Source organism: Subsaxibacter sp. CAU 1640 (assembly GCF_023156585.1).
GTDB lineage: Bacteria > Bacteroidota > Bacteroidia > Flavobacteriales > Flavobacteriaceae > JBPOFM01.
The window spans coordinates 435,766-493,436 of the sequence record NZ_JALNMI010000004.1; the positions used below are offsets into that span (position 1 = coordinate 435,766).

Here is a 57,671-nt window from a genome sequence, read left to right on the forward strand (position 1 = left end):
CTTGGAAGATATTTATGTGCCTGTTGAAAAGGGAAGCCCCGTTCCATTGAGCGAGTTGGCAACCATTCGATACGAACAAGGTCCGCAAGTCATTAAAAGTGAAGATACTTTTTTAGTGGGCTATGTCTTATTTGACAAACTAGATGGTTTTGCCGAAGTGAATGTCGTGGAAAATGCACAGGCACTCATCCAAAATAAAATTGACGCGGGCGAATTGAATGTTCCCAAAGGCGTCAGCTATCAATTTACAGGTACTTATGAAAACCAATTACGTGCAGAAAAAACGCTGTCCATTATCGTTCCTTTGGCACTTGCGGTCATCTTTTTGATTTTATATTTCCAGTTCCGTTCGGTGTCCACAACCTTGATGGTATTTACGGGGATTACAGTCGCTTTTGCGGGTGGTTTTGTAATGATTTGGTTCTATGGTCAAGATTGGTTCTTGAACTTCAGCTTTTTTGGCGAAAATCTGCGCGACCTTTTCAATATCCGCACGGTCAATTTGAGCGTCGCGGTTTGGGTAGGTTTTATTGCTCTTTTTGGTATTGCAACGGATGATGGCGTGGTAATGGCGACCTATCTCACACAGACCTTCGACAAAAACGACCCGACCGATAAAGCGGAAATAAGACAATCCACGTTGGAAGCTGCTTCCAAAAGAATCCGTCCTTGTTTGATGACGACAGTTACCACCATTTTGGCATTGTTGCCTGTATTGACTTCCACAGGAAAAGGAAGTGATATTATGATACCGATGTCCATTCCCATCTTTGGCGGAATGTTGCTCGATACCACATCGTATTTCCTTGTGCCCGTGCTATATAGCTGGAGGAAGGAACGGATTGCGAAAAGAAAACTGAAAGCAGAATCACGAACTATAACCATAGAAAAATGATAAAAAAGAAAATATATATAAGATTGGCTTTGTTTTTCGGAATTAGTCTTTCGGCTTTCAATAGTTTTGGTCAGGACTTACAGACCTACATAGAAGAGGCCGTTGCCAACAGTCCCGAAATCCAAAAGTTTCAATTGCGTTATGATATTGCATCTGAAAAAGTAAATGAAGCCAATTGGATTCCGAACACCGAGTTTAGTGCTGGTTATTTTGTAAGCGAACCCGAAACCCGTGTCGGGGCGCAGCGTGCACGCTTTTCCATAAAACAAATGTTTCCTTGGTTTGGCACCATAAACGCAAGGGAAAATTATGCCACTTCAATGGCGGATGCAGATTTTGTGGAAGTCACGATAGCAAAACGAAAATTGGCCCTTTCTGTTTCACAGTTCTATTTCCAGCTTTATGAAATAAGGGCGAAACAGAAAGTTCTTGACCAAAATATTGCATTGTTGCAAACGTATGAAAAACTTGCGCTGACTTCTGTAGAAGTTGGAAAAGCTTCTGCCGTTGATGTACTGCGATTACAGATTCGACAAAATGAGCTGCAACAGGAAAAAGAAGTCTTGCAACAACAAAATAATGGCATACAGGCCGCTATGAACAGTTTGATGAATCGCGGTTACGACAAGGAAATTTCGGTTGTTGAAAGTTTAGAAATTCCGATGGAAGATATGCAGCTTTCTTTTAAAGCACTTTCCGTAAATCCGGAATTGCTCAAATTCGATAAGTTGTATGAATCGGTCGCAAAATCGGAACTGCTTAACCTGCGTGAAAGCCAACCAATGTTCGGTTTTGGTGTCGATTACTTACCCGTTGCGGCAAGACAAGATATGGATTTCATTGATAACGGAAAGGATATTTTGATGCCTATGGTTTCAATTACGATTCCAATTTTCAACAATCGCTATAAGTCCATTACCAAACAGAATGAGTTGCGCCAACAGGAAATCCAGTCGCAAAAAGACGAACGATTGAACGGATTGGAATCTGAATTGGCAAAAGCGATTTCACAGCGAAACCAAGCACGAATAAAGTTTGAGACACAATCAAAAAACCTTCAGCAAGCAAAGGATGCCGAGGAAATCCTGATAAAAAATTATGAAACGGGAACGATAGATTTTAATGATGTGCTGGACATTCAGGAATTGCAGTTGAAGTTTCAAATCAATCAAATTGAATCCATAAAAATGTATTTCGTACAGTCCACCATTATCAATTATTTAACCAATTAAAACTATGTGCTATTGCGATAAGCCGTTTGGGAAAATTAGATTAATTATAAAAAAAATACTGAAATGAAACCATTAAAACACATACTGCTTCTTTTATTAGTGGGATATCAATCTGTTTTTGGCCAAAACCTTTTTGAACAATCAAAAGAAGGAAATACCGAAAACCGTCCCGTTCGGGAATATACATTGACCATCAAGGAAGAAATGGTCAATAAAGCAGGAAAGGACGTAAAAGGAATGACCGTAAATGGCGCCATCCCTGGTCCCATTTTGGAGTTTACCGAAGGCGAATATGCAGTCATTTATGTAAAAAACGAAATGAAGGAAGAAACCTCTGTCCATTGGCACGGCATCATCATCCCGAATTTTTATGATGGTGTTCCCTATTTGACCACGCCGCCCATTCGTCCGGGCGAAACTTTTAAATATGAATTTCCAGTGGCACAGTCAGGAACATATTGGTACCATTCACATACAATGTTGCAGGAACAGAGCGGTGTTTTCGGCTCTATTGTTATCAAACCAAAAGAAAAAACCTTGGATTATGACAGAGATTTAGTATTGATGCTTTCCGATTGGACAAATGAAAAACCGATAAATGTGCTACGAAATCTAAAACGTGGCAATGAATGGTACGGAATGAAAAAAGGTACGTCCACACCCTTGAACCAAGTGATTGCGCGTTGTGCATTTGGCGCACAGCTTGATTTTTGGCGACAACGGATGGAAGGTGCCGATATAGCCGACATCTATTACCCCGCTTTTTTGGTAAACGGACAGCAAAATCCCGAATATCCAGATTTTAAAGCTGGCGAAAAAGTACGGTTACGGATTATCAACGGTTCGGCATCTACCCAATTTTGGATGACTTTTGGTGGCGGAATACCCACGCTGGTTTCTGCCGACGGTCTCAATGTGGAGCCAATACAGAAAAATAAAACCTTCATCGCCATTGCCGAAACCTATGATTTTATAGTAACCATTCCAGAAAACGGAAAGATCGAATTCCGTGCAATGGCACAGGACGGTTCGGGCACGGCAACAGCATTCATTGGAAATGGCAAGCTGCTTCCTGCAGAAGTAGTTCCGCGGCCAGACAAGATAAAAATGATGCAGCAAATGGCAAAGATGGATATGAAAATGGGCGCGCACGCTTTAAAATTCCAACCAAAAAAAGACGAACGTTATGAGATGAAAGAAGAATATGGGATGCAAATGGACCATTCCAATATGGATATGAAGAATGAAAAAATGGATATGAAAATGTCCAAGGACTCAATGATGAACGATACGATGGACCACAGTAAAATGGACCATTCAAAAATGAAGATGGATATGTCCAAAGATTCTATGATGGATAAAAAAATGGACCATTCCAAAATGAAAATGGACACTATGCAGATGGAAGGAATGGGTATGTTTTCAGAATATAATTACGATTACCTAAAATCACCCGAAAAAACAACCTATCCTAAAGATATTCCGGTAAAGGAAATCCTCTTGAACCTTACCGGAAATATGAACCGCTATATCTGGAGTATGAACGGCGTGCCCCTTTCGGAAACCGACCAGATTAAAATAAACCATAAAGAAGTTACCCGAATTACTCTTAACAACCTCACGATGATGCACCACCCAATGCACCTTCACGGCCACTTTTTTAGGGTCATCAACAAAAATGGAGAATATTCGCCCTTAAAACATACGGTCAACGTTCCGCCAATGGGCGAAGTGACCATTGAGTTCTACGGTAACGAGTACGGCGATTGGTTCTTCCATTGCCACATCCTGTACCATATGATGAGCGGGATGGCAAGGGTTATGAGCTATGACACGCCAAGGGACGACCGTTTGAACGGATATCCCATAAGCGGTTTGATTACCGAGGCTGATAAATATTACACTTGGGCGATGGTGGATGCGGCATCGCATATGACGGAATTTAACTTTGTAACCTCAAACATTCGCAACCAGTTCAATGTAATGGCCGAGTATGGTTGGAATCAAAATTTGGAAGCAGAAATAACCTACGAACGTTATCTGCACGATTATTTAAGGGTGTTTGGTGGTGTAAATATCGAGAATGAAATGGAAGACAGTTTGGATGAACTTTCTACTACAGCCATTGCTGGAGTCCGGTTTTTGGCACCCTATCTATTCAATCTCGATGTGCGTATTGACAACAAGTTGCGCCCACAGATTAGTTTGAGCCGTGAAATCCTCATTTTCCCAAGAACGGCCATTTTTGGCAGTTATGAATACCAAGCAGATTTTGGGTGGGTAAATGACCTTCCAGCTGAAGACAATTTTGCAAAGGAAGTTGTTTGGAATGCAGGTATCGAATATTTCCTATCAAGAAACTTTTCATTGATGGCGAGCTACGACAACCGTTTTGGTGCAGGTGGTGGTTTATCCGTGAGATTTTAATAATTCAATAAATAGTAAACAAAAACAAGTATTAATCTAAATCAGAAAAAAATGAAAAAAGTAAAAGTAACAACAGCAATTTTGGCAATGGCTTTCGTAAGCCTAACAGCAATGTCCTGCAAAGACGGTAAAAAAGAAAATTCGGAAGATGCGATGCATTCTGAAATGAATCACGATGAAATGAATCACGACGAAGGTATGAACCACGATGAAATGACCGTATCAAATGATTCTATGGATAGCAATGCACAAACAACGGATGCAAAGCAGGTTTTGGCGGATTATATGACTTTAAAGGAAGCATTGGTGGCCACCAATAAGGACGATGCCGCAAAAGCTGGCAAAAAGTTGGAAAACACCTTAAATGGCTTTGATGTGAACAGTTACACAGCCGAACAACAAACAGAATTGAAGGACATCATCGCAGATGCCAAGGAACACGCAGAACATATCGGCAAAAGTGAAATGGACCACCAACGCGAGCATTTCAAAACCTTGAGCAAGGATATGATGGATATGGTCGCCATTACGGGAACTGAAAATACCTTGTACCAACAATTTTGTCCAATGTATGATGGTGGAAGTGCTTGGTTAAGTATGGAAAAGGAAATAAAAAACCCATACTACGGCAGCAAAATGATGGCCTGCGGTAAAGTGCAGAAGGAAATTAATTAATCATAACCTTCAAGGCATTTTCCGCCCTTCCGGGGTTAGCTTGAAGGTTTAATTCAATGACTGAATGAAAATCCTAAAAACCATAGTGCTCATTTTATTGATAGCTTTTTTAGCAATCCAATTCTTACCAACTGAAAGAAACGAAAGTGATGTGATTCCAAAAACGGATTTTCTGTTGGTCAACAATCCACCGGAAAATATCAGTACACTGTTGAAGGAATCCTGCTATGATTGCCACAGTAACAATACCGAATATCCGTGGTACAATAAAATTCAGCCTGCTGCTTGGTATTTGGAAGACCATATAAAGGAAGGAAAGGCAGAGCTTAATTTTAATGAATGGGAAAACTATTCAGATAGAAGAAAAAACAGCAAATTAAAATCCATCATAAACCAGATTAAGGATGATGAAATGCCTTTATCGTCCTATACTTTGATTCATCGGGATGCGATTTTATCAGATGCTGAAAAGAAAACCTTGATTGATTATATGACTAAAATAAAAGATAGTTTAGAGTAAAGTCCTGATGTGGGAAGGGAATGGAATTTTTTTCATTGTTGATTAGTTAAAACCCTTCCCAAGTCAGGCACAAAAAAGAGTATAGTATGGACAATTTTCTAAAACAATGGGGCGAGGCAGCCTATACAACTACTGGATTTTTCTGGATGGCACTATGGGCTTTTGCGCTTGGCTACATCATCAGCAGTATGATTCAGGTTTTTGTGACCGAAAAAAAGATGCAGGAAACAATGGGCGAAAAGGAAGGCAAAGGCGTTTTGCTCGGTACATTTTTCGGCTTTATCAGCAGTTCGTGCAGTTTTGCGGCATTGGCATCAACAAAGTCACTTTTCAAAAAAGGGGCGAGTTTTGTGTCGTCAATAGCTTTTCTATTGGCATCAACCAATTTGGTTATCGAACTCGGAATTATTATTTCCATCTTTCTCGGTTGGCAATTTGTTGTTGGAGAATATGTGGGTGGAATTCTATTAATACTTATTTCTTGGTTATTGATTCGATTGATAAATCCAAAAAAACTCATAGAGAAAGCGCGAAAAAACCTAAAGGATAAGGACAATGATGATATGGACGGTTCCAAATCGTGGAAAAAGAAAATACAGTCGGAAAAAGGATGGGCAAAGGTTTCAAAACAATACGGGATGGAATGGAAAATGGTCTGGAAAGACGTTACCGTAGGCTTTACCATTGCGGGAATCGTAGCGGCTTTTGTACCGGATTCCTTCTTTCAAACCTTGTTTATCAATAGTGGGAACGGCAATACCGATTTTACATTTTTTCAAATCCTCGAACACATTATTGTTGGTCCGGTCGCTGCATTTTTGACCTTTATTGGTTCAATGGGAAATATTCCTTTGGCTGCTTTATTATTTGGTAAAGGTGTAAGTTTTGCAGGCGTTATGGCTTTTATTTTTAGTGATTTGGTAGTGTTTCCAATACTTCGTATCAATGCCAAATATTATGGTTGGAAAATGTCGCTTTTCATTTTGTTCTTGTTGTTCACAGCACTTATCGGCGCGTCCTTGCTTTTACATTATTCATTCGATTTATTGAGCATTCTGCCAGATCCATCACAAGTAAAAATTCAGGATAGCAAATACTTTAAGTTAGATTATACCTTCTTTTTAAACATCGCTTTTCTGGTATTATCTGGTTTTTTAATCTATCTAGGATTTTTCAAAAGGAAAGATGTAAAACAAATGAAGGAAATGGCACCCAAAAGCCAACTGCTGGAAAATATACTTAAATATGCCGCATTGGTAAGCTACGTTTGGCTAGCGGGCGGTTTGATTGTGAAATTTTTTATTAACTGATTATGACAAAAACACTTCACATAAAAAATATGGTCTGCGATAGGTGTAAATCAACTGTAATACGTGAGTTGAATACTTTGGGTTATGACATAAAATCGGTTGAATTAGGGCAAATAATTTTAGATGAGAAAAAATCAATCCAAAATTCCAAATTGGAAAAAGAACTAAAAAAACACGGTTTTGAAATTATACAAGAGGAAACAGAAGTTTTGATTGAAGAAATGAAAATTGTCCTTATCAAAAAAATTGAAAATCAGGACGATGCAAATATCTCTTCTTTTTTGACCAAAACGTTTAATAAATCCTATTCGGCTTTGAGTAAAGTGTTCAGCAAAACCGAAGGAATGACCATTGAGAAATATGAAATAAATCTAAAGATTGAAAAGGTAAAAGAACTGATACAATTGGGACAACTGAATTTTTCAGAAATAGCATATACACTCAATTATAATAATAGTGGCCATTTGGCAAAGCAGTTTAAAAATGTAACGGGAATGTCAATGACAGAATTTAAGAATTTACAAAAATGGAATAGGAAATCCCTTGACCAAATTGTATAAGGATTATCCCTAATTGTGCATATAAATGGAAATTGGGGCACTTAATTTTGGATAATAATTCAATATAATAAAAAATGAAACACACCTATCACATCCACGGAATGACCTGCAACGGTTGCCGAAGCCACGTAGAAAGTACACTTTCAAAAGTTGAAGGTGTAACATCTGCCTCGGTCAATTTGGAAAAAGCCGAAACAACCATAGAAACGCAAAACCATATTCCATTGGAAAAGTTTCAAGAAGCCTTAAAAAATGACGGTGGGCGTTACAGCATCCATAATATCGGAGAACATCATCATTCCGATGACAAAAAAGTAGAAAAACCAAAAGGCAAAGGAACTGGAACTTTTTACTGCCCAATGCACTGCGAAGACGATAAAACCTATGATAAACCTGGCGATTGCCCTGTCTGCGGAATGGACTTGGTGGAAGAGCAAAATCTGTCGGCAACAACGTCCGAACAATGGACCTGCCCAATGCATCCGGAAATCGTTAAGGACGAGCCGGGGGCCTGCCCAATCTGTGGGATGGATTTGGTACCGATGCAGCCTGATATTTCTTCAGAGGAAAAAACCTATCAAAAACTGCTCAAGAAATTTTGGATTGCAGTCGCTTTTACCTTGCCCATTTTCCTAATGGCAATGAGCGAAATGATTCCCAACAATCCATTATACCAAGTAATGGAACAGAAGTATTGGAACTGGATTCAGTTTGCCTTATCGATACCTGTGGTTTTTTATGCTACTTGGATGTTCTTTGAACGGGCTTACAGAAGTATAAAAACGTGGAACCTCAATATGTTTACCTTAATCGGTATTGGCGCGGGCGCAGCGTGGTTGTTCAGCGTTTTCGGGATGCTCTTTCCCGATTTCTTTCCGGCACAATTTAAAACAGATTCTGGCGCAGTACACGTATATTTTGAAGCTGCAACTGTTATTTTAACCTTGGTTTTATTGGGTCAGGTTCTCGAAGCCCGTGCACACAGCAAAACAAATTCGGCTGTCAAGGAATTATTGAAGCTCGCACCAAACAAAGCTATTCTGGTTAAGAATGGCAAGGAAGGAGAAGTTGCGATTGATTCAATTAAGTTGGGCGATATCCTTCGCGTAAAACCAGGTGATAAAATTCCTGTTGACGGCGTCATTTCCGAAGGAAATACAACAGTTGACGAATCTATGATTACAGGAGAACCCATTCCCGTAAGTAAAAGCGAAGGCGACAAAGTAAGCAGTGGAACTATCAACGGCAACCAATCATTTTTAATGAAAGCCGAAAAAGTTGGTTCCGATACCTTGCTTTCCCAAATCATCCAAATGGTCAATAACGCCAGTCGCAGTCGTGCGCCCATCCAAAAATTGGCAGATACGGTCTCGGGATATTTTGTGCCTATCGTTGTTCTTATTTCAATCATAACATTTATAGTTTGGGCAATTTTTGGACCCGAGCCTGTTTATGTTTATGCTTTTGTAAATGCAATAGCCGTACTCATCATTGCCTGTCCTTGTGCACTCGGTTTGGCTACACCAATGTCCGTAATGGTGGGCGTTGGGAAAGGTGCGCAAAACGGTGTACTGATTAAAAATGCGGAAGCCCTCGAAAAAATGGATAAGGTAGATACTTTGATTATCGATAAAACCGGAACCATAACCGAAGGTAAACCAACCGTTGAAAAGATTGGTGCTTTTGGGATGGAATTTTCTGAAAATGAAGTATTGCAACACATTGTTTCCCTTAACAATATGAGTGAACATCCACTCGCTGAAGCTACCGTGAAATATGGTAAAGAAAAGAAAACGGAGTTTTTAGAAACAAAAAACTTTAGTGCTGTTACCGGAAAAGGTGTTGAAGGAACGGTAAACGGAAAAATGGTTGCTTTGGGCAACGCAAAAATGATGGAATATGCCGAGGCTCAATTGACTTCTGAAATGGAAACCGAAGCACAAAGCTTTCAAAAGCAGGGAAAAACAGTTTCCTATTTGTCAATCGATTCAAAAGTTGTGGGATATGTCGTCATTGGCGATAAAATAAAAGGAACCAGTGCCAACGCAATTAAAGCACTTCAGGATAAGGGAATTGCAGTAATTATGCTCACTGGCGATAATCGCGACACTGCCCAAGCGGTCGCAAAGGAACTAAACCTTGCCGATTTTAAAGCAGGAATGTTGCCCGAAAACAAACTGCAAGAGGTAGAAAAATTACAGAACAGAGGAAAAATTGTTGCAATGGCTGGCGACGGCATCAACGATGCCCCAGCCTTGGCAAAAAGCGATGTGGGCATCGCAATGGGAACGGGAACCGATGTTGCCATAGAAAGTGCGATGATTACCTTGGTAAAAGGCGATTTGCACGGCATCGTCAAAGCAAGGGATTTGAGTGATAACGTGATGCGGAACATTAAGCAAAATTTATTTTGGGCACTGGGCTACAATATTCTGGGCATCCCAATCGCGGCAGGTGTTCTCTTTCCTGTGTTCGGGTTGTTATTGTCGCCTATGATAGCGGCATTGGCAATGAGCTTTAGCTCGGTTTCGGTCATTGCAAATTCCTTACGATTAAGAAATATTAAACTATGATTAAAACTCAAAAACTATGGAACATTCAAATCAACACCAAAGCAAAGGCAATTACACAAAATTCATTTTGATGCTCGGCGCATCTTTTATCGCAATGTACATCACAATGTACCTTAACACATATCAAATTGACCACGTTTATTTCAGCCTCACACGTTTCTATATGAGTTGTTTGGGCATTGCTTGTATGGCAGTAATAATGTGGTTTTTTATGCGGAAAATGTACCAAAACAAGAAAAAAAACATCGCAATTTTGTTGGGAAGTTTAGTGCTTTTTGTTAGCGCACTTGGGCTTGTAAGGGCTCAAAGTCCTATTATTGGAGATATCCTTTGGATGAAGGCAATGATTCCACACCATTCCATCGCAATTTTAACAAGTGAAAGAGCCGACATACAAGATCCAGAGGTCAGAAAATTGGCAGATGATATTATCGAGGCACAGCGTAAAGAAATAGGGGAAATGAAAGATATGATAAAGCGTTTGCAAGCAGCAAAATAATATTGAACACCAAACCTAATAGTCCCGAAACTTCGGGATAAAACCTGTTAGGTTTATACAGATAAATTGTCTGGTCGAGCGTAGTCGAGACCTACTTAATTATAACTATTATGAAAAAATACATCATTTACATCGCCATTTTGGCCGCTGGTTTAATATTGGGGTATGTCTTTTTCGGCAAGTCTGCTGAAGGAAACTCAAACACCAAGGATGTTTCCGATATGTCGGACAGTACCAACGAACAAAACCAAATGTGGACCTGCTCAATGCACCCACAGATTATGCAGCCCGAACCCGGCGACTGTCCCATCTGCGGGATGGACTTGATTCCTGCCGAAACCGGTGCAGATGGTCTCGCAATGAACGAAATAAAAATGACCGAAAACGCAATGGCATTGGCGAATATCCAAACCACCATTGTTGGTAATGTTTCAGGAACAGATGAAAATACAATGCAACTTTCAGGAAAGATAATGGCGAACGAAGAGGCCAATGCCGTACAAGCAAGTTATTTTGAAGGCCGTATTGAAAAACTGAACGTCAATTTTACAGGCGAGGAAGTGCGAAGAGGTCAATTATTGGCAACTATTTATGCACCAACAATTGTTGCCGCACAGCAGGAATTGTTGACAGCAGCAAGTATGAAGGAATCACAACCTGCATTGTATAAAGCCGTCCGCAACAAATTGAAACTATGGAAACTTTCTGAAAACCAAATCAATCAAATTGAAAGCTCTGGCAAAGTGCGGGAAAATTTTCCAATCTATGCCACGGTTTCGGGTACGGTTTCCCAAAAAATGGCAGAGGAAGGAGATTATGTCAAGCAAGGCCAGCCCATTGTAAAAGTAAGCGATTTGGGAACCGTTTGGGCGATGTTTGATGCCTACGAACGTCAAATTTCACAATTAAAGGAAGGACAGAAAATAACTGTTACTACCAACGCTTATCCCAACAAGGAATTTGAGGCAACTGTTTCGTTTATTGACCCAGTTTTAAATACGAAATCCAGAACAGTTTCGGTTCGGGCCACATTGAACAATAAAGAAGATATTTTAAAGCCAGGAATGTTTGTAACTGCAAAAGTGACAATGACAAAAGGTAGTGATAAAATGGAATCCCAAATCACAATTCCAGCATCTGCGGTTATGTGGACAGGCGAGCGCTCATTGGTGTACGTAAAAACAAATCCAAACGAGCCCGTTTTTGAAATGCGGGAAGTTACTTTAGGTACTAAAAATGGCGATGTTTATACCATTTCCGAAGGGCTTAAAAATGGGGATGAAGTAGTAACGAACGGCACATTTACAGTAGATGCCGCCGCACAATTACAGGGCAAAAAATCTATGATGAACACCAAAGGAGGCAAAACAATGACGGGTCACGAAGGACATTTGGGTATGGAAAATGCCAATGGCAATTCAACAACAGACCATTCCCAAATGACCAAGCGTCTTGACGTTTCTTCCAAATTCAAGGAACAGCTCAACACTGTTTTTGAAAACTATGTTTCAGTTGATAAAGCACTTGTAAATGATGATGCCGAAACAGCAAAAAAATCAGCAAACGGGTTGCAAAAAAGTATTGAAAAAGTGGATATGAAATTATTGAAGGATGATGCACATAAACACTGGATGACTCTGGAAAAAGAATTGAAGGCATCCACAAGTGCCATAGCCAACACTTCGGATATCAAAAAACAACGGGAACATTTCATTCATTTATCTGCACATTTAATCAATGCCGTAAAAACCTTTGGCATCAACCAAAAAGTATATGTAGATTATTGTCCAATGGCAAACAATAACGTGGGTGCCTATTGGTTGAGTAAGGATAAGGAAATACGTAATCCTTATTTTGGTGCTGATATGTTGGATTGTGGTAGCGTAACAGATGAAATTGAATAGAATTAGACACATATAGTTTTTGCACACCAGTTGCATTCAATATTTTGTATATTTGTCAAGCTATATGAAAATCATCGTTTCCATAACAATGTCATTCCTATTCCTTTTTCAGGGAATAGCGGCCAATATGGAGGTGTGCAAGCAAATAGAAGAAATATCACACTTCGTTGCCCATTATCAAGAACATAAAGAAGTTGATGACTATTCCTTCATAAAATATGTTTATGAGGATTACATCAACGACGATGGAACATCTGACGACCATCATCAGGATTCAGACCACGAAGATGTGCCTTTGCATACAAGCCATCAATGTTGCCAGCATTTTGTATTCTTCACACCATTTCAGCCAACATTAATTACTGATGTTTCCTTTGAGGCGCAAAATCAATTCAATTTCTACACATTTCATCTAAATTCCAGATATCTGGAATCCCTTTTTCAACCCCCACGAGTTTAATGAAAATATCTGCAACGGCAGGTATCTTATAAATTATTGTTGTCCATATCAATCGTGGTCAACTTACTACTATTTATAATTCATTAAACTTTTTCTATGATTAACAAAATCATTTCATTTTCCATTAATAACAAGTTTATTATTGGGCTCTTTATAGTGGCATTGGTAGGTACAGGCATTTGGTCTATGGCCACTATAAATCTGGGTTCTGTACCCGATATTACCAATAATCAAGTGCAAGTTATTACCGTTGCCCCAAATTTAGGGACTGAAGATATTGAGCAATTTGTTACCTACCCGGTAGAATTGGCTATGGCAAACCTTCCTGATGTTATCGAACTGCGTTCTGTATCTCGTTTTGGTCTTTCTGTGGTTACCATTGTCTTTAAGGACGAGGCGGGTACTTATCTTCCCCGGCAATTGGTGCAAGAGAAATTGACAGAAGTTGCTGGAGAAATCCCCGAAGGCTTCGGCACGCCATTTATGGCACCCATTACTACAGGTCTGGGAGAAATCTACCAATATACTTTAAAACTAAAAGAAGGCTACGAAGATAAATACGACGCCATGGAGCTTCGTACCATACAGGATTGGATTGTAAAACGCCAAATGGCATTAGTCCCCGGAGTGGTCGAGGTCAATGCTTTTGGAGGCTATGTGAAACAATATGAAGTTGCCATAAATCCTGATAAATTAAAAAGTTTTGGCATTACAATGAATCAGGTTTTTGAAGCCCTGAAAGTGAACAACGCTAATACGGGAGGTGCTTACATCGAGAAAAACCACCAAGCAAATTTCATTCGTGGCGAAGGTTTGGCACGTAGTCTTGAGGATTTGGAAAACACCGTTGTAACCACACAAAATGGAAGCCCTGTTTTAGTGCGCGATGTCGCTGAAAAAGTGGGCTATGGGAATCAAGTGCGCTATGGTGCGTTTACTCAAGACGGACACGAAACTGTTGGGGGACAAATACTGATGCTGAAAGGCGAAAGCCCTGGTAACGTGGTCGAAAATGTGGAGAAGCGCATTGCAGAAATACAAAAATCCCTGCCGGAAGGCGTTTACATAGATACGTTTTTAAGTAGAAGTGAACTTATCGGAAGGACCACAAGCACCGTTGAAAAAAACCTTATTGAAGGTTCATTGATTGTGATTTTCGTTTTGGTCTTGCTTTTGGGAAGTTTCCGTGGTGGATTAATTACAGCTTCGGTAATCCCTTTATCATTACTGTTTGCATTTATCTTGATGAAACAATTTGGGGTGTGGGCAAATTTAATGTCCTTGGGGGCAATCGATTTTGGTATCATCGTGGATGGCGCAGTTATTATTGTGGAGGGAATGGTATTTCACATCCATCAACGGATGAAGAAAACCACAACCGCCATTGGCCAGCCAGAAATGGATGAAATAGCCTATGAATCGGCAAGCACGATGATGAATTCGGCTTTTTTCGGTCAGCTTATTATCCTTATCGTATTTACACCGATTCTCTTTTTAACTGGTGTAGAAGGAAAAATGTTCCGTCCAATGGCATTTACTTTCGGATTTGCGGTTTTGGGAGCGATTATCCTGTGCCTTACGTATGTACCAATGATTTCGTCAATGTTCCTAAAACCTGCCAGAAATCAGAACAGTTGGTTCGCCAAATTTGAAAACAGGATTGACAGGTTCAGTGATAAAATAATGTCAGGGTTGAACAGGGCGTATGTGCCCTTGCTCAATTTCGCACTTCGCTTTAGGGCTGGTGTCATTATTGGTGCGGTTGGGCTGCTATTGATTGCAGGATTTATTTTCAGCAATATGGGTGGCGAATTCATACCTAAATTTGATGAGGGCGATATTGCGTTTCAGGCTTTGATAAAACCGGGGAGCAGTCTTACGGAATCTATTGAAGCCTCAAAAAAACTTCAAAATTTAATCAATGAATTTCCTGAAGTAAAAACAGTGGTTTCAAGGATTGGTGTGGCCGAAATACCGACAGACCCAATGCCAATGGACATTGCCGATAGCTATATTATTCTTGAAAAGGATAAGAGCAAATGGACTTCCGCAGATAGCAAAGAAGAACTTATAGAAAAAATACAGGAAAAAATTTCAGTTGTTCCCGGTGTGAATTTCGTGTTTACGCAACCTGTGGAACTTCGTTTTAACGAACTGCTTACGGGTGTTCGGGAGGACGTGGCCATTAAATTGTACGGAGAAGATTTGGGCGTATTGGCAGACAAGGTTCAGGAAATCGCAGCGGTTATCAGAAGCGTTCCCGGAGCGGCCGACCTCAATGTGGAAGCCACGAGTGGTTTGCCACAGATGACGGTAGAATACAATCGCGCAAAAATGGCACAGTACGGTGTAACCGTTGATAAGCTGAATGATTATGTAAGTGCCGCCTTTTCAGGAGAAGCGGCAGGGGTGATTTTTGAAGGCGAAAAACGCTTTGATGTGGTCATTCGTTTGGCGAAGGACTTCAGACAGGACATCAATAGCCTTAAAAATTTATATATCGATTTACCAAACGGAGCGCAAGTGCCCTTAAAGGAAGTAGCGGACATCAGCTATAAGCCCGGTCCAATGCAGATTTCAAGGGACAATACCTCGCGTCGTATTTCGGTAGGGGTCAATGTCCGTGGGCGCGATGTAAAATCGATGGTCGAGGAGATTCAGCAAAAACTGGAAACGGAAGTGAAACTGCCACCGGGTTATTTTGTAACCTACGGAGGTTCGTTTGAGAACCTGCAACGTGCATCAGACCGATTGATGATTGTAGTACCTATCGCTCTTTTCCTAATATTCATATTGCTCTACTTTGCGTTGAGCTCGTTTTCCCAATCACTAATGATTTATATGGCAGTTCCTTTGGCGGCCATTGGTGGCGTGTTTGCCCTTTGGATAAGGGGAATGCCTTTCAGTATTTCAGCGGGAGTCGGATTTATTGTGCTCTTTGGAGTAGCGGTATTGAACGGGTTGGTACTGATAAACAAATTCAATGAACTAAAAGAAAGTGGAATGACAGACTTAAAAAAACGAATATACGAAGCAACACACGAAAGGTTGCGACCAATTTTGCTAACCGCAACGGCGGCCATTATGGGCTTTATCCCAATGGCAATTTCTACCTCTGGTGGTGCTGAAGTACAGCGACCATTGGCAACGGTGGTTATTGGCGGATTGCTCACAGCAACATTTTTAACACTTGTAGTCCTTCCGGTATTGTACTATTGGTTGGAATCGAGAAAGGTACGAAACAATACTAATGGCGATGTAAGCTATATCAACAAATCCACGAACATTATAACCGTGTTGTTGATGGTGGGTGGTTTGATGGCTTCCGGAACTGCGGTGGCCCAAGACACCAATCAAGATGGCACAATTCCTAAAACCTTGACCGTAGATGAGGCCATCGCTTTGGCAAAACAGAATTATCCATCGCTTAAGGAAAGTGAAGCGTTTATTGAAAGGGAAAAGGCTATGAAAGGCACCAGTTTTGACCTTGGTAGCACCCAAGTTTTCACGGGAAAGGAAGAATATGGAAATAATCTTCCCGGGGTACAGACAACCATTGGTGTGCAACAGGGCAACATTGACTTGCTTTCGGGATTTTCAAAATCCAAGTTTTATAAAGAGCGTATTGTTTTGGGAGAGAAGTTTTACGTAGCGAGTGAGCAACAGTTGGTACGCAATGTGATGCAAGCCTATGACCAAATTAATTATTACAAGGCACAGTTGCGTTTTGCAGACCAATTGGACAGTATTTATGCCAATTTCAAGACCGCTGCCCAACTTCGTTATGACACGGGAGAAACTGGTAAGCTGGAATTTATTTCAGCCTCTTCCGAATTTCAACAGATTCAAGTGTTAAGGCAACAAGCCTATGACGATATTGAAATTGCCAAACGTGCCTTAAAACAATATTTGGGAACAGATGAACCCATCGAAACGGTGGACGGTTTTTATGAGCCATTGGATTTTATGGCAACTTTGGATTCAACTTCGGTGGCAAACAACCCAATATTGCAATATGCGTTGCAGAACGCCGAAGTAAGTAAAGCCAATGTGGGCGTTGAAAAATCGGAATTGCTGCCAAAATTCAGCTTTTCTTATGGACGGCAGGTTGTGGATGATGTTTCGGGATTCAATACCTATCAGGCAGGAATCAGTATTCCGTTGTGGTTTTTTCCGCAAAAATCACGGGTAAAGGCAGCCAAGGCAGATGCAATGATGGCAGAAAATCAATATTTGGAGCAAAAGGCAACCACCGAAAGTAGGGTGTCGCAATTGTTCAAATCCCTTGAAAAAACGCAGAAAATATTGCAGTATTATGAAGAAGGCGCATTGCTTTTGGCGGAAGAACAAATAACAACCGCAGAACTGGCATCCAAGGAAGGTGAAATAGATTATGTGAACTATATCACCATCCTTAACAGTGCCATCAGGATAAAGCAAACACATTTGGAATATATCAATCAATACAACCAACAGGCCATTGAGGTGCAGTACCAATTGGGCAATCTATAATCTTAAAATGAAACAGGAAATGAAATATATCAAAATAATCAGTTCAATAATGGCCATAGCCTTATTAATGGCTTGCAACAACAAAGCTGAAAGCAAATTGGACCACAACGAAACGCAAACGTCCGAGCATTCTGAAGGCGAGGAAGCTGGACACGAAAATGAAGAAGGCGTGGTAGCCATTACCCGGGCACAGGCAGAAACCATTGGTCTTGAAATGAAACCATTGGAACAAAAAAATTTGGGAAACACCATAAAAGTTACTGGCCAATTGGAATTATTTCCACAGGACAGGGCCAACATAAGTCCCTTTGTGGGTGGAAATGTCCGTTCCATCACTGTCATAGAAGGCGACAAAGTGAGCAAAGGTCAGGTATTGGCATATTTGGAACATCCAGATATCATTACAATGCAACAGGAATTTCAGGAAAAGAACGATGAACTGGTCTTTTTGGAACAGGATTTTGAACGAAAAAAAATACTACACGAAAAGGGCGTTTCATCAGGGAAGGAATTTCAACTGGCACAGTCCAAATTTCGTTCTACCACATCAAGTGTCAATGGATTGCGTTCCAAACTAAAACTTCTGGGCATCAATACCAGTAAAGTTTTGGAAGGGCAAATCTATTCGGCAGTACCCATTACCTCGCCCATCAGTGGCTTTGTGGATGAAGTAATGGTCAGCCTTGGCGATTACGTTGCGCCACAGACCAAAATGTTCACGGTAAGTGACAATACAGAAATCCACGCCGACTTTAAAGTCTATGAAAAGGACATCCATAAAGTAAAAGAAGGGCAGGAAATATATTTTACGGTGGCTTCAAAACCAAATGAGCTTTTAAAGGCAAAAATTCACGCCATAGGTAAAACCTTTGAAACAGACCCCAAAGCCTTGCACGTTCACGCAGACGTACATAATGAAGACAAAGAACTTCTTCCGGGAATGTATGTGGAAGGTAGAATTGCCCAAGATGAAAAAATGGTCTATGCCGTACCCGAGGATGCAATTATCAAAGAAGGCGAACAATCCTTTATTTTTATTTTGGATGAAGATGGCGAAAAGGAAGCGAATAAAATGAAATTTAAAATGATACCCGTAAGCACAGGCATTACAGATTTGGATTTTGTGGAAATAAACCTTCCTGCAAATGTCCCGAAAGGAATCAAGGTAGTAACAAAAGGAGCCTATACGCTTTCTTCGGAAATGGTCAAGGGCGAACTGGAACACGGTCATTAAAAATTTGTAAATTTTAAAACAAAACGATATCAGATGAAAGAGATAAAAGCATTTATAAAACCGAACCGAATCCAAAGAGTAATCGAAGCTTTGGCCGAAAACGGGTTTAAGAGTATGACACTTTCACAGGCAGAAGGCACGGGAGCGTTTAAGGCAAAGGGTGCAAGACCCTCGCTTGATTTTCACGTAACCGACAGTCCTGTGGTAAAGTTGGAACTGGTCTGCCAAAACGAAGAGGCCCAAGATGCCATAGACCTTATCATTGCCAATGGAAAGACCAATGAGCAGGGCGATGGAATTATCTATATGATGGATATTGATGACGCTTTTCAGATTAAAACGGGAGAGTCGTTGAAGAAAAAACAGGGATAAATTGAGATGTTTATGAATGAAATTGAAACATTTTTAGAGCACAAAAACGTTCGGCCAACCGCAATGCGCATCCTTATCTACAAATATATGGCACAGCAGGATACAGCGGTAGCATTGACCGATGTTGAAAACGCTTTTGCCAAAGCGGAACGCACCACCCTTTACCGAACCATCAAAACTTTTGAGGAAAAAGGTATCGTGCACCAAATAGAAGATGGCACTGGAACCACTAAATATGCACTCTGCGAGCCTGGTTGCAACTGCGAGATTGAACAGGATTTGCACCTACATTTCCATTGCAACAATTGCGATGAAACAGTTTGCCTCACGCAACATAAAATCCCACATATTAATTTACCTGACGGCTATTTGGCCGAAGATGTAAACCTTGTGGTCAAGGGGATTTGTGAGAAATGCAGTAACCAATCAAATCAATAAAAAAAAATTAGTATGGCAGAATTAAAAAAATCACTCGGAACACTTCGCCTTACCTTTTATGGTGTTGGTACTATAGTAGGCGCGGGAATTTATACCGTTATTGGTGCGGCCGCAGGACAAGCGGGTACAGACCTTTGGTTGAGTTTTATCTTCGCTGCGATTGCTGCAAGTGTTTCGGCAATGTCGTATGCAGAAATGTCCTCTACCTATCCCAATGCAGGAGCCGAATTCATTTTTGTACGCAAAGCATTTCCAAAGATAGACATACCGTCCTTTCTCACTGGCTGGACTGTTGCCTTTCACAGTTCAGCCACAATAGCCGCTGTTTTGCTGGCCTTTTCGGGATATTTCAACACTTTTTTTAGTGTCCCTTCCTTTTTGATAAGTTATGGCGTGTTGATAGTCCTTTCATTGATAAGCATTACGGGCATCAAGAAATCATCTACTGCCAATATTATAATGGTTAGCATACAGTTGTTGGGATTGTTCATTCTCATTGCAGTCGGTCTGGCTGAAACTGGTCCGCCAAAAGCAGAATTTTTCGAAGTGGAATCCTTTTCGGGTACGTTGGCGGCTACTGCAACCTTGTTTTTTGTCTATACCGGATTTGAGCATATGGCATCATTGGGTTCGGAAGTGAAAAACCCTGGCAAGACCATACCTCGTGCCTTTCTATTGACAATGGTCTTTACCACCGTAATTTATTTGCTCATAGCTTTTACAGTTCTTAATATTGCTGACCCATCAGAACTGGCAAAAGTAGATTCGCCACTATCGCTTGCAGCATCCAATCTCAACAGTTGGTTGCCTATTGCCTTGGCGGTCGCAGCACTTTTTGCCACGGCAAATGCCGCCTTTAGCGGTATTATTTCCATTAGCAGGTTGCTGTTCGGAATGGCAAGTGTGGGCGAACTTCCAAAGTTTATGACCAAGACCAATGCACAAAAAGTGCCGTGGGTCACCACCATTGTGGTTATGGCGGCAGTTGCGGGATTTATGTTGTTGGGCGATATTAAAATCGTAGCGGGAATGTCATCGTTGGGTGCGCTGCTCGTATTTGTAGCCGTAAACATTGCCCTCATTGTATTGCGTTTCAAAGCACCTGATAAAGAAAGACCTTTTAAAGTTCCTTTGGCTATTGGGAAAGTGCCAATACTGCCAATTTTGGCAATATTTATTAGCCTATCTTTAATTATACAATATGATTGGCAAGTATATGCCGCATTTGTAGGTGCTATTGTAGTGGGTATCGTGTTGGATTACTTTTTGGATAAAAGACCCAAAGAAGGCATAGATGTGGAAGATGAAAACGAATTGTTTAAACATTAATCGAGTATTATGGACTGGATGTTTGATGATTTCAAAACGGAATTGGATGCCCTAAATCCAACAGTACGCGAAAAAGCTTTGGAAATTGCCAAGGAACTTGTACAAGAGAAAGACCTTTCAGCAAAAGAAGCGTTGAAAGAAGCTATTATAAGAGCAGAGGAATGGTTTTATGACCTTGGTGGATAGCAATTTATTTGCACTTCCATTGCATTGATTATATCACTACATTGATTAAAATTTGAAATTATGATACAGTTATTGAATTCAGAAAAAGATAATGTGATTGCCGCCATTTTGGAAGGCAAAATCTCTAAAACCGATGTGGAGTCCATTCATTCCCGTATTCACCAAATCCTGAAAACAATCAAAAAGTCGATTTCTATTTTGAAATGCACGATTTTGAAGGTTATACCTTAAAAGGCTTTTGGGAAGATATTAAAGTAGATAGCGCACACATTTCGGATTATGGAAAAATGGCTTTTGTGGGCGAAAAGAAATGGCAGGAATGGGTCGCAAAAGCTACCGATTTCTTTACGAGCTCTGAAGTGAAATACTTCGATTTAAAAGAAAAAGAAGCAGCTAAAAAATGGATAGCACAATAAAATTGGACCAATGATAAAACAAAAAAGAAACCTTCGGGATTTAGACCCAAAAGAACATCAAGGCGAACATTCCGATTCGGATGGCCACAATCACAGCAATCCCGAAAATCTTGGCAAGTTTAGAACTTATTTGCCAGCAATTTTCAGTTTTGTAATGCTCATCGCAGGCATTGCGTTCGATTATTTCGAAACCTTCCCCTACTTTTCGGGCTGGATTCGCATCGTTTGGTATGTCGTGGCATATCTTCCCGTTGGATTTCCTGTAATCAGGGAAGGCTGGAACAGCATTGTAAAAGGCGATTTCTTTACGGAATTTCTGTTGATGTCCATTGCCACCATTGGCGCATTCGCCATTGGCGAATATCCCGAAGGTGTGGCCGTAATGTTGTTTTATGCCGTGGGCGAGCTGTTTCAGAACGCTGCGGTCAACAAGGCAAAAAGAAATATAAAAGCATTGCTCGATGTGCGTCCCAATGAAGCCTTGGTTTATCGGAACAATGATTATGTGTCTGTAAATCCCGAAACCGTTGAAATTGGCGAAAAGGTGCAAGTCCGTGTAGGCGAAAAAATCCCTTTGGATGGTATTTTATTGTCTGATAAAGGTTCGTTCAACACAGCAGCTCTAACAGGCGAAAGCAAACCTGATACGATTGCAAAAGGCGAAAAAGTCTTTGCTGGAAGTATTAATCTGGATGGCGTAATTGATATCGAAACTACAAAAGAATTTAAGGACAGTTCCATTGCCCGAATCCTTGATATGGTACAGAATGCAACAGCTCGCAAATCGAAAACAGAATTATTCATTAGAAAATTTGCAAGAATCTATACACCTATTGTGGTTTTCTTGGCAATTGGATTGACGTTTTTACCTTATTTTTTTGTGGACGATTATGTCTTTAATGATTGGTTATATAGAGCATTGATTTTTTTGGTCATTTCCTGTCCTTGTGCGTTGGTTATCTCGATTCCATTGGGCTATTTCGGCGGATTGGGAGCAGCTTCAAAAAATGGCATTCTGTTTAAAGGCGCTTCCTATTTGGATGAAATGACCAAAATAACAACGGTTGTTATGGACAAAACGGGAACAGTGACCAAAGGTGTGTTCAAAATCAAGGACATAAAAGCCATTGATTGGGAAGAACCTGAATTTATGAAATACCTGATGGCGATGGAAGAGCAATCCACCCATCCCATTGCCAAGGCCATTATGGAATATAAAGCCGATGGCGAAGATTTTCAAGCTTCCGAGGTAAGTGAAATTGCAGGTAAAGGCCTAAAGGGAACAATAAACGGCAAAACTGTTTTGGTTGGAAACAAATCATTGATGACTTCGAATAATATCGAAGTCCCACCTGAAACCGATAACATTGTAGAGTCAATTGTAATGGTTTCCATTGACGATAAATTTGCTGGTTATGTAATTATTGCAGACGAGTTGAAGGATGATGCCCACGAAGCCATAGCACAAATCCGCGAATCCGGAATTTCAAAAGTCATTATGCTTTCAGGCGATAAGGATTCCATTACCCAACAAGTAGCCAAGGAAATGGGCGTAGATTGGGCAAAAGGCGGTTTATTGCCAGAGCATAAGTTGAATGAAGTTGAAAAATTGATGGCAGAAACCGATAACAAAGTGGCCTTTATTGGCGATGGCATCAACGATGCGCCCGTATTGGCCGCAAGCGATGTTGGTATCGCAATGGGAGGTTTAGGCAGTGATGTTGCCATTGAAACAGCAGATGTAATCATCCAAACAGACCAACCCAGCAAAATTGCAAGAGCCATAAAAATTGGACGCTCTACCCGAAAAATTGTTTGGCAGAATATTGGTTTGGCGTTTGGAGTAAAAGCTGTGGTTTTGGTTCTGGGAGCAGGCGGTTTGGCAACGATGTGGGAGGCCGTTTTTGCAGATGTTGGGGTAGCTTTATTGGCGATATTGAATGCTGTTAGATTGCAAAAAATGAAATGGAAATAAAAATAACTTCAAGATGGTAGTAAGAGCAGAATTATCACTTCCTTTTTGGACACAATATTTAGATTCGGAAGACATTCAAGTACCGAACAGAATTACATTCAATGGGACTGAATTTAAATTATCTACACAACGAATTAATAATGATACAAATGTTGCTGTTACTTTCGAAATTCCAAATTTAGTATTACCTATTAATGAAATTATTTTAGAACGAATAAAAGACAACACCATAAACCTTGTTAATCATTACATCTATCATGCAAGAACATTTGACCATTATTCAACCGATATCGTAATGGTCTCCCCAAGAAGTGTTCAAGAAATTCGTATTCAAATTAAGAATGATGAAACTCTTATTTATGATGATAATTTTTTGCTTAAACAGACGCATCCAAAATATTTTCAAGAATACTTTGATATGCTTAACGAGCCTGGTGCTTTCGATGTTTTTGAGGATTTAGTAAGCAACAATAATCATTTGCTTTATATTAATTTAATTTTTGATTCATATTATGCACTTTATGACGGTCGGTTCAATGAATCAATATTGAACTGTTGTACGGCTATTGAATCGATGATTATTCCAATATTATCTGAATGGTTTTCAAAACAACTATTTCACAAAAAATTGACTGATGCTAATAGAATACTGATGGAGATACCAATGGCACTAAAATACGAAATGCTCTTCGGGTCTATTAAAGGTGATTATTTGAGGGTACATCCCAAACTTCTGGAAAAGGCAAAAGAAATGCATAAAACGAGAAATAAAATTGTACACACAGGTTTTCAGGCATCAAAAGCAAAGGCGGAACTGTTTTTAAACACAGCTTCAAAGATAATTATGATTCTACATTTTAATATGGAACCAGAATGTTTTAAGGACGAAGAAAAAGAATAAAGCTATCATTCTGTGGAATACGAATTGGATTATTTCTAACGTCGGTATAAAAACTTTATTTTTCATATGATGTTTGCTCTTTCCACTAACCCATAAGATAGCTCACGCTAATAAAAATACATTTAAAATAACAACATTCTTGCAGCCCATTCCCACTCCATTGCGTTGCTCTCCATTTCGAGAAATGCGCTTCATTAAAAAGTCTTGGACACGACTTCAAAGCTTCCGATTTCCATTCCACTTGACCTCCCATTCTCGAAAAACATCGGGAAGCGGCCAAACTCCATTCCAATCTCCAACTTTAAATTCAAGTCCGCCTAAATCCTAAAATTAGATTGACAATTCAGTTAAACAAGGCATTGCAGCCCATTCCCACTCCACTGCGTTGCTCTCCATTACGGGAAATGCGCTTCATTAAAAAATCTTGGACACAACCCCAAAATTTGAAATCTCCATTCCGCACTTCCCGCTGAAACACGCGGGACACTCCATTCCAATCCCAAATTTCAGGGTTAAGTCCGCCCGAAAAAGAACTTTATTTAGCAATTGGTTCTGCTTGCTTTGATTTTATCCTTCGCAAGATATTTAGTTCCACTTCTCTAGCCATCACTGCCCTTACCTTTTTTTGACAGCAAAACAACAACATTCATTTTTGGACGGCAGCATAAAGCCGCTATGCTTTTTATATGCCTTACCAAACCTGAATATTGTACCAGACCAAGCAACAAAAAAAGGTAACAGCGACGGCTCTATGGGAAGTAAATCTAAAACGAATCTTATGAAATCTTACAAAATCAATAAAAAGCAAGCAGAACCAAAGTTAAAAAAACAAAAAAAGGAAAACGCTTTGGATATAATAAGTAAATCTATCTCAAAACTTATCTGAATGGTTCAGATAGGTCAATATTAACCTTTAAATATTTTTATCATGAGTACATTAAAAAACAAAGTACAGTTGATTGGCAACGTTGGAAACGAACCAGAAATCACGAACCTTGAGAGCGGTAAGAAAGTCGCTAAATTCTCAATCGCCACCAATGAGTTTTACAAAAACTTAAAGGGAGAGAAAGAACAGGATACCCAATGGCACAATGTTGTCGCTTGGGGAAAAACTGCCGAAATCATTGAAAAATATGTGGACAAGGGAAAAGAAGTTGCCCTGGAAGGAAAATTGACCTCACGCTCTTATGAAACCAAAGAGGGAGAAAAACGATACGTTACCGAAGTGGTAGTGAACGAAATCCTGCTTTTGGGAGTGAAAGGCGATGACAAAGCCGATAAATAGTCAAAATTAAAGAGGGCGTTACTGTCTAAAGATGCGCCCTCTTTTTCATTATTAACTAATAAAAAGTAAAACAATGAATGCTAAAGTTAAGGAAATTAAAGAGGGATTGCAACATTTTCACGGTTCTGAACTATTTTTTCAAATCCCATTGATACGAACCCGATTTACCAATGGCATAAAATATTTGGCAGATGTTGCCAATTGTTTTTGGTTGGTCACGGACACTTCCGTAATTGGTCGGAGCTTGATGGATAAAAGTTATTTTATTACCATCGATTTCAAACGGTTATCGAAAGAGGAACAGGAGAAATTTGGTTGCGAAGCCATCATCACGTATGGCGATGGGAACGACCTAATTTTTGAGAAACACAGATACAATGTGACCGATTTTCCATTGGATGAATTGCGCCTGTATTTTATAAACAATACGTTAATGCTTCCGAACGAATATTAAATCATTTTATTATGGTCTATTTGAATTTTACGGATTTAAGCGAAGAAGCCCAAGAACGTTTGCTCAAATCTTCCAAAGAAGATGTAAAGCATAAATATGGAAAGAGCCTTATCGAATATGCATCAAGTCACAATGTGAATTTGGACAAGATGCTGGACGAGGAAGCGGTAAGGAATTTGTATTCCTATACCTATGTGTTTAATATATGACAACAAAAAATGATGAATTTTAAAATTGGACCTTCGGTTATTTGGAGGTCTTTTTTTGTGTTTTGATTTCATTATTCGCAAGATTTTCAAATCTTCATTGGGAATAATTCTAAAATATCAATTATCAAATCTTAAAAAATTCAATTCCAATTTCAGTCTTTGAAAAAGCCATTACATTTTCGGATGGAATGGTATTTTTTTTGTCCAGCGAGCTGGACGAAAAGGAATAGCAAGAGGGTAACACGCTGACGCGATGTTTCGGTTATTAATTTTAAATAAACTGCTTTATATCAGTCGATTGCAATTTATTCCTTTTCGATTTTATCATGATTGCGAGTTGTTTTTTACTAAAAAAGGACATCAGCCCAATAAAACAGGAAACTATTTTACTAAAAACATGGATGAAGGATTTGAAAAAGAACGATTTGAGACCTTAAAAATCAAGGCTTCCATAGTGGTTAAGTTTAGAAGGTTTTGCAAAACAATGTCAAAATCACAATCGATGACTTTACTATTGATGATTGATTTTTTTGAGACCAATGGCATTTCGCCCAACGAATCTATGGGTCCACACATTCATACATTGGAAAAACTTTTTAAGAAACGAATCAATGGTGTTATTGCCATCATGAAGAATATCGAGAAGTACCAAACAAAACCAACCGTTGCCATGTTGCAATCACTTTTTGAGGAAGCCGAACCAATCAAAAAACCACGAATGCTGGAGAAAAGCCCTGAAGAGTTTAAGGCACAATTTGAAAATAAAAAAACCGATTTGTAAAATGTATATCACAATCACAGCACAGAAATTGACATCGACCTACGCTCAAAGTGTTGCCGATTTTGTGGACTATTTAGAGAAGGAAAATGAAGGTCTGGAGCAAGATGAAATGGAGCATTTCTTCAACCAATATGGCGATGAAATTTCAACGGAAAAAGTAGTAAAGGACATCAATGAGAACACGGCAAAATTGAAAAAGGTCGAACCAAAATTTTACTCCATTACCGTTAATCCAAGCAAATATGAATTGAGCAGATTGCAAAATAGTAGCCAAGATTTAAAATTATATACCAGAACCTTGATGGAGGATTATGTCAAATCCTTCAATCGGGAATTGAATGGAAAACCGATTTCAATAAATGACATTAAGTACTTCGCAAAAATCGAACACCAAAGAAGCTTTAAGGGCACCGACCGTCAAATAATCGAAAATCAACCCTTCGCCACAAAAATACTTCAGCTTAAACAGGATTTGAGAAAAGTGCTGCGGGGAGAACTTGAGGGCAATATTTCAACGATGAAATCCCAGATAGAAAAACTTGAAAAGGAAGCACCACATCAGCAGAACGGAAAACGGATTGTACAGGGAATGAAAAAAGATGGCAACCAAAGCCATATACATATAATAGTAAGTCGAAAGGACGCATCAAATTCCATCAGTCTTTCTCCAGGTAGCAAATACAAATCTTCGGAAGTAATGATGAATGGCAAGTTGGTCAAAAGAGGTTTTGATAGGGATGGCTTTTTTCTAAAGGCAGAAAAAACCTTTGACCAGACTTTTGGATATAAGCGGAATTACGCGGAGAGCTATCAATCGAAAAAGGATTACATCAAAAACCCAAAACTTTATTTCTCGACCTTGTTGGGATTACCGAAAAGTGAAAGAGCGCTTGCATTTAAGATACTGGCAAAATCGGGAATCCATGTTCCAAGCATCCCAACCAACAAGGTCCAAATGGCATTGAAAGTCATAAACCGTCTGAAAAGAGGTGTTGACATTGCCATTAAATCCGGCTCAATAGGCATATAATATTATGGAAACACACAGTGTAGTATTCATCATTGGTTCAATTATAGTTTCGAGCATCTTGTTCTATCTCATGTTTCGACTTACCAAATATGGCTTTGCAATCAACTTATTATTGATGGCATTATTTGGTTTTGTTCTACTAATGGAAAATCAGACCTTTTTTTATCATGTCAAATCAGTTCTAACAATGATTTGTCCTATGTTATTAATCAATACTGTCTTGTATGTATTTCTGCACTTTCCAGATGATGGAGATGCAATTTTGAAAACTTATAAAGTCAAATTCAAATTGAATCGTGGCGCTTTCAAACTGAACAATATCAGAAGGGGAGCATCGATTATCGGTTCAGCAGGAAGCGGAAAGACAGAAAGTGTGGTCTTTGGGTTTTTGAAACACTTTAGGAAACAATACTTTTCAGGCGTTATTCACGATTACAAGGATTTTGAAATTACAGAAATGGCCTATCCCCTTTTCAAATCTGAAAAATTCAATTTCTTTATTATTTCATTTGACAGGATTTTTCATCGTGTCAATCCCATTGCACCTCGTTATTTGCCAAATGAAGAAAGTGTCAACGAAGTCTCAAGAGTGCTTATCGAAAACCTATTGGAACAAAAAGAGTCTGGAAGCAGTGGAACAAGTAAATTCTTTAACGATGCCGCAGAAGGCTTGATTGGTGGTTTGATTTGGAAATTAAAGACCTCCTACCCGATGTTCTGTACACTTCCCCATTTGATTGCCATTTATCAAAACTTGGACACCAAGGATTTAATTACTTTTCTGGAAAGTAATGCCACATCACGAGCCATGGCAGATGCTTTTATCAGTGGGAAAGATTCAGAGCGGCAAACGGCTGGAGTGAAAAGCACCTTGGCCAACGCACTTAAAAAAATCAGTACCCAACACATTTTCATGGCACTTTCAGCGGATGATGTTCCTTTGGACATCAGTAATCAAAGTAAACCAACAATAATTTCTGTGGTCAACAACCCAAAATATGAAACGGCCTTTTCGCCAGTCATTGCCACTATCATTCACACCATTACCAAACAAATGAGTGTTCGGAATTCCCGACCTTCCTTTTTGATGATGGAAGAAGCACCAACAATTCGACTATTAAATATGCACAGGATTCCTGCTACCTTGCGGAGTTACAACATTGCAACCATTTATGTCATGCAGGATAAAATCCAAAATGACATTATGTATGGCGATAAGGCGAGCAAAGCCATATTGAGCAACCTATCCTATCAGTTCTTCGGAAAAGTCAATGACCCAGACACCGCAAAATATTACGAACGCTTTTTTGAAATCGTAAAGAAAGAAACCACAAGTGTGAACCGAGGTCATAATCTCAATTTTGACACACGAGTGACAACAGGAGAACGTGAAGTCGCAAAAATTAGAGCTGATGCCTTTTTTCGTTTAAAGCAAGGCGAGTTTATCACATTTGCTGATGGAGAGGACAGAAAGGTTCAATTTAAACTTTATGATATTGAAAGGGAACTGCCTGATGAAGTGCGTGAATATTCTGATGTGGATTTGGAGGCTAATTTTGATAGGATTTATAAGGATGTTAAGTACATTTTTAATATCTAAAATAAGACTGTTCGAAACTTTAAAGATGGCTATTTTGAGAGCAACTTATTAAAATGATATATTTGTTTCTATGCAATTTTAAACTCATAACAATTGATTGAAATAGAAAAAATAAAATCGAAACTCGTTTTAAAATATTATTCGGATTTTCAACCAAGCCAATGGATTGAGTCAAATCTTCAAAGTGAAAAATCATTTTTCATTCAAAAAATTTTTAAAGTTAACAGAAATATATTACTCAAAAAGGTTGAGGGTGTTTTTGACGAACCCGAGTTTCATTTTGTTATCGGAGAGTTAATTGATGATTACTATAAAATTGATAAAGCTGTTTTTGGTTTAACTAATAACTTTTTCCTTCACAAAAAAATAGATTTGGGAGTTAAACATTTTTTTGTGAAATCAAAAATATCTCTTTTATCACAAATTGATAAATATTTCAATAAAGATGTTTTCATTGGTGGAAAAAATGAAGACAAACTTCCAATTGAAGAATTTGAAAACCTTATTAAGATTTTTCCTAATACGCACGAAATAAGTCTTTACAGACAAGCCAAAGTAACGTCAGTTCTAAAAAATTATTTTGACAACATTCCAGATAAGGAAGAAGGATATAAATTGTATCTCAATAAAAAAGTACCTGTCTATCAAAGCAAATTAAGAAAAACGTTTAAAGACGCTGAAATTCTTAAATATGAAACCATATTGGAAAAATTGAAAAATATGCTATCCAATGAAGTAGATTATTCTGAACCTCAATGGCAAGAAGAAATTTTACAAATTATATTATTGCTGTTCCCTAAATACATTGCTGTTTTCAAGGAAGTAAGGTTTAACGATGTTTACAACAACAAAATTCGACGTTTGGACTATGGACTTATTGATTTTATGGGAAATTTGGATTTAGTAGAGATTAAAATACCTTTTGACAAAAGTATAGTATCTGTGAGTCCTTACAGAGAGAATCATATTCCAAATCGAGATTTATCGGGAACTATTATGCAGATTGAAAAATATATCTACTACTTAAACAAAACTGGGCGAAAAGGAGAAAAACAACTAACTGAAAAATATAAAAAGGAATTGCCTAAAAATTTAGAGATTAAAATCACCAATCCAAATGGTATGATAATTATGGGACGTGATATCAATCTCACAAAACAACAATTATCAGATTTTGAAATCATAAAACGTAAGTACAAAAACATAATTGACATATTTACATATGATGATTTATTACGCAGATTGGAGATTATGGTTGTACAATTAAAAAAGATTTAAAATATAAATTTAATGAACAATCGCGTTAACAAAATAATTAAAGATGAATTTGAAGAAATCGACCAATGGATTGATACATTTTTCTCTTCAATTTATAAAATTTCTGAAAACGACTTCGAAAATCAAGACGTTAGAAATTTCTTCAATTCTGCAACTGAATTACTTTTAAACGTATCAAAAAAAAGTAGAATTCGAGATAAATTCGTTCCTTACTATTACAAACCTTCGTTAACGTTAATTTGTTTACTGAAATCAGAAAAAACCGAATGTGAGTATAATTTAATGTACGACCGATATAACAATGAAATCGTTTTTAATACCGACCTCCGTAACTGGGAAAATATTAGAAATATCAAAGACTCATTTTGGACTGAATTATTAGATGCGGCAAATAAACACGATATACAATTTAGTTCCCATAGTGGACCGTTTTATGAAACGGACAAAACACCTGAATTTAATGCAAATTATAAAAGTATTTTATTCAATTTAATGAGCGTTTATATAACCGCAATGTTAGAACCAGAAAAAGAAAGACAAAATATTAGCTTTGGACAATTAGAAATTGTTTGGTCTATTTACGATAAGTGTATTGCTGATATGATGACGGAACTGGAAATTGCTTTCAAACTGTTTTATCGTTTTAATTATCTTCTATGGAAGTCCGAAGATGTAAGAAAGCAAAATAGAGAGAATCGACGTAAGAGAGAACTGCAAAAACGTAAATGATTTATTTAATGAAATATCCATATCTAAAAATCGATTTTAAAGAAAATATAGACGAAGGAACTATTGCTATTATATCAAGGTATTGGGAACTAAAAGATGGTGTCTTTATAAATTCTCCGACTGCATTACGCTCCGAAATAAAAATTACACAACCAAAATTAAATTCCGTAGTAAAGGACAATTCTCAAACAGTTTTGTACATAGAAGATTGTGTTGAATGTGGAAATCCAATAGGAATTGAGGTAACAACACAATCCACAGCAAAGAAGAAGCTCGAAAACACACGCTTCCAATGTTTGGATTGTCAAACTAAATTCAACCAAGAAAATAAAGAGATACCTGCTGAAAATAAAAAAATACATCGCTTGGAATATGCCATTAAGTATAGAATGTGGAACAAATTGACACGTGAAGAATTGGCAGTTCTGAATAAAATTATAGAAGTCGATAACTATAAGAATTTGAATAAAGAACTAATACAATCAAATCCTAATTATTATTGGTTAATTATTGAAAAGCTAAATAGACTATCACTTATTGATGTACAAAGAGAAGATAACTACGTAAAAACAATCTATTTCTTACCAGAATTGGCAGTAGCTATGCAAATAAATCCAAGAAAAAATATTTCGGTGGAATCTAGCTTGAATTTTCATTTACCGAAAAGGTTTAACAACACAAAAAAAACCCAACCAGATTTCTCAAAAATAATCGAATTTGACAGCGATATAATCATTAAGGCTGGGACAAGGTACTTTTGCAGCGTCTGGATAAATTCCGACGGTTCTATTAATTTTGGAATGAAACCAACTTCTGAATTGGATGTAAATAATAATGGAAATAAAGACTATGAGCCGAAACATATTGCAGAAATAATTAGAAAAATGCGGGATTGATGGCTACTTCAAAAACTCATCGGTAGATAAAATGCATTCAAATGAATTATAAATCAAATTTCTTTCCTTCCGAAAAGCACTTATTACAAATTAAAAAATGGCTTCCGATAGGCTTTAGCAATTGGTACTGCATTGCCAAAGCTTTTAGCCAAAAGAATCTAATCGTCTTTACAGAAAATGACTTTCCCATTGGCTTTTTAAGTTATGATATCGACGGGATTTTAGTTAATATAAAACTTTTTCAAATTAAACGAGACTACAGAAATAAGGGTTTTGGAAGGAAATTTGTAAATGAAATGTTGGAAGAATTCAAAAAAAACGGAATTCTTGTAGTTGAATTATATTGTGCACCCGAAGATTCACAGTTCTTTTGGGAAAAAATGGGCTTTATTTACTTTCCAGATTTAAAACTAAAAGACAAACGAATTAGAATGTATCTTCCTTTGGTTGAAACTTTTGAACCCAACAATCAAATAATATCAAATGATGTCATCCAACTATGGAATGACCATTCTGGTATCGCAGATAGAAAAAAGCCAACTTGGACTTGGAATGTAACCGAAGGGAAATTAGAGAAACCGATAATTCTGCCTATTAATGTCAAATGGCAAATTTGCATTAAGTCGAACAACAAGATTATAGAAAAATCGACTGTTTGCAGATGTAGTCTCATGAAGAACAATTTCACAGATTTTTTAATCATTGAATCTGTATAATATAGAGTTAAGGCATTAGATGCTTTAACTAATAAAGAAACTACTGGAGTTTTAACATGTCAAGTAAATAATGGAATAAACTTGACATTTATAGGATAATTTCCATATCTTTGTGGTATAGATATTATGAATATAACAACTGCTATAAGAACTAAAGTTACTCGTATGGACACAGGAGAAGTGTTTACATACGACACTCTTGATATACCACAAAGTGAACTAACTGCTGCTGCAAAAGCTTTAAGTAGAATGGTCAAAAAAGGGACTATCAAACGTTATAAAAATGGACTGTATTACAAACCAAAGTCAACTGTATTTGGTGAAATAAAGCCAAGGGAAGATATTTTGCTTGAAAAATATCTTTTTGAGGATAACAAGCAAATTGCCTATGTTACGGGAATTCGATTATATAATCAGTTGGGATTGACCTCACAAGTTTCCAATGTGATTAAAGTGGCGAGCAAGGATAAACAGATAAAAACCACCATTGGAAACACAAAGGTAAAACCTTCGAAAAGTTATGTTGAAGTCACTAAAAACAATGTACCCTTATTACAGATTTTAGATGTTATGAAAGATTTCAATTCAATTCCAGATTTTGACAAGAAACAGGGAATTTCATTCTTAAAAGATAAAATTGACGCTCTTTCCATTAATGACAAGAATAAAATGGTTTCATTCGCCAAGAAATATCCACCCAAGGTAAGGGCTTTGTTAGGTGCGCTATTGGAAAACCTATCTATGGTAGAATTGAGCAATTCCCTTAAAGACTCTATCAATTATTTAAGTTCGTACGAATTTGGTATCGGCAAAGACTTATTGCCAACTATAAAAAACTGGAATATTGCCTAATGAAACTACACAATTATAAAGAGGCTTTTGAAGGTGCCATTGTCGCTACTGCAGAACATCTTGGAATTTCAGAAATATATATTGAAAAGGATTATTGGGTGACCTATGCCCTAAAGCAAATCTTCACGGATAAAAACGCCAAAGATATCGCAGTTTTTAAAGGTGGTACTTCCCTATCCAAATGTTATAATATTATAGAGCGGTTTTCGGAAGATATAGATTTGGTGGTCATCCAAGATGAAGGAGAAACCGGAAATGCTCTAAAGAAGAAACTCAAAACGGTTACAGAGGCAGTTTCCGAACCTTTAAAATATGTTCCAGAACATCCATTGGAAAATAAGATGGGAAAGATTCGGAAACTCGTCTATGAATATGAAAAAGTAGGCGTAAAAGGTTCGTATGGCCAAATTCGTGACCAGATAGTTTTGGAAGTATCGAGTTTGGGAAATTCCCATCCTTCAAAAAAGGTCAAAATCCAAACAATGATTGTCAAATTCATTGCAGCCACTAACAACGTCGATTTAATTAGATTCTATGAATTAGAACCTTTTTATGTAACAGCGCTCTCCATAGAAAGGACGTTTTGTGAAAAAATCATTAGTCTTGTTCGGTTTTCCTATACGGAACATCCCATGGAGGACTTATCCAATAAAATCCGTCATACCTATGATTTGCACCAACTGTTGAAAGAGAAATCGATAAAGTCCTTTTTAGCTTCAACTGATTTTGAAACAATGCTCATTCAAGTTGGAAAAGATGACGATAAGGCAATCCCAAATGATAAGGAATGGTTGTCCAAACATCCATCAGATTCGTTATTTTTTAGCGATACGGAGAAAGTCTGGGAAACGTTGAGCAAAACTTATAGTGGTTCATTTGAAGAGTTGTTGACTGGAGAGTTGCCTGATGAAAAGGAGGTATTTCAATCTTTATTAACTATTAGAAAAAGATTGAAAAGTATAGACTGGAAAATTTAATTTTCATCAATCGAAAAGTACTAACATAAATTGATAAACCGTTGAATATTAATAAACTTCATATCTTCTCAAAAAATACAGATGCAACGGCATCATTAAGAGGGTATCACTATCAGATTCTAAAAACCGTCAAAACTTGGATTGAAAATTACAGCCTTGATATTGATGACCATATTTATTGCGATTTTGAAGAAGATATTTTTCAATTGAACGAACATTCAAAAACTGCAAAATTTCGGCAAATAAAATTGTATTCCAGAAACTTTTCTTTTAGTAGTGAAGAAATACAGAAATGTATTGCACATTTTTTTATGCTTCACGTAAAAACAGATTATAAATCTCTGGAAAAGGAGTTTGTTTTTGAAGCGAATACGTCGGTTGCACAGAATCGTGAAGGGAACGATGCAGAACTGCTTCGAAATTGGAACAAGCATCAAGATAATTTAAGTGAGGATTTGGCTCACGAATGTGCCCTCAAAGTAAAGGAAATAGTTTCGGAATACATCGAAAAGCAGGCAAAAGCCATAGATGAAGATGGTAAGGACGCTTTTGTGCAAGAAGCATTATCAATTTTCAAATCTTTGGAAGAATCTGATTGGGTCGATTTTATAAAACAAATAAAATGGGAATTCAAAGATGTAAAGGCGGATGATGAATTTATTCAATTAAGAGGATCTATTGAAGAATTAATATTGGAATTACCATTTCATATAGACAAGGAAAATCTACCTTCTATATTTGGAGAACTTCACACATTCGTTTGGGATAAGGCTACCCAATCAGATATCGCAGATAAAAAGCTCACAACTGAAGAATTGAATCAACTTCTGTTGAAGTCATCAAATGAAGCGGACAAGTGGTATTGGGAAGTATATAATAGATGGAAGGATGTTGATGATATAGAACGTGTGGTTATTGGAGAATTTTACGAAGCAATTGACGGAACACGACATTGCAGAATAACCAAACATTTTAGCAAGCATAAAGAACAATGGCTTAAAATAATGGAACTCTATATTGCTAAAGAGGAAATAGATGATGATGTGAAAAGGGCAGCAGTATATGAGTATTTGTGGCTTCTTTTCCGACCTCTTAATATCCGTGAAATTCCAGAGGGAAATTTGAAGGGCAAAGAGGATTATTTCAGGTTTTATTTTAAGGATTTTGATTCGTTTAAAACAGGTAAGGAATTGGAAGATGCTCAAAGCTTAATGAACATCGCTGTTGCGGCAGGTTATATGGACAAAACCAATCTCAAAGGGCCAGAAGTGCAGGTTTGGTTCGATAAAATGCGTGACACACTTAATTCCAAAATTGAAAAGGAACAAAATCCCAATGAGCTATGCTACTTGCTTGAAAATCTTGGAACTCATTATCTGTTTCTCAATTCGAACAGAGAAACGCAGGATAAAAAGGTTCAAGAAGTTTTGGAGCCGTTGGAAAAAATTCTGGAAAATATAGAAAAAGCCGAATATTACAATGTTTCTCAATTAAGTAGCAGACTGACGGATTATGTAGAGCTTCTTATGGAAACTGACGCGGAAGGAAATTCTGGTTTAATTGATGCTGTTATCGAGTTTACAGAAAAATTAAATCCAATTGTAGAAATTAGAAGCGGTAAGTTCAGGTCTGCAAAAAACGATTTGGAACGAGGAATTAAATACTTAAATAGTGACATCCCAAAGCTATCATTAAAAGCGCTGGATTCATTTCATAAAGCCAAGAATAAATTTAATAATCAAGAAAGTTTTGAGGGTTACGTTTTAGCACTTATTAATATAGCACAGCTTTATTCGGGAATAGGAATGAATTTAGCTGCTAAATATTATGCTCTAGGTGCTGCTTGGGTAAGCATTCACAAAGGAGATAGAAAGTTGCTTAAAAGAATTGCAGATGCGTTTGGTATTGTGTTCTACACTGATTTTAAACAGGGTTCTTGGATGAATGCCATTGTTTCTTTTACAAATTATATGAGTGCAAGAAATGAGTTTAAAGGAACACCTTTGAATCCAGAGTTGGAAGAAATGCCTTTTAAAATAATGGCTGACTTGGCATTGATATTCCACGTGTCACCTAAAATAGCGCCTGGATTAAAGGTTATGGTGGAGCATCAAATAAATGATTTAGGAGTGTTGGGCGAGGAATTTATAAGGCCATCATTACAAATATTTGAAGAAAGCCATCCAACCTATCAAACATTAATACCAGTTATTGAACAAGAATTAACGGATGTTCCACTTAACGATTTAGGGAAAACAAGAAAGGTTAGCTTTAATGCACTTGGAATTGAATGGACAATATCTTTCGACAATACCTATGAAATGATACCACAGTCAGAAGAGTTTTGTGGAATAGCGCAAATACTTTTGGCAGAGATTGCATTGTCAAAGTATGATTTTCATTTAATTCGAGGGAAAGTGGAAATACAACTTGAAATTTCACAAAATTTTAAAGGCCCTGCCCAAGAGCCATCCAACGAATCGATTATTTGGAAAGCTTGGGTAAGACAATTGGATAGCCAGGATTCTACGGAAATTAACCTCAATACCTCAAGTTGCGCCACAGCTATAAGAAGGATTGTTAGCAATTTAAGCTTATTGCCTTTTGATGAGTTTGACAAACTTTTTGACTCTCTTTATAAAGAATCGGATTTGGCTGGAAAGACACAAATTCAGGGGCTCTATCAAAGAATGTATCGCTACGTTTTCAAAAAACCGAATTTTGATGCTTTGCAACGCAATAATTTTGAAGCAGTATCCATCCCAAATATCGATTTGCCTAAAACCAATAAGGTTATGGAATGGGAAAATAAATTAAGTTCTCTTTACAGCCAAGAGGTGTCATTAAAGCAAATTGATTACAGATTTGATAGCTTAAATAAGAATATTTATTTAACAATTGGAGAACTTGTTGAGGATCCGGAATTTGTAATACTTTTAAAATCACTTCGAAACGAAGGATGGCAGGATTGGCATATCTTTTTAGCAATTAATAATTTTATCCTTACGCAAAAAACACAATTTAAATTGCGAGAAATATCAAATCCGACACAAGAAGATTTTAACAGAATATATTTTGAAATCAAAGAAATGGATGAAGCAAATTTTAAGGCAGAGTTTCCAGTCATAGCATTTCAAAGTTTGGAATTTCAATTCACACTGAAAAACACAATGATTTTAATACTTGAATCTTTTGGTTTGGCAAATCCATCCAAATACCCAAATTTTGAAGCGATAAGGGAATTTCTGGATGTAAGGTTTAATATGGCAAAAGATGGTTCGGGAGATAAAAACCCATTTAAGGATATTAAGTAATGAAAATTGAATATCTTGTAAAATCCTCTAAAGATTTAACCAAAGAGGAAATCAGACAGTTTAGAGTTCTCTTGGACAAACAGGGACAAGTAGATTCTTCAGAAGGAAAGGCTGAACGATGCTTCAAAATTTGTTTAGTTAAATTAGACGGAAATGCTATAGGTATTGGCGCTTTAAAGCAAGTGTATAAAACCCCGTTTGATTACGCCAAAATCCCTGAAATCAAAGAAAATTACAATTATGAGTTAGGATATCTATTTGTTGATAAAGACAATATCAAAGCTAATTTTCAAGGATTGGGAATAGGAAAATACATTACGAAGTTACTATTAAATGAAATTAAAAACGAAAATGTATTTGCCACAACAGAATTGAACGAAAAAAATTCAATGTATCACATTTTAAAAAGCTTCAATTTTGAAAGTATTGGTAATACATACAAAGGACAAAAGACCAATAAAACCATATGTTTGATGGTTTCAGATAATATTTAAAAAGGGGCCCTCTCCCTCACCCCCTTTTCATCCACTTTCCACTGCCCATCGTCCTTAACCAACTTGAATGTCTCTGGTTTTTCCTCATAAGAAATCGTGAATTTTACCCAAGCCTTATCACCATCAACGGTTTCTTCCAGGACCTTATAGTTCGATGCTCCAGCCTCTTCAGCCGTCATAAAGTCTTGTACAGCAAGAAACGATTCATAACTTTCGGGAGTAGTGTGGGATTTTAGTTTGCTGTTGTCCTTTTTGTAGAAACTCTCGACCACAACTTTTGCGGTTTCAGTATGGGACATTTGTTTGTCTGTACAGTTGAGAAATGCCAAACTCAATAAAAATAAGGCTGCTTTTTTCATGATATTTTAATTTGGGTTATTGATTGTTTTATGTGAAATTTTCAATTTCAAGTTTCGTTCTCCGTTTTTTTCATCGAGTTCCAAAATGACCACTCGTTCTTTGCTGATGGAAAATTTTGGCAATACAAAAACCATTCTTACGGTTTCATTTTCCAATACTTTACTTGGCTCATGGTATTTAAACAAAGCTTCTTTATTAAGATTTTGAAGCGATTTTTTCTTTCCTTTTTTTCTTGTCGCCACGTAAAAATTCAAATAGTTTAATTCATAATCCAATGTGGATTTGTTTTCGATTTTGATAACCACGTATAATTCTTCTTTGTCAAAAACGATGTTTTCAACGCTCAATTTAATGTGGTGTTTTCTGTCTATTAAAAATCCAAATTTCTTTGGTTGGTCTAACAAATAAGCGGAGAATTTCTGATAATAGAAATCTCTGTTAGTAACAACTGATTTTTCCTTTGTCTCTAAATTTTCAAGTGAATCCTTTGGTTTTTCATTGCCAATACTTTTAGATTCTGGAATAAAATAATTTAGTGTGGGAAGATGTTCCTTATACCTTACAATATACGAAAAAATTGCACCATTTTTGTTGATTACCAACAAATTACTTTCGTTTCCTGGTGTTGCCTGAAGCAATCCAAAATATTGTTCTTTCTCTCGGTTATACGTAAAAACAAAGTTATCAGAACCTGTAATTCCTTGCCTAACTGGTTCTGGAAAAAATAGGGCGACGTTCTTGGTGTCGTTCGCATAAATAGTATCTAATGGAATATGGTTTTGTGCGTATAATTTCGATAAAGAAATACAGAATATAATTAGAATTGATGTTTTCATGATTTTGGAATTTGATAGTTTACAATTCAGGTTTTAGTATAAGTTTGTAGTTATTGACGATGGTTACTTTGACATTCCGATTGTTGCGTTGAAATACTTTCTTAATGCCTCCAACTTGTGGCACAGACGGAATATTAATATCTCCAATGATATCGTCAATAACTTCCTTGGATGCTTCAGCTCGAAAATTGTTTTCTATGTAGATGCCTTCACTTCCATCCTGAAGGTCAAACGCCTTTAAATTTGTTGGATGATGATTGATATTTTGAATTTCAATCATAGCTCGATTGGGTTGAAAGCTGATAAAACCATAGAGTGGCGTGTTTTTCGGAATCAACATATCATTAATGACGGCTGCTTTTATCAATCGCAAAAGCAATCTGTGGTTCACTTTTACAACTTGGTTGCCATCAACTTCAACATAGATAGTAGCATCCGTCTTAACATATTTTTTATTCGGAATAGGTTCAGATGCAAAAAACAGTTGATGCTCCACTCCCATTTCTTTTGCTGAAATCGAAGCTTCAATCTCTTGTACTTTGCTTTCCTCTTTGGTTTTTTTGGATTTAGTGCTATCCTTTAAGTAACTAAATTGATACGGTTCTTCAGAATACCTGATTCTTCCCGAGGCATAGATGCTGTCCACGATGTGTTGTTTTTTCTTATCCAACAAATCAGGGTCATAATATCCTAATGAATCAAGCATGCTTTCATCATAGATGCTTGGTGCATTGGTTTGGCGCACCTCCTTTAAATTGTTGATGGCATCCAATTTTGATTTGTATTCTTCCTGTTCCTGTTCGAGTTCCGGAATCGCAGTTTGTTTTAGGTTATCAGATTCAGAATCATCATTTCCCATAACCAAAATGGAATAGGAAATCAAAAAGATGACCACCACAGCCAAGACAGACCCAAAGACGATTTTATTTTTTTCGATTTTCATAACGATAGTTTATTGGTTTTGATTTGACAGTTTTTTCAAGCTGTTTTCAAAATAGTTTGTGATTAATAGTCCATGTGTGTTTTTTGGAAAGTTTCGGTCCACAATAATTAAATTCCCCGTGGTTGTCAGTTCATAGGTATCGACAATCGTCCCTCTGTTGATTTCAAAAATCGTGATAGTTTTAAATGAATAGACACCATCTTTTGCTTCAACTTTCGATTCGATACTGATGACTCTCTGTACCAAAGAATATTGCAGCAGTCGATTGTAAACACCGTCCGCTTTTTTCTGTCTGTAGAGATTGTCCACAGAGCTATTTCCCAACCAAAGGGCTTTCTCCAAATTCCTTTCATAGTTGCTGGCATCAATATTATAGAAATAGGTGTGGAACAATTCCAGATGTGCCAAAGCTTCCACTTGAAAATTTTCCTTTTGAGATACCAGTTTTAAAGGGATGACAGCGCCATTCGTGTTGATGGCAAAGGCATTGTTCAACGCCTTGTGATACGTAGTATAGACCATCCAACCTGAAAATATGCTGGACAGCACCGCTCCTACCACAACCACAATGATTATCAATCGATTCATTCTTAAAACTGTATAGATGTCTTTATATGAGGTTTTCATTTTGTTGAATATTTTCTTAAGCTGTAAAGAGCCTTAAAGTGAATGATGTAGCACGTTTGTACAATCTGAATTTGAGAAATACGATAAAACCAATCGAACCCAATTCCACAACTGGCGCAAAGAAGTTGCTGCCAACGTCAGTCCCAAACAAATTGTTCCAAAAATTGGTATTGATTTCCGTATAAATGGCATTGATAAACACATTGACAAGAAAAAACGCAGGCACAAGCATATAGACCGCTGCATAGAGCCTAATAAATGTATAGGCCATAGACCGAAATTTCTCAAATACCGCCAAACTGATGACCAATGGAAAAAAAGCTTGCATGATTCCGAGCAAAAAATAACGCTCGGCCAGAAATAAGGGGTAAATGAACAAATCCAATATCCATAGGAACAGACTGATGATAAATGCAAGGATTTTGAATCCATACAATGGCGTTACCAAGGCTTCATATAACAATGCCAGGGCTTTTTTGGCGGCTTCCAATGCGCCCACATCCTCTTCCAAAGGAATATCCTGCATTTGAAGTGGAAGGAGCGCAGGAGCCGTATTCCGATATTGACCCTCAATCGCTATAAGAATACCATCAAAAAATCCCAAAATTTGAGTAGAAAAGATAACCAGGAGAACCACCATAAAGTTTTTGGCGAGTTCCCCTGGACTCAATCCCCAAGTATATCCTTCTTTTTCTGCAACGCCTTCATTATATTTTTTAAGAATATTGACCAAGAAAAACACCACAGCAAGTACTTTCATTCCAGCAATGGTATACTGCGAAAAATCGCTACCCTGAATCGTTTGAAATACGGCGTCCACATATTCCAGTCCTATTCCCAAAATGAAGTTGGCAGTCATCGTTAATAATCTGTTTCTCGGTTATTGATTTTATCCTGCATTTTTCTGAAGGAAATAATGTCGCGATAACGTTCTGTTTTCTTTGTGATTTCTGCGACCATTTCTTTCGATTTCATTTCTTTTTCCTGTAATAATTGGGTACGTTCGGCATCTGTCATTTTCAAGAAATCACTTGATAGGATTTTATCGATAAAATTCAAATCGTCCATAGAGCTCTGAATTATGGAATTGAAGGAATTGGAAATCTTTGTAACCTCATTTGGTTTGATGTATTGAGAATTCAGAATTTCCTGTAAATCGTTTTGAACGATGCCATAAAGCCGTTGGTTGTTTTGAGCGATTTCTTCAACTGCTCGAAGCTGTTGAACAACACTTGCAACTTTTTCAAGATTTTCCTTTTGCTTTTTTAAGAATTCAACTGTTTTTAAGAGTTGGGACGTTTGTTTTGCAGATTCTATAAGGGATTTGGCAAGACTTATAAAATTAGTGTTGTCATAAACTGGCATTCCTTGACCGCTTACGTTTAAGCTAAAAAGGATTGCCATTGCGAGAATTAAAATTTTTGTTTTCATTGTACTTGTTTTAAGATGAATATTCAGTGATTGCTTTTTCCATATCTTGATGCTTTTGATAAAGCTTCATTATTTCTTCGTTTTCTGCGCCATCGGTTAAGTAGGCAGCATAGACTTCCTTCGGAACTTCAAGGCGGAAAATGTTACTTTCCTTACCGATTTTGATAAACATTTCGGTGTACTTCCGTGGTCCTATCAAGTTGTTTTTGATGGATTTCAATTGATTCAAATCGTGGCTGGATAGATTCAAGCGTTTCTGCAGCTCGACATATCCCTTTTCGTTGTTCAGACTATAAATGACCTGTGTGTTTTCAAGTATGCTTGCGGAAGTTGAATTGTTCGGCAATTGATTGATGGACTGTAAAATGATTCCAATTGCGCCATTTTGTTTTCTGATGGCTTGGTAGTAGAATTCCACACTTTCCAATACATTTTCAAATTTTAGCTGTTTGGCAAATTCATCAAACAGGATGATGCCCTTTTCGGCACGATTACGCCAAATGGTTCTTTGGATGGCAGACTTGATGAGCTTGAGCATTACGGAAAGAATTTCCTTATTGTCCTTCACTTCGTCCAGTTCAAAAACAATCAGCCGTTTTTCCTCAATTTTGTACGTCTGGTCTTCGCTCACTTCAAAAAGAAAACTATATAGACCATCCCCGACGTACTCTGACATTATGTGCAAAAAGTTGGTAATGTTGAAGTAGTCGGGATGGATTTTAAGTTGACCAAGTAACGTGTCTTGGTTACCTTCTATAAAGCGGTAAAAACTATCCAAAGAGTGTGCTTCGGAAATTATTTGATAATAGTGAAGCAATATTTTCTTGATGGAAACCGATTGTGCCTTCGTAACCTTTAAATCGGAAGCAAACAGCTCAAACAAAAAAATGGATAAATCTTCCAATCGTTCTGGTGTAAGGTCATCTTGATTGCTGATGTAAAAAGGATTGATGCCCAAGTTCTTCCCACTTTCATAGCGAAGAACCGTGTATTGTTTTGGATAGAGTTTTGCGAACTTGGTGTAAGAACCACCAAGGTCAATAATGACCAGGCGGACACCACTTTCAAAATATTGGCGTAGAATGTTATTGGCCAAAAAGGATTTTCCTTCACCTGTGGGTGCAAAAATCGCAAAGTTACGTGCCTTGATGCGTTTTTTCCGTTCGTCCCAAACATCCTTTAAAACAGGAATGTTGTGTTCCCTATCATTGAAGATAATTCCGGTGGCATCCGATTTGTAGTTGCTGTTGTTTATGGTCAGACATAAAGCGTGTTTTAAATCGGTCACATACAAATCCTCATTGGAAAAATTTGAAGGAAAACAGAAGTAGCTGTTGAGGATATAATTCTTACGTTCTTCGCCTCTTGGATAGTATGGGATGATGTCCAATTCCTTAAATTCCGTTTTTATCTTGGAAGCAATTTTTTCAAGTTCCCGTTCTTTTCGGGCCCAATAGATGATGTTCAGATGACCGCGAATAATCCGTGCATTGTCATCTGCATTGATTTGATTTTGAATGTGCTGAATTTTTTCCAACACCACTTTGTTCTGTGAACCGAAATTGGAACTTTTCTTGAGTTCTTCGATTTTTTTGTCCAACAGCTTACGCCATTTCTGTTTGTCATCCAGATAGATGATTTGATTGACAATGTGGTTTTCGGTCAGTGTAAGTCCTATGCCGTCAATAAATCCTTGATGGAATACAAAATCGTCTGACGTAAAACGCTCATTGGTTTTACTGCTCTGGACACTTTCGCCAAAACACAGTTCGCTGTTGACCGCAAGAGCATCAAAATGGTTCTCACCAATACTGATATTGGATTTTTCCAATAAAATATCTGTATCAAAGCCTTCATTGAAACCATTAAAATAACTATTGGTTATGGATTGGATTTCTTCAGCTTTCAGCGCAATGAATTCCATCTTACGGCTATTATTGATAAAGGAAACAGAATCACTCACAGAGCCAATAAAGCTATTGACCGTATCGTCCAATTCCTGAATAATCCCTTTGTTGATTTTTTTAAATGGATTGACATATTTGGAATTGTTCAACGCCTTGTTTTTGGTCAGGATAAAGAATAGAAAGCATCTGTGTTCCATATATTCTCGACCCTTAAAATGAGTGTGGGTCGCTTTTTCAAGAAACGTGTTTTTTGGCAGTTTTTCGGATGAATAGGATTTCTTCAAATAGACATCCTGCTTGTGAACAACTGTTCCAATAGGTAAGGATTTGATTGCCTGAAACCAAGCTGCGTGTATATCCTCAAAGTCTTTTTCGGATAGTGAATAGATTTCCGGAAGCATCCCTTCATAACACAGTACGATATTGCCATTATTGGCAAACACGATATTATCTTGAATATCGACGATGGGTTGATAAGCCGAAAGATTAATCTTCTTCATAATCGAGAGCAGATGATTTTTTGTTACTGATAATTCTTGGGAATACTCGTGCCATTTGAAAAAGTTGTGGATTGCTCGTAATTCTGATAAGAGCGCCATACAGTAATGTATTGAATATCAATACGCCAAGTATCAGCCCAAAACTGAACGAAAAAATGATGACCAAAAGCGAAGCGACAATGGCAATCATCATTAGGGCGAACAGTGATACCGGAAGCCCGAATATCATTGCTTGTTTTCTAATGTTTTTATAGACTTCGAACCGTTTCATTACACCACGATGCTGATTAGGTAAGTGAAGATTCCAACGACTGCGCCTGCAATAAGCACGAAGACCAAAACCCGCGTAATCCCTTTTTTGAGGTCAGCGTTTTCACCAAAAAAGTGCCCTGCATTGAACAAAAACCCAATAAGGAAGATGACACCAAGAATAATTGGAAAGATGGTTCTAATGGTATCGGAAACGTCATTGACCGAATCTTCAATACCACCAATCTGTGCAAAAGTGGGCACTGAAATTAGCAACAATGCCATCAATAGGATTATTGATTTTCTCATAATTGTTCGTTTTTAGATGCCTGATTGAAGGCGGTTTATGAATGAACTTTTGCGAAATCTATTAAGTAATGAAGCGGAAGAAAGAAAATCATCAAACTTTAACAAGAGTTGGTGTTAAACTTTGGATAATTATTATGGATTGGATGGATTCTTTGAATTTTGTTCAATAGAACAGAAACAATGAAGGATTGGAATACATTTTATAGAAACGTTGTTTTGCTGGTATTTTTGGCACTTGCATCCAACCTTTTCGGACAGACTGAAAAGGCTGGAAAGAAGATAATTGTCATTGACCCTGGCCACGGCGGAATTGATTCTGGTGCAGTCGGCATCAATGGAATTAAAGAGAAAGATGTCGTCTTGAATATTGCTTTGGAAATCATTCGACTGAATGAACTAAAACCATATAATAATCTTGACATTTATTTGACAAGATATAAAGACACCCTAATTTCTTTGAGTGACAGAACCAAATTATCAAAAGCGCTTCATACAGATATATTTTTTTCCCTGCATTGCAATCATTCAGATAATCCGAAAGCGAGAGGGATTGAAGTCTTTGTTTCAAATTCTATTGGAAAATATTTTAAGCATTCCATTTTAATGGGACATGAAATTGAAAAGGCATTGGTTCATAATATTGGTTTGGAAAGCCGCGGTGTTAAGTTTGCCAATTTTCAGGTGTTGCGGGAAACGGTTGATTATTTTCCTTCGGTGCTGTTGGAATTTGGGTTTTTATCGAATATGGATGAGGCAAGTTATTTTTCAGTGGATAAAAATCTGAAAGGCTTTGCATTATTGCTATTGAATGAATTATATAAAATAAAAAGCTATGAATAAGTTGTTTGAACAGGTTTTGAAAAGTTTGAAGCAGATTGTTGTGGCTGTAAGTTCTGAAATCAAAATCATTTTAAGAAGAATAATTTAAATAAGTATTGATTTCACCCAAAAACTAAATGACAATTTGTTAATCTTTTATTTATTACATTGGCTTCAAATCGCATTATTTCTAATTACTCTTAATTTATGATTAATGAGCTTTTGTGTGAAAATAAATCATGTTAATAGCGATTGAAGAACAATCTTTCACTTATATATATTCATCTTCTCATCATAAATAGTACTATCTATTGCCAAAAAATATAAAACACTGTGAAACACATGATTCTGTGACAAGGTTTTATTTGGTTTTAACTTTTTGGAATCATCAGATAGCCACACGATAAAAGGAATCTCCAACTGTTCTTTTGGCGCAAATGCGGCAGGTATGCCGTGCATATATAGATTATTTTCTCCTAACGATTCGCCATGGTCGGACACAAACATCATCGTACTATTGTAATCCTTTAACTGCATTAAATCGTCTATTAAGCTGGCAAGAAGATAATCTGTATAAACGATGGTATTGTCGTACGCATTGATAAGTTCTTCTTTAGAGCAATCCCCTAATTCCACACTCCTACAAACAGGTGTGAAGGTTTCAAAATTAGGTGGATATTTTGTGTTATACGAGGGTCCGTGGCTTGTGCTTGTGTGTAAAATAATCAATATCTTATCTTTTGGACTGGCTGTGATTTGCTCTTTTAATCCTTTTATAAGAATTTCATCATAATTGCACAGGTCTCCTTCACATTCATTTCTCAAATCTTTTTTATTGAAAAAGTTTTTGATATGTACTGGCGGTTCTCCCCAATTGGTCGTTTTCCATATCACTTCAACATTATTTCTGTATAGATAATTAGGCAAAATCTCGTATAAATCGGTGGTGTCCTTATAATCCAAAACACATTTGACGCCTGCCGTTGTGTAGGTTGCGCAGGAAGTTGCATTAAAGGTGTGAAGATTTTCTATTTTCGACAACAATGGATTGGTGGGCTTGTCATAACCATACAATGAAAAATTTTCGCTTCTTGCAGATTCACCGATGACCAAGACTACGACAGATTTTTCTGTGTCCTTTATGGTCGCATCGGGCAAAAGGATTTCCTTTTTGTTTTCTTTACTCTTATAGATATAATATCTCGACGTATTGACCATATATGACCAAGGCATTGCCAAGGCACCCAATTTGGTTGAATTTTTATCAATCCATCGCCAATTGCCACCATTGACAAAAACCATCACAATGATAAAAAGTAATGTCAATGACCACTTAACCAGAAACGGTTTAAATTTTTCCTTGATTATGTTGACCTGAATTATAAAAAAAACAGGGATGACACCCAATAATATCAAATACATAACCAATCCAAGCGAAAAAAAACTGCTGGCTTCCTCATAATCGGTATTTAAAACATTCCCAATCATCGTGATATCAATAAGAACATTATAGGTATGTATAAAATAGATGGCTATTGAGTTACCGATGAAAAAGAAAACCAACAAAATCTTCCCCACAAATCGTGACAAAAAGAATATGAGATACAGTACAAAAGCATTTGCAACCAACATGATGACTACTAAACTGACAATTAGAAGAATACCGTTAAAGCTTTTGTAATCTACATTGTCGAAAACGAATCTAAAAAAGGGAAAATGAAATAATAAAAAATTAAGGAAACTGGCTATTAAAACAAAATACGTCAGTTTAATAGGCTTTTTTAACATAGATAGTGGTTATTATATATAGTGATGCGAGTAAGCTAGCCAGGGCAAAATAAAATACTACCAAATTTAAGGTAAGTATCCTATTAATTATTAAAATGGCCCAGATTGAGAATAAAATGATGGATATAAAGTAATATTTTTTGTCTGTTAACCAATCGAGTAAACTAAATCGCCGATTGATAATAATACCCAAAAGTGCTGAAATATAGCCTATAATACTCCCAATTATGACATCCAAAGGATAATGCGCACCAACGGCCACTCTGGAAAACGCAATGACAGAACCTATCATAAAAATTAAAATGAACCATGGTATTTTGAATTTTATTTTGGAAGGCATAAAAGCAAATAATATCGAAGTTAATATTGTGAAAGTGGCTATTGAATGACCTGAAGGAAAACTATTATGTGAAACAATTGCTTTTCCTGTAATTACAAAAACATCTCGGTCAAACATAGCTGCTGGCCTCGGTAAGGCAAAAAAACTCTTTAACACATTAGTAAATATGGTTGAGACTAGAAGACCAATTAGCATGGACTGCCATAATTTAGGTGCGTAGACTAACAATAAAGTAAGGAAAGGCAAAAATATAAGAACGTCTCCCAATTGTGTTAAGTTGAACTGGAAATTAGGAAATTTTGATAATATGGAATTTATATAAAAAAAAGAATCCTTTTGAACATTGACATAGCCTTCAACAGACATGCCATCATTGAAATAGAGTAACCAGACAATACATAACAATAGTGTCACAGGGAAAATAAAAGCATTGATTTTCAACTTGTTAAAATTATCTACGACAACTTTGTTGAGTCCCTCAAAGTTCTTTGATAAAAATTCTTTTTTCCAACCTAATGCAATGACATTAATTTTTAATATTCGCAATTGTATGAGAAGATATTCCATAAGGCATTAATTAATCGCATCTTTTTTTAGTTGTTCCAACAGCTCAATATTTCTCTGTTTCCCTTCTTTGAGAACGGTTTTACCAAAATTTGTATGATAGGTATGGTTGATAAGAAATTCCAAGTTCAATTGATACCATTCTTCATCAGTGAATACCAAATCCATATAATTTGCCCATTCGGTTCTCAACAGTTCGTTTTTGAACAGGTAATTCGTACTTGCCAAATGTGATAAGTCAGCATCACACATGACACATTCGAGAAGCGTTTTTGGGTTTTGAGGCATTTTTGTGGCTTTAACACACTTTAAGACTCGTTTTATTTTTTCCTTGGGATAGCTGTGTTCATTTAAATATGTTTTGGCATTATTTGCACTAACATCTTCATGACCTATATATGTTTCAGACATTCCTGTATCATGGAACAATGCTGCGATATTTAAGATTTCCTGTTCCTCATCATTTATGTTTTCATAACCACCTATCAATAACACATTTTCGAAAACTTCTACAGTATGTTTTATGCCGTGAAATGGCAATGCTCTGCATCTACTTTTTCTTAAAATTTCGAGACAGTAATTCTCGATATCCTTCATATTCAAGGCATTCATAATCTGTTCGTGTTCAATTTCAATTGTTTTCATTTTAGAATTTGTATTTAAGGCCAATTAGATAATCGCCTCCACCGCTCTTGAAGGTCAATTCATAATGTTCTTTTTGATAAGGTGTGGTAAATAAATAGGTGCTTCCAACTCCTACAACCACACCACCGAGAATATCCCAACCATCATGTCTATCATGGATACCTTCAACTCTAGTGTAGGCAACCAATCCGGCAACCACATAGGCCGGTATCCCATATTCCCAACCGTATCTTCTTTGTAAAAAGGACGCGCCAGAGAAAGCTACCGCTGTATGTCCAGAGGGAAATGCGTGACCGTCCGTTGCACCATCGGGTCTGGGTTTGTTAATTGCATATTTTAAGGCGTATGTCAACCCTAAAGTTGTACCATAAGATTTAGCGAATTGCCAAAATCCTTGTCTATCTTTTTTGGCAAGAATCACAATTAGTGAAGTCAGGGCTGGTGCATGTTGGGCATAATCCCCAAATGTTTCATATGCTGTTTCCCTTCTTATTTCTGAAGGTGTATCGATTTCTTGAGAGAAACCAATGAGTGGAATGATGGATATAAAAAGACAAATGACAATTTTCATTGATACTAGGATTTGTTAAAATTTATATTTAAAACCAAGTAAATAGTCACCTTCGCTATTGTTAAAGGTGAGTTCCATATGCTCTTGCTGATATTCCGTTGTGAAGAGCAATGTGCTACCAATGCCAACAACGGCACCTGCCAAAATATCCCAACCATCATGCTTTTGTGCGTCTATTCGGCTAAAAGCGGTGAACCCAGCAACCGCATACGCAGGAATGCTATATTTAAATCCGTAGCGTTTGTGGATAAATGAAGCGCCTTGAAATGTAGTAGATGTGTGACCAGAAGGAAATGCATTATCTCCATTTCCAAATGGCCGTGGTTTGTTAAGTGCCACCTTTAACCCATAGGTAACTCCCTGATTGAGCAAAAACCCTTTTGTGAACTGCCAAGTTCCTTGTCGGTCTCCATTAATAAGGGTTACAGTTAATGCAGCAGCGGGAACGGCAATCAAACCTATATCACCAGCAGTCTCAATACCTGATTTTTGAGCAAATGCTAATTGGAAATTTAAGAATAGAAATATTACAGTAATTGGTAAAAAAAACAGATGTTTGCTCATAGATTTAGTTTGTCTAGAATAATATTAAAATGAAGTATTTCTATAAATCTATAAGCGTGGATTATTTATTACAATTCAAATGTATGTAGGAAATCTAAAGAAAATTTAAAGCCAGAACTTGCCTGTATAAATCAAATCCAATATCAATAATTAGCGAATAGAAAAAGCCCACATCCAAATAGATGTGGGCTTTTAGCACTCAATCAATCAACTATGAAACTTAACTAATCATTATCTTCTTCGTCATTTTCTTTCATGACTTCCTTTTTTATAATGTTACCCTTTGCATCTATGGCAACTTCCATGTCGGATTCTCCTTTTTTAATCTCAAATTCATAGAGCATTCCGTTTTTGGTTTCCGATATCTCGGATTCCTTGATTTTATATCCGGCATATGCACCCATTAAGGCCGACTTAACATTCTGTGGAATTTCTTTCTCGTCAATTTCATGCTCTGTTTCTTTCCAAGTGCCGTCTTCGAGAAAGTTAGCCGAATATTCTGTATTGTTCATTTTAAACTCTGCCTCCCATTCGGTAGCATTTTCCTTGTCCCATTTCACTTTTTTTGCTGTAGGGAATTTCTTCGTAAACGCATCCTTAACCTTTTGTGGTACTTGGTCTCCTGACTCAAAAGCAAACATCGTGCAAGCTAAAAATGCTCCTAAAATTATTTTTAATGTCTTCATTTTTATAGTTTTTGAATTATTAATAGTATAAAAGTAGTACCAAATTCTAAAGATTATTTTAAGGAAATCTAAAGAATGTTTCATTTAACATTATAATAAAAAAGGGCGTATCCCATACAAGATACGCCCAAATTAAATAGTGAATTATAAGGGAATCAATTTGCTATTAATCATTGTCAACTTCACTATCTTCATCATCTTCATCTTTCTTTTGCTCCTTTTTTACAATGTTGCCATAGGCATCTATCGCAACTTCCATTTCAATGCCGCCTTTTTCAATACCAAATTCATAGACTTTTCCATCGGCAGTTTCAGAATATTCCATTTCTTCAATGTCGTAACCCTCAAAATTTGATTTAAGTGCTTCGAGAACCACCTGTGGAACATCAGCTTCAGATACTTCATATTCGGTTTCCACCCAAGTGCCATCGTCCATAAAGTTTGAAGAGTGTTCTTTTCCGTTAAGCTTAAATTCTGCTTCCCATTCGGCATCAGATTCCTTCTCCCATTCCACATTTGTTGCATTTGGGAATTTTTGAGCAAATGCATCTTTCACTTTTTGAGGTGCAGAATTGTCTTTGTCACAGGCAATAAAACTTAACAGTATGCCTGTCAATGTTAATAGTGTAATTTTTTTCATTGTCTATGGTTTTATGGATTATGACATAAAAATAGTGCTGAAATCTAAAGATTAGTTTAAGAGAATCTTAAGACTTAAAACTTATATTTCATTCCCAATCTTATAATTTGGGTTTCGTAATAGTTCTCGTAAAGTGCTGTAAAACCCTCTCCTTTTATGCGTTGTCTTAACCCGAAGTTGTTGAATAAATCACTTGCAGACAATGTAATTTCTCCTTTCTTATCCCAAATAGATTTTTTCAGCCCTAAATCTATTGAAGAACGTGCGAGCTCTTCGCCTTGTGGAATATTTCGAGGACTATACCACAAACCTGTCAGCTGCAACTCTAATTCCTTGGGCAAATTGAAGCTGTTTGAAATTTTAAAGTCTCCAGCCTCATCATTTGAAGTTTCAATATTAAATGTACGTTCTGTTGGGAACAATAATGTGCCTTGATAAGCATCAATATGGTTGATATATAGGTTTGCACTTGCAGTTAGCTTCCAAAAGCTGCTAATATCCTGACTAAACAAAATTTCTATTCCTGAATTGGTACTACTGTCTACATTAGAGTATATTCTATTTACAATATCATATTGTGGATTGCTATTGTCGACACTAAATATGCGCAAATAGGCATCGTTAATTTCACGATGATATACTGCTGAAAACAACGAACCAGAACTCCAATTGTAGCGATGCGCCAATTCAAAACTATTTGTAGTTTGCGGACGTAAATACGGGTTTCCTACCTTTAATAATTCTGGGTCATCATACTTTGGAAAAATACGCAATTCAGGTTCGCCAGGTCTATCTATTCTTCGATTATAAAATACAGATAGTTTATTTTTATCATTCAATTTATAGGAAAACCGTACACTTGGAAACAATTCAAAATAATCATATTTATCATTACTTGGATAGTAGGCATTTTGCGGGTCCAGTACATAAGACACATCTGTTTGTTCTGCACGTAAACCTGCTTCTACATCAAAACGTTCTTTTTCCAACAGATAGTTTCCGTAGAACGCGTATAGGTTTTCTTTCCATGTTGAAAAATCGCCCAAATTAGGATAAATTATAGATTCGTTTCCTCGATTAATCGTATAGTCCACAGGCAAATTCCTGAATCTCACTTTTGCTCCAGCTTCAATTTTACCACTGCTCAATGCACGTGCATAATCTGTTGACAAGCTTGTAGTATGTTCAATAGCTCTAATATTGGTCATATCCCTACCAATGCGAACCGCAGAACTATCATTTAAAAAATAGCTTTCATCTTCCAACCCTCGTGTATATTGAACGTTTGCAGACAAAGAATGTCCCGCTTGCGGAAAACTATGTTTGTAATTTGCAGCCACATTTATAAAACTGGTAATTTCTTCTTCTTTCCAAGTGTATAGACGGTTACGAACGTTATTATCTAAATTGATAAAAGCAACTTGCGAGGTATCAATATGTTTTTCTCTGTCAAACATTCCAGAAAGTGTGATGGCATCGTTATCGCTCAATTCCCAATCTACTCCCCCTGTAATTATGGAACGAAACTGTCTTCTGTTTTCCGGAACTTGCGAAATGATATTACGACCATCATCGTAATTTCTCGTGGTAAATTCATTATTTGGCAACGCTTCTTGAATGATGAATTCCGATTGCAAAAAATAATTCAAATTATCCGTTCTGTAATTGAGATTCAAGCTTGGAATCAATTTGGGATTTACAGAAAAACTGCCATAATCTGTTGGTGTATCTTCTTTTCGTTTAGATAATGCTCCCAATCCAAAAGAAAGTCCCACGTCTCCATTTAAGCCTGTTTGTTTTTCCTTTTTATAAACGATATTTACAATACCAGCAAAACCGTTGGCATCGTATTTTGCAGATGGATTGTTGATGATTTCAATACGTTCAATATTAGAGGCAGGAATATTGCTTAAACCTTTTTGATTGCCAAAACCTGTAAGGCTCGATTGTTTGCCATCTATCAAAACCACGACTTTATCACTGCCACGCAACACTACTTTTCCTTCCTGGTCAAAAGCAACACCTGGCATTGTTTTCATAGCATCCACCACAGAACCGCCAGATTGCGCCACATTATCAGCGAGACTAAAGGATTTTTTATCAAGTGCCGAATTCACGGTTGCCCGTTTTGCTTCAATGGTAACTTCATCTAATGCTGCGGCAGAAGGTTTTAGTTCTATTTTTCCTAAATCGAAAATGGGATTGAGTCCGCCAGAAGCAATTTTCCGCTGTACGGTTTCATAACCTAAATAGGTAATATTAACGATATACTTTCCTGTTTTTAAATCCTTGATTTCAAATCGACCGTTATCATCGCTTATTGTTCCAGTAACTATGGCATTTGTGGCTTCATCATTTACAGATACACTCACAAATGGTATGGCTTCTTGAGTTTCTTGGTCTATGATTTGACCCGTAATGGTAATTGTTTCTTGTGCATTTACCAGGATTGAAGTTAATAGTAAAAGTATTGTAAGCGTTTGCTTTATCATTAGGTTTCAATTTTTAAAATACAAAAGTAGGGTTGAAATCTAAAGGGAAATTAAAGTAAAACTCCAAATTGAGTTAAAATGCAAAGAAGTTATTTGTTAAAATCTATCTGAAATATGTGCGCACCCTGTCCATTGATTATGGAAGGTTGAAAACGGTAGGTTGGCGTAAATCCATAAAACTCACAGATTTTTTTGACAATGGCAAGACCAAGTCCTGATGATTGTGCATTATTGCCTTCCCGATATAAGCGAAGGAAGATTTTTTCTGGGTTGTCGAGCGGATGCTCACCGCTATTTGTAACAGTAAGAACGTTTGATGTGGTTACAATCTCAATGTTCTCGTTGTTCTTCGTGTATTTGATGGCATTGGAAATGAGATTGTTAATCAGTATGTCAGTAAGAAACGGGTCCATCATTGTCACTAATTGGGCATTGGAAGTATGCAAAATATGCCTAATTTCCAACTCCTTGAAACCTTCAATCTTTTCATTGATAAGGTTAGTGATATTGACTTCTTCAACATTGACAAATTGATTATTATCGATTTTAGTTAGTGTGGTTATCCTTTTATTAAGTTGTTTAAGTCGCTGAATATCTTGTTGGATAGAAGTAATCTGTTCGAACTGTTTATCATTTATGGCGTGTTCATTAATGATATTGTCAATTTTTGCTTGGATAATTGCAAGCGGTGTTTGAATTTCGTGCGACACATTTTCCGTAAACTGTTTCAAGTTTTGGTAATCTGTCCTTACTTTGTTCGTCAAAAGTAAGATTTGGGTTTTGAGCTCCGAGAATTCCAATATATCGCTATCTGCCAAATCAATGGGTTCCTCTGATGCAAGGGAAAACGTTTTCATCTGCTCCAGATTGTCAAAAAATGGCTTCCATAGCTGTAGGTTTCTTGCAGTATTGAAATAGAAGAGAAAGATAAAAGCAATCACAAAGATGGCTATGTTTGAGAAAACGATGGCCAACAAAATGTCTTCCGATTCTACCACCAAAGTCCTGACGGTTATGTGGTAATACACATTGTTTATATTTTTATAAGTAGAAAGTTCACGAAAAAGCTCCATTTCATCCTGTGAGGGGTCGTAGATGACAGTGTCCTTTAGGACTGTTGGCTTTAAATCCTCAACCGTCTTAACCTCTGCGACTGGTGGCAATGAAAACACTTGTTTATTTAAATTTAAAGAAGCCTCTACTCGTGCTTCAGTTGAATACAATTCTTCCTCTACCTCCTTTTGCAACAGATTCTTTGTATAAAAGTATAAAGCTATACTGCTCAATATTGCCAAAACCAAACCGGTCAACAGAAAGGTTTTAGAGGTTTTTCGTATGAGTTTTGTTTTCTTTTCCACCTACTAATCTTCTATGAATTTATAGCCACTCCCATAAGCCGTCTTGATATATTTTGCTCCTTCCGCTGTCAATTTTTTTCTCAAATTATTGATGTGCACGTAAATAAAATCAAAATTATCCAACAAATCGCTATCGTCGCCCCAAAGATGTTCTGCGATGATTTCCTTGGAAAGTACACGACCTTTATTGGATATAAAAAATACCAGCAAATCATATTCCTTTTTAGTCAAGGACATTGACTTTCCATCGATGTAAGCAGTTCTGGATTTAGTATCGATTCTAATTTCGTTGAATTCAATCATCTCGTCTCCACCAAATTTACCGCGTCGTAAAACAGCCGTTATCCTTGAATTGAGTTCCGCAAGATGGAAGGGTTTTGTAATATAATCATCTGCTCCAAGGTCAAGCCCTTCCAATTTATCATTGAGTGAATTGTTTGCCGAGATAATGATGACACCAGACCGTTTTTTCTCTTTACGCAATATTCTTAAAATATCTATTCCGCTTCCAGTATTTAGGTTAATATCCAAAATGATGACATCATAATCATACATATGGATTTTATGGGAAGCTTCGAGAAAATCCGATGCCACTTCACAAACGTGGCCGTCACGCTGTAAATAGGTAACGATGGATTGTTGTAAATCGATTTCGTCCTCGGCTATTAAAAATTTCATTTTTTAGGTTTTGATACCGTAAATGTCGTCATAGATTCTAAAGAAATATTAAAGCAGAAAACGCCAAAACCAAGACGGGTTTAAATTGTCTTTAGAATTAAGACATACCTTGTTAACTTTTCCAAATATATCTGTTAGTTTCCATTAAAAATGCAACACGAACTTAAAATTATTATTAATAAATGTAAAACCTTTTTATCCCACAAATTGGGAAAAGACAACGAAAAGTTGCCGTATGTCATTATCATAGGAGTTGCATCCATCATTGTTTTGGGCAGCATCAAACTTTTTACCGAACTTACAGAAAGTCTGAAAACCAAATTATTTTCCA

General features: G+C 37.2%; 56 protein-coding genes (2 of these 56 only partly in view). 37 read left to right on the top strand and 19 right to left on the bottom strand.

Annotated elements, in window-relative coordinates:
• From M0G43_RS11965 to M0G43_RS12135, 35 genes are all read left to right on the top strand, one after another.
• Nucleotides 1-895, top strand: partial view of an efflux RND transporter permease subunit gene (locus M0G43_RS11965; protein WP_248026769.1) — the end only. The gene continues 2,885 nt to the left of window position 1, outside the view; the window shows 895 of its 3,780 coding nt (coding positions 2,886-3,780); the start codon falls outside the window, past its left edge; the stop codon is at nt 893-895.
• Nucleotides 892-2,127 (top strand): TolC family protein, encoded by a 1,236-nt coding sequence (locus M0G43_RS11970; RefSeq protein WP_248026770.1) that lies wholly within the window; start codon nt 892-894, stop codon nt 2,125-2,127. Before M0G43_RS11965 ends, M0G43_RS11970 begins: the two co-directional genes overlap by 4 nt.
• Nucleotides 2,128-2,190: 63 nt before the next feature.
• A complete protein-coding gene (locus tag M0G43_RS11975) occupies nt 2,191-4,554 on the top strand; it encodes a multicopper oxidase domain-containing protein (protein WP_248026771.1) in 2,364 nt (787 codons plus the stop codon).
• 51 nt (nt 4,555-4,605) lie between these two features.
• Nucleotides 4,606-5,229 (top strand): DUF3347 domain-containing protein, encoded by a 624-nt coding sequence (locus M0G43_RS11980; protein WP_248026772.1) that lies wholly within the window; start codon nt 4,606-4,608, stop codon nt 5,227-5,229.
• A 64-nt stretch (nt 5,230-5,293) separates the two neighbouring features.
• Nucleotides 5,294-5,749 (top strand): heme-binding domain-containing protein, encoded by a 456-nt coding sequence (locus M0G43_RS11985; RefSeq protein WP_248026774.1) that lies wholly within the window; start codon nt 5,294-5,296, stop codon nt 5,747-5,749.
• A gap of 86 nt (nt 5,750-5,835) precedes the next feature.
• Nucleotides 5,836-7,059 carry a permease gene (locus M0G43_RS11990; RefSeq protein WP_248026775.1) on the top strand — a complete coding sequence of 408 codons (1,224 nt, stop codon included), beginning with the start codon at nt 5,836-5,838 and terminating at the stop codon, nt 7,057-7,059.
• 2 nt (nt 7,060-7,061) lie between these two features.
• Nucleotides 7,062-7,619 (top strand): helix-turn-helix domain-containing protein, encoded by a 558-nt coding sequence (locus M0G43_RS11995; RefSeq protein ID WP_248026777.1) that lies wholly within the window; start codon nt 7,062-7,064, stop codon nt 7,617-7,619.
• Between the two features lie 74 nt (nt 7,620-7,693).
• A complete protein-coding gene (locus tag M0G43_RS12000) occupies nt 7,694-10,192 on the top strand; it encodes a heavy metal translocating P-type ATPase (protein ID WP_248026778.1) in 2,499 nt (832 codons plus the stop codon).
• Nucleotides 10,193-10,208: 16 nt separating this feature from the next.
• The gene (locus tag M0G43_RS12005; RefSeq protein ID WP_248026780.1) at nt 10,209-10,691 is read left to right on the top strand and encodes a DUF305 domain-containing protein; all 483 of its coding nucleotides are present in this window, start codon (nt 10,209-10,211) and stop codon (nt 10,689-10,691) included.
• 110 nt (nt 10,692-10,801) lie between these two features.
• Nucleotides 10,802-12,595, top strand: a complete 1,794-nt coding sequence (locus M0G43_RS12010) for an efflux RND transporter periplasmic adaptor subunit (protein WP_248026782.1) — start codon at nt 10,802-10,804, stop codon at nt 12,593-12,595.
• 64 nt (nt 12,596-12,659) lie between these two features.
• Nucleotides 12,660-13,055 carry a hypothetical protein gene (locus M0G43_RS12015; protein WP_248026784.1) on the top strand — a complete coding sequence of 132 codons (396 nt, stop codon included), beginning with the start codon at nt 12,660-12,662 and terminating at the stop codon, nt 13,053-13,055.
• Between the two features lie 96 nt (nt 13,056-13,151).
• Nucleotides 13,152-17,567, top strand: a complete 4,416-nt coding sequence (locus M0G43_RS12020; RefSeq protein ID WP_248026786.1) for a CusA/CzcA family heavy metal efflux RND transporter — start codon at nt 13,152-13,154, stop codon at nt 17,565-17,567.
• Nucleotides 17,568-17,586: 19 nt separating this feature from the next.
• Nucleotides 17,587-18,801, top strand: coding sequence for an efflux RND transporter periplasmic adaptor subunit (locus tag M0G43_RS12025; protein ID WP_248026787.1), 1,215 nt, complete (start codon nt 17,587-17,589; stop codon nt 18,799-18,801).
• Between the two features lie 33 nt (nt 18,802-18,834).
• Nucleotides 18,835-19,173, top strand: coding sequence for a P-II family nitrogen regulator (locus tag M0G43_RS12030; protein ID WP_248026788.1), 339 nt, complete (start codon nt 18,835-18,837; stop codon nt 19,171-19,173).
• Nucleotides 19,174-19,185: 12 nt separating this feature from the next.
• Entirely contained in the window at nt 19,186-19,611 is a 426-nt protein-coding gene (locus tag M0G43_RS12035) for a Fur family transcriptional regulator (RefSeq protein WP_214112967.1), read from the top strand.
• Nucleotides 19,612-19,623: 12 nt separating this feature from the next.
• A complete protein-coding gene (locus M0G43_RS12040; protein ID WP_248026789.1) occupies nt 19,624-20,940 on the top strand; it encodes an APC family permease in 1,317 nt (438 codons plus the stop codon).
• A gap of 9 nt (nt 20,941-20,949) precedes the next feature.
• On the top strand, nt 20,950-21,126 hold the full coding sequence (locus M0G43_RS12045) for a hypothetical protein (RefSeq protein WP_248026790.1): 177 nt from the start codon (nt 20,950-20,952) through the stop codon (nt 21,124-21,126).
• 60 nt (nt 21,127-21,186) lie between these two features.
• Nucleotides 21,187-21,357: a hypothetical protein gene (locus tag M0G43_RS12050; RefSeq protein ID WP_248026791.1), complete on the top strand. Its 171-nt coding sequence runs from the start codon at nt 21,187-21,189 to the stop codon at nt 21,355-21,357.
• On the top strand, nt 21,330-21,542 hold the full coding sequence (locus tag M0G43_RS12055; RefSeq protein ID WP_248026792.1) for an STAS/SEC14 domain-containing protein: 213 nt from the start codon (nt 21,330-21,332) through the stop codon (nt 21,540-21,542). The genes M0G43_RS12050 and M0G43_RS12055 overlap by 28 nt, the downstream gene beginning before the upstream one ends.
• A gap of 10 nt (nt 21,543-21,552) precedes the next feature.
• Nucleotides 21,553-23,517, top strand: a complete 1,965-nt coding sequence (locus tag M0G43_RS12060; protein WP_248026793.1) for a heavy metal translocating P-type ATPase — start codon at nt 21,553-21,555, stop codon at nt 23,515-23,517.
• 13 nt (nt 23,518-23,530) lie between these two features.
• A complete protein-coding gene (locus M0G43_RS12065; protein ID WP_248026795.1) occupies nt 23,531-24,418 on the top strand; it encodes a hypothetical protein in 888 nt (295 codons plus the stop codon).
• A gap of 928 nt (nt 24,419-25,346) precedes the next feature.
• Entirely contained in the window at nt 25,347-25,703 is a 357-nt protein-coding gene (locus M0G43_RS12070) for a single-stranded DNA-binding protein (RefSeq protein ID WP_248026797.1), read from the top strand.
• 73 nt (nt 25,704-25,776) lie between these two features.
• Complete coding sequence (locus tag M0G43_RS12075; RefSeq protein ID WP_248026799.1) at nt 25,777-26,157, top strand: DUF6876 family protein; 381 nt, start codon at nt 25,777-25,779, stop codon at nt 26,155-26,157.
• Between the two features lie 11 nt (nt 26,158-26,168).
• A complete protein-coding gene (locus M0G43_RS12080) occupies nt 26,169-26,366 on the top strand; it encodes a hypothetical protein (RefSeq protein WP_248026801.1) in 198 nt (65 codons plus the stop codon).
• 253 nt (nt 26,367-26,619) lie between these two features.
• Nucleotides 26,620-27,147, top strand: a complete 528-nt coding sequence (locus tag M0G43_RS12085) for a BfmA/BtgA family mobilization protein (RefSeq protein ID WP_248026802.1) — start codon at nt 26,620-26,622, stop codon at nt 27,145-27,147.
• Nucleotide 27,148: 1 nt separating this feature from the next.
• The gene (gene mobB, locus M0G43_RS12090) at nt 27,149-28,177 is read left to right on the top strand and encodes a MobB family relaxase (RefSeq protein ID WP_248026803.1); all 1,029 of its coding nucleotides are present in this window, start codon (nt 27,149-27,151) and stop codon (nt 28,175-28,177) included.
• A 4-nt stretch (nt 28,178-28,181) separates the two neighbouring features.
• Complete coding sequence (locus M0G43_RS12095; RefSeq protein WP_248026804.1) at nt 28,182-29,777, top strand: type IV secretory system conjugative DNA transfer family protein; 1,596 nt, start codon at nt 28,182-28,184, stop codon at nt 29,775-29,777.
• 393 nt (nt 29,778-30,170) lie between these two features.
• Nucleotides 30,171-31,055 (top strand): Shedu immune nuclease family protein, encoded by an 885-nt coding sequence (locus M0G43_RS15830; protein ID WP_248026805.1) that lies wholly within the window; start codon nt 30,171-30,173, stop codon nt 31,053-31,055.
• 12 nt (nt 31,056-31,067) lie between these two features.
• The gene (locus tag M0G43_RS12105; RefSeq protein ID WP_248026806.1) at nt 31,068-31,784 is read left to right on the top strand and encodes a hypothetical protein; all 717 of its coding nucleotides are present in this window, start codon (nt 31,068-31,070) and stop codon (nt 31,782-31,784) included.
• 8 nt (nt 31,785-31,792) lie between these two features.
• A complete protein-coding gene (locus tag M0G43_RS12110; RefSeq protein ID WP_248026807.1) occupies nt 31,793-32,680 on the top strand; it encodes a hypothetical protein in 888 nt (295 codons plus the stop codon).
• Nucleotides 32,681-32,721: 41 nt separating this feature from the next.
• The gene (locus tag M0G43_RS12115) at nt 32,722-33,396 is read left to right on the top strand and encodes a GNAT family N-acetyltransferase (RefSeq protein ID WP_248026808.1); all 675 of its coding nucleotides are present in this window, start codon (nt 32,722-32,724) and stop codon (nt 33,394-33,396) included.
• Nucleotides 33,397-33,522: 126 nt separating this feature from the next.
• Nucleotides 33,523-34,248, top strand: a complete 726-nt coding sequence (locus M0G43_RS12120) for a DUF6088 family protein (protein ID WP_262917176.1) — start codon at nt 33,523-33,525, stop codon at nt 34,246-34,248.
• On the top strand, nt 34,248-35,225 hold the full coding sequence (locus M0G43_RS12125; protein WP_248026810.1) for a nucleotidyl transferase AbiEii/AbiGii toxin family protein: 978 nt from the start codon (nt 34,248-34,250) through the stop codon (nt 35,223-35,225). The genes M0G43_RS12120 and M0G43_RS12125 overlap by 1 nt, the downstream gene beginning before the upstream one ends.
• 41 nt (nt 35,226-35,266) lie before the next feature.
• Nucleotides 35,267-38,539, top strand: coding sequence for a hypothetical protein (locus tag M0G43_RS12130; protein ID WP_248026812.1), 3,273 nt, complete (start codon nt 35,267-35,269; stop codon nt 38,537-38,539).
• On the top strand, nt 38,539-39,033 hold the full coding sequence (locus tag M0G43_RS12135) for a hypothetical protein (protein WP_248026814.1): 495 nt from the start codon (nt 38,539-38,541) through the stop codon (nt 39,031-39,033). The genes M0G43_RS12130 and M0G43_RS12135 overlap by 1 nt, the downstream gene beginning before the upstream one ends.
• Here the strand turns inward: M0G43_RS12135 and M0G43_RS12140 are convergent.
• From M0G43_RS12140 to M0G43_RS12180, 9 genes are read right to left on the bottom strand one after another with little or no spacing between them, the layout of a single operon-like run.
• On the bottom strand, nt 39,030-39,392 hold the full coding sequence (locus M0G43_RS12140; protein WP_248026816.1) for a DUF4878 domain-containing protein: 363 nt from the start codon (nt 39,390-39,392) through the stop codon (nt 39,030-39,032). The genes M0G43_RS12135 and M0G43_RS12140 overlap by 4 nt on opposite strands.
• 6 nt (nt 39,393-39,398) lie before the next feature.
• Nucleotides 39,399-40,229 carry a DUF4138 domain-containing protein gene (locus M0G43_RS12145; protein ID WP_248026818.1) on the bottom strand — a complete coding sequence of 277 codons (831 nt, stop codon included), beginning with the start codon at nt 40,227-40,229 and terminating at the stop codon, nt 39,399-39,401.
• 19 nt (nt 40,230-40,248) lie between these two features.
• A complete protein-coding gene (gene traM, locus M0G43_RS12150) occupies nt 40,249-41,172 on the bottom strand; it encodes a conjugative transposon protein TraM (RefSeq protein ID WP_248026819.1) in 924 nt (307 codons plus the stop codon).
• A 9-nt stretch (nt 41,173-41,181) separates the two neighbouring features.
• Nucleotides 41,182-41,799: a conjugal transfer protein TraK gene (locus tag M0G43_RS12155; RefSeq protein WP_248026820.1), complete on the bottom strand. Its 618-nt coding sequence runs from the start codon at nt 41,797-41,799 to the stop codon at nt 41,182-41,184.
• Between the two features lie 16 nt (nt 41,800-41,815).
• Nucleotides 41,816-42,658, bottom strand: a complete 843-nt coding sequence (locus tag M0G43_RS12160; protein WP_248026821.1) for a hypothetical protein — start codon at nt 42,656-42,658, stop codon at nt 41,816-41,818.
• A gap of 2 nt (nt 42,659-42,660) precedes the next feature.
• The gene (locus tag M0G43_RS12165; protein ID WP_248026822.1) at nt 42,661-43,230 is read right to left on the bottom strand and encodes a conjugal transfer protein; all 570 of its coding nucleotides are present in this window, start codon (nt 43,228-43,230) and stop codon (nt 42,661-42,663) included.
• 10 nt (nt 43,231-43,240) lie between these two features.
• The gene (locus tag M0G43_RS12170) at nt 43,241-45,637 is read right to left on the bottom strand and encodes a TraG family conjugative transposon ATPase (protein ID WP_248026823.1); all 2,397 of its coding nucleotides are present in this window, start codon (nt 45,635-45,637) and stop codon (nt 43,241-43,243) included.
• Nucleotides 45,624-45,908, bottom strand: a complete 285-nt coding sequence (locus M0G43_RS12175) for a hypothetical protein (RefSeq protein ID WP_248026824.1) — start codon at nt 45,906-45,908, stop codon at nt 45,624-45,626. Before M0G43_RS12175 ends, M0G43_RS12170 begins: the two co-directional genes overlap by 14 nt.
• Nucleotides 45,908-46,195, bottom strand: coding sequence for a hypothetical protein (locus tag M0G43_RS12180; protein ID WP_248026825.1), 288 nt, complete (start codon nt 46,193-46,195; stop codon nt 45,908-45,910). Before M0G43_RS12180 ends, M0G43_RS12175 begins: the two co-directional genes overlap by 1 nt.
• 180 nt (nt 46,196-46,375) lie before the next feature.
• Between M0G43_RS12180 and M0G43_RS12185 the strand changes: the two genes are divergently transcribed.
• Nucleotides 46,376-47,035 (top strand): N-acetylmuramoyl-L-alanine amidase, encoded by a 660-nt coding sequence (locus M0G43_RS12185; RefSeq protein ID WP_248026826.1) that lies wholly within the window; start codon nt 46,376-46,378, stop codon nt 47,033-47,035.
• Between the two features lie 246 nt (nt 47,036-47,281).
• On the opposite strand, the gene eptA is transcribed toward M0G43_RS12185, so the two are convergent.
• The 10 genes from eptA to M0G43_RS12235 all read right to left on the bottom strand — a co-directional run bounded on the left by eptA (nt 47,282) and on the right by M0G43_RS12235 (nt 57,340).
• Entirely contained in the window at nt 47,282-48,802 is a 1,521-nt protein-coding gene (gene eptA / locus M0G43_RS12190) for a phosphoethanolamine--lipid A transferase EptA (protein ID WP_248026827.1), read from the bottom strand.
• A complete protein-coding gene (locus M0G43_RS12195) occupies nt 48,783-49,709 on the bottom strand; it encodes a phosphatase PAP2 family protein (protein ID WP_248026828.1) in 927 nt (308 codons plus the stop codon). The genes eptA and M0G43_RS12195 overlap by 20 nt, the downstream gene beginning before the upstream one ends.
• Nucleotides 49,710-49,715: 6 nt before the next feature.
• Nucleotides 49,716-50,351 carry an HD domain-containing protein gene (locus M0G43_RS12200; RefSeq protein WP_248026829.1) on the bottom strand — a complete coding sequence of 212 codons (636 nt, stop codon included), beginning with the start codon at nt 50,349-50,351 and terminating at the stop codon, nt 49,716-49,718.
• 1 nt (nt 50,352) lies between these two features.
• Complete coding sequence (locus tag M0G43_RS12205) at nt 50,353-50,922, bottom strand: phosphatase PAP2 family protein (RefSeq protein WP_248026830.1); 570 nt, start codon at nt 50,920-50,922, stop codon at nt 50,353-50,355.
• Between the two features lie 15 nt (nt 50,923-50,937).
• On the bottom strand, nt 50,938-51,486 hold the full coding sequence (locus M0G43_RS12210; protein ID WP_248026831.1) for a phosphatase PAP2 family protein: 549 nt from the start codon (nt 51,484-51,486) through the stop codon (nt 50,938-50,940).
• A gap of 224 nt (nt 51,487-51,710) precedes the next feature.
• Nucleotides 51,711-52,172: a PepSY-like domain-containing protein gene (locus M0G43_RS12215; protein WP_248026832.1), complete on the bottom strand. Its 462-nt coding sequence runs from the start codon at nt 52,170-52,172 to the stop codon at nt 51,711-51,713.
• 166 nt (nt 52,173-52,338) lie between these two features.
• Nucleotides 52,339-52,812 carry a PepSY-like domain-containing protein gene (locus tag M0G43_RS12220; RefSeq protein WP_248026834.1) on the bottom strand — a complete coding sequence of 158 codons (474 nt, stop codon included), beginning with the start codon at nt 52,810-52,812 and terminating at the stop codon, nt 52,339-52,341.
• 74 nt (nt 52,813-52,886) lie between these two features.
• On the bottom strand, nt 52,887-55,304 hold the full coding sequence (locus M0G43_RS12225) for a TonB-dependent receptor domain-containing protein (protein ID WP_248026836.1): 2,418 nt from the start codon (nt 55,302-55,304) through the stop codon (nt 52,887-52,889).
• Nucleotides 55,305-55,393: 89 nt separating this feature from the next.
• Entirely contained in the window at nt 55,394-56,662 is a 1,269-nt protein-coding gene (locus tag M0G43_RS12230) for a sensor histidine kinase (protein WP_248026838.1), read from the bottom strand.
• Between the two features lie 3 nt (nt 56,663-56,665).
• Nucleotides 56,666-57,340 (bottom strand): response regulator transcription factor, encoded by a 675-nt coding sequence (locus M0G43_RS12235; RefSeq protein ID WP_248026839.1) that lies wholly within the window; start codon nt 57,338-57,340, stop codon nt 56,666-56,668.
• Nucleotides 57,341-57,547: 207 nt separating this feature from the next.
• On the opposite strand from M0G43_RS12235, the gene M0G43_RS12240 reads away from it, so the two are divergent.
• Nucleotides 57,548-57,671 carry the 5' end (the start) of a phosphatase PAP2 family protein gene (locus tag M0G43_RS12240; RefSeq protein WP_248026840.1) on the top strand. 548 nt of this gene lie beyond the right edge of the window, so the window shows 124 of its 672 coding nt (coding positions 1-124); the start codon lies at nt 57,548-57,550; the stop codon falls past the right edge of the window.

What these genes read in the sequence shown, in the direction of transcription:
- M0G43_RS11980 (WP_248026772.1), top strand. Translation starts at nt 4,606, where the DNA reads ATGAAAAAAGTAAAAGTAACAACAGCAATTTTGGCAATGGCTTTCGTA.
- M0G43_RS12120 (WP_262917176.1), top strand. Translation starts at nt 33,523, where the DNA reads ATGAATATAACAACTGCTATAAGAACTAAAGTTACTCGTATGGACACA.
- M0G43_RS12105 (WP_248026806.1), top strand. Translation starts at nt 31,068, where the DNA reads ATGAACAATCGCGTTAACAAAATAATTAAAGATGAATTTGAAGAAATC.
- M0G43_RS12195 (WP_248026828.1), bottom strand. Translation starts at nt 49,709, where the DNA reads ATGGAATATCTTCTCATACAATTGCGAATATTAAAAATTAATGTCATT.
- M0G43_RS12185 (WP_248026826.1), top strand. Translation starts at nt 46,376, where the DNA reads ATGAAGGATTGGAATACATTTTATAGAAACGTTGTTTTGCTGGTATTT.
- M0G43_RS12015 (WP_248026784.1), top strand. Translation starts at nt 12,660, where the DNA reads ATGAAAATCATCGTTTCCATAACAATGTCATTCCTATTCCTTTTTCAG.
- M0G43_RS12025 (WP_248026787.1), top strand. Translation starts at nt 17,587, where the DNA reads ATGAAATATATCAAAATAATCAGTTCAATAATGGCCATAGCCTTATTA.
- M0G43_RS12225 (WP_248026836.1), bottom strand. Translation starts at nt 55,304, where the DNA reads ATGATAAAGCAAACGCTTACAATACTTTTACTATTAACTTCAATCCTG.
- M0G43_RS12085 (WP_248026802.1), top strand. Translation starts at nt 26,620, where the DNA reads ATGTTTCGGTTATTAATTTTAAATAAACTGCTTTATATCAGTCGATTG.
- M0G43_RS12065 (WP_248026795.1), top strand. Translation starts at nt 23,531, where the DNA reads ATGGTAGTAAGAGCAGAATTATCACTTCCTTTTTGGACACAATATTTA.
- M0G43_RS12010 (WP_248026782.1), top strand. Translation starts at nt 10,802, where the DNA reads ATGAAAAAATACATCATTTACATCGCCATTTTGGCCGCTGGTTTAATA.
- M0G43_RS12165 (WP_248026822.1), bottom strand. Translation starts at nt 43,230, where the DNA reads ATGAAAACAAAAATTTTAATTCTCGCAATGGCAATCCTTTTTAGCTTA.
- M0G43_RS11985 (WP_248026774.1), top strand. Translation starts at nt 5,294, where the DNA reads ATGAAAATCCTAAAAACCATAGTGCTCATTTTATTGATAGCTTTTTTA.
- M0G43_RS12200 (WP_248026829.1), bottom strand. Translation starts at nt 50,351, where the DNA reads ATGAAAACAATTGAAATTGAACACGAACAGATTATGAATGCCTTGAAT.
- M0G43_RS12020 (WP_248026786.1), top strand. Translation starts at nt 13,152, where the DNA reads ATGATTAACAAAATCATTTCATTTTCCATTAATAACAAGTTTATTATT.
- M0G43_RS12180 (WP_248026825.1), bottom strand. Translation starts at nt 46,195, where the DNA reads ATGAGAAAATCAATAATCCTATTGATGGCATTGTTGCTAATTTCAGTG.
- M0G43_RS12095 (WP_248026804.1), top strand. Translation starts at nt 28,182, where the DNA reads ATGGAAACACACAGTGTAGTATTCATCATTGGTTCAATTATAGTTTCG.
- M0G43_RS12210 (WP_248026831.1), bottom strand. Translation starts at nt 51,486, where the DNA reads ATGAGCAAACATCTGTTTTTTTTACCAATTACTGTAATATTTCTATTC.
- M0G43_RS12070 (WP_248026797.1), top strand. Translation starts at nt 25,347, where the DNA reads ATGAGTACATTAAAAAACAAAGTACAGTTGATTGGCAACGTTGGAAAC.
- M0G43_RS12220 (WP_248026834.1), bottom strand. Translation starts at nt 52,812, where the DNA reads ATGAAAAAAATTACACTATTAACATTGACAGGCATACTGTTAAGTTTT.
- M0G43_RS12115 (WP_248026808.1), top strand. Translation starts at nt 32,722, where the DNA reads ATGAATTATAAATCAAATTTCTTTCCTTCCGAAAAGCACTTATTACAA.
- M0G43_RS12035 (WP_214112967.1), top strand. Translation starts at nt 19,186, where the DNA reads ATGAATGAAATTGAAACATTTTTAGAGCACAAAAACGTTCGGCCAACC.
- M0G43_RS12215 (WP_248026832.1), bottom strand. Translation starts at nt 52,172, where the DNA reads ATGAAGACATTAAAAATAATTTTAGGAGCATTTTTAGCTTGCACGATG.
- M0G43_RS12175 (WP_248026824.1), bottom strand. Translation starts at nt 45,908, where the DNA reads ATGAAACGGTTCGAAGTCTATAAAAACATTAGAAAACAAGCAATGATA.
- M0G43_RS12135 (WP_248026814.1), top strand. Translation starts at nt 38,539, where the DNA reads ATGAAAATTGAATATCTTGTAAAATCCTCTAAAGATTTAACCAAAGAG.
- M0G43_RS11970 (WP_248026770.1), top strand. Translation starts at nt 892, where the DNA reads ATGATAAAAAAGAAAATATATATAAGATTGGCTTTGTTTTTCGGAATT.
- M0G43_RS12145 (WP_248026818.1), bottom strand. Translation starts at nt 40,229, where the DNA reads ATGAAAACATCAATTCTAATTATATTCTGTATTTCTTTATCGAAATTA.
- traM (WP_248026819.1), bottom strand. Translation starts at nt 41,172, where the DNA reads ATGAAAATCGAAAAAAATAAAATCGTCTTTGGGTCTGTCTTGGCTGTG.
- M0G43_RS12155 (WP_248026820.1), bottom strand. Translation starts at nt 41,799, where the DNA reads ATGAAAACCTCATATAAAGACATCTATACAGTTTTAAGAATGAATCGA.
- M0G43_RS12110 (WP_248026807.1), top strand. Translation starts at nt 31,793, where the DNA reads ATGAAATATCCATATCTAAAAATCGATTTTAAAGAAAATATAGACGAA.
- eptA (WP_248026827.1), bottom strand. Translation starts at nt 48,802, where the DNA reads ATGTTAAAAAAGCCTATTAAACTGACGTATTTTGTTTTAATAGCCAGT.
- M0G43_RS12030 (WP_248026788.1), top strand. Translation starts at nt 18,835, where the DNA reads ATGAAAGAGATAAAAGCATTTATAAAACCGAACCGAATCCAAAGAGTA.
- M0G43_RS12040 (WP_248026789.1), top strand. Translation starts at nt 19,624, where the DNA reads ATGGCAGAATTAAAAAAATCACTCGGAACACTTCGCCTTACCTTTTAT.
- M0G43_RS12075 (WP_248026799.1), top strand. Translation starts at nt 25,777, where the DNA reads ATGAATGCTAAAGTTAAGGAAATTAAAGAGGGATTGCAACATTTTCAC.
- M0G43_RS12005 (WP_248026780.1), top strand. Translation starts at nt 10,209, where the DNA reads ATGGAACATTCAAATCAACACCAAAGCAAAGGCAATTACACAAAATTC.
- M0G43_RS12170 (WP_248026823.1), bottom strand. Translation starts at nt 45,637, where the DNA reads ATGAAGAAGATTAATCTTTCGGCTTATCAACCCATCGTCGATATTCAA.
- M0G43_RS12125 (WP_248026810.1), top strand. Translation starts at nt 34,248, where the DNA reads ATGAAACTACACAATTATAAAGAGGCTTTTGAAGGTGCCATTGTCGCT.
- M0G43_RS12050 (WP_248026791.1), top strand. Translation starts at nt 21,187, where the DNA reads ATGATACAGTTATTGAATTCAGAAAAAGATAATGTGATTGCCGCCATT.
- M0G43_RS11995 (WP_248026777.1), top strand. Translation starts at nt 7,062, where the DNA reads ATGACAAAAACACTTCACATAAAAAATATGGTCTGCGATAGGTGTAAA.
- M0G43_RS12160 (WP_248026821.1), bottom strand. Translation starts at nt 42,658, where the DNA reads ATGACTGCCAACTTCATTTTGGGAATAGGACTGGAATATGTGGACGCC.
- M0G43_RS12140 (WP_248026816.1), bottom strand. Translation starts at nt 39,392, where the DNA reads ATGAAAAAAGCAGCCTTATTTTTATTGAGTTTGGCATTTCTCAACTGT.
- M0G43_RS12235 (WP_248026839.1), bottom strand. Translation starts at nt 57,340, where the DNA reads ATGAAATTTTTAATAGCCGAGGACGAAATCGATTTACAACAATCCATC.
- M0G43_RS11975 (WP_248026771.1), top strand. Translation starts at nt 2,191, where the DNA reads ATGAAACCATTAAAACACATACTGCTTCTTTTATTAGTGGGATATCAA.
- M0G43_RS12055 (WP_248026792.1), top strand. Translation starts at nt 21,330, where the DNA reads ATGCACGATTTTGAAGGTTATACCTTAAAAGGCTTTTGGGAAGATATT.
- mobB (WP_248026803.1), top strand. Translation starts at nt 27,149, where the DNA reads ATGTATATCACAATCACAGCACAGAAATTGACATCGACCTACGCTCAA.
- M0G43_RS12205 (WP_248026830.1), bottom strand. Translation starts at nt 50,922, where the DNA reads ATGAAAATTGTCATTTGTCTTTTTATATCCATCATTCCACTCATTGGT.
- M0G43_RS12080 (WP_248026801.1), top strand. Translation starts at nt 26,169, where the DNA reads ATGGTCTATTTGAATTTTACGGATTTAAGCGAAGAAGCCCAAGAACGT.
- M0G43_RS12045 (WP_248026790.1), top strand. Translation starts at nt 20,950, where the DNA reads ATGGACTGGATGTTTGATGATTTCAAAACGGAATTGGATGCCCTAAAT.
- M0G43_RS11990 (WP_248026775.1), top strand. Translation starts at nt 5,836, where the DNA reads ATGGACAATTTTCTAAAACAATGGGGCGAGGCAGCCTATACAACTACT.
- M0G43_RS12060 (WP_248026793.1), top strand. Translation starts at nt 21,553, where the DNA reads ATGATAAAACAAAAAAGAAACCTTCGGGATTTAGACCCAAAAGAACAT.
- M0G43_RS12000 (WP_248026778.1), top strand. Translation starts at nt 7,694, where the DNA reads ATGAAACACACCTATCACATCCACGGAATGACCTGCAACGGTTGCCGA.